The sequence below is a fragment of the Oceanimonas marisflavi genome (genome assembly GCF_003049725.1).
In the GTDB taxonomy this organism is placed as follows: domain Bacteria; phylum Pseudomonadota; class Gammaproteobacteria; order Enterobacterales; family Aeromonadaceae; genus Oceanimonas; species Oceanimonas marisflavi.
Genome location: NZ_QAGM01000025.1, coordinates 1 through 45,890, shown reverse-complemented (window position 1 = coordinate 45,890; position 45,890 = coordinate 1). Strand labels below are relative to the sequence as shown.

The window sequence follows — 45,890 nt, the reverse complement described above, 5'->3', positions numbered from 1 at the left end:
CGCGGAACTCGTACATTTCGCGGAACTTCCAGCGGGTGTCCACATGCAGCAGCGGGAACGGCGGCACCGAGGGGTAGAAGGCCTTCATGGCCAGGTGCAGCATCACGGCGCTGTCCTTGCCGATGGAATAGAGCATGACCGGGTTGTCGGCCTCGGCCACCACTTCCCGCATGATGTGGATACTTTCGGCTTCCAGCCGTTGCAGGTGGGTCAGATTCATTGTGATACCGCTCCCAATTATGGATTATGCTAATAGCAAAATGTTATAGATACTTCATGTATCCAGTCTATTTGATATATGCGTACAATGATAGCCCTGCTAAAGAGCGAGTGGTTATATATGTCAGCATATTTGGTATTAGCATCGATTGGCGCTCTGCTGCTGCTGCTGGTTCACGGCCAAATAAAGCCGGCCGTGCTGTTCAGCGCCTGGGCGATAGGATATGTGATCTTTGGTGTAGTCAGCGAGCAGGCCATGCTGGCGAGTTTTTCCAACCCGGCGCTCATCACCCTGCTGGTGCTGATGCTGGTGTCGCTGGCGCTGGAGCGTTCGCCCTTGCTGGAACGCTTGTCCGATACGCTGCTGAGGGGCAAGGAGTGGCGTGCCAGCCTGCGGTTGATGGGGCTGACCGCGGGGCTCTCGGCCTTTCTTAACAACACCGCCGTGGTGGGGTCGCTGCTGGGGGTGATTTCCCGCCAGCGCCATATACCGCCGTCCCGCCTGCTTATTCCGTTGTCGTTCGCCTCCGTGCTGGGGGGCATTACCACCCTGGTGGGCACTTCCACCAACCTGGTGGTGAACTCCTTTGTGGTCAACGCCGGCCTGCCGGCGCTGGGCATGTTTCAGTTTACTCTGGTGGGGCTGCCGGTGGCGCTGCTGTGTTTGCTGGGCCTGTTGTTCAGCCGGCGCTTGCTGCCCACTCACCAGATCCAGGACAAGGAAAGCGCCCAGCCCTATTTTCTGGAAGCGCGGCTGGAAGCCGGCTCGCCGCTGATTGGTCACAGCATTGAGGAAAACGGCCTGCGTCGGCTAAATGGCCTGTTTTTGCTGGAAATTGCCCGTAATGACCGGCTGATAAGCCCGGTGTCACCGGACGAAGTGCTGGAAGCGGACGACGTGCTGGTGTTTACCGGTGAAGTGGAAAAGGTGCAGGCACTGCAGCAGTTTGCCGGTCTGGAGCTGTTTGGCAATGGGGTAGAGCGGCTGCTGGCTTCCAACCTGGTGGAGGTGGTGGTTTCCAATGAGTCGGAGCTGGCCAACCGCACCCTGCAGGAAGTGGACTTTCGCACCATGTTCAATGCCGGGGTGGTGGGCATACGCCGGGGAGGCCGCCGGCTTTATGGCACCCTGGGCAAGATACCGCTCAGGGTAGGCGACAGCCTGTTGCTGGCAGTGGGGCCCGACTTCAAACAGCACCGCAACCTGGATCGCAACTTTCACCTGCTCAGCAACAGTCTGCAACGGCCCAGGCTCAGCGTGCGCCAGAGCCTGTTTGCCTTCAGTGGTTTTGGTCTGGTGATCGGTCTGGCGGCAGTCGGCCTGGTGCCGCTGCTGAACGGCCTGCTGATGCTGCTGGCGGCGCTGCTGCTGACCCGCATTCTTACCCTGTCGGAGCTGCGCCGGCGTTTTCCCTTTGAATTGTTGATGGTGATCGGCTCGGCGCTGACCGTGGCCAAGGCGCTGGAGAACTCGGGCGCCGCGGCTCTGGTGGCGGAGGCCATGCGCAGTGTATTTAACGGCTACGGCGTGGTCGGCGCCTTTGTGGGGGTGTATCTCATCACCCTGCTGCTGACCGAAACCGTCACCAACAACGCCGCCGCCGCCCTGGCGTTTCCTATTGGCCTGTCTACCGCCCAGGGCTTTGGCGTGGATCCCATGCCCTTTATCATGGCGGTGGCCTTTGGGGCCAGCGCCTGTTTTCTGGTGCCTTTTGGCTACCAGACTCACCTGATGGTGTATTCGCCGGGCCGCTACCGGGTGATGGACTACATCAGGTCGGGGTTGCCGGTCAGCCTGCTCTACAGTGCCGGCGTGCTGACCCTGGTGCCGTTGTTCTTTCCGTTTTGAGGGGGTAGTGTCAGGCCCGGAAGAGAGCAACCACAGCAAGGTTTATCGAGTGAGGGGATTATGAACTGAAAGCGGCCAATAAACCCGCAGTCGGTTCTCGGGTGGTTGCATTGAAAGGCCGTTTTGTTACACTGGCCTCGCTTCGATGGTGGCCCCGTTGGTCCTCCCGCATCGAAACCTTGTCTACCTGGTCAGGCCCGGAAGGGAGCAGCCACGGCGAGGACCTTCGAGTGCCGGGATGTGGCTGGCGGGCGCCACCTCCAATATTCATTACGAATCCCTTCGATTTTTCTTCTCTTTACTTTTCTCATTCAGAAAGCCGAACCTCTGACGTCTGTTAACACCTGCGCATCGCGTTTGTGTGGCCGTGTAAAACGTCGCCGTCTTCAAGCAATGGCAGTTGATATTTAAAGCCTCGGCATGGCCCGGAGCGCTGGCAGCCTGCCCGCATATTGGCGCGCAGCGGCAACCTTGCTCACTCTTCCGTTCGCCATTCACGCCAACCAATGCCACACTGGCTGCATATCGGCCTTATGCATACGGACAAGTGCTGCCATGTCAGGTAAAACCTTAATTCCCTTCGCCGTCAGGGATACTGATCAGAAAATCGTTTCTGTGGAAGAGGTGGAAAGCGGCCTTGGCTGCCGTTGTCATTGCCCCAGTTGCAATGGGGTATTGATCGCGCGCAAGGGCAAACAAAAAGCCCATCACTTCAGCCACCACAAGGGCAGTGAGCGGGACTGCGCCTTTGCCTTTGAAACCAGCATTCGTCTGATGTTGCTGGATAAACTGGATCGGGTGGCATCCCTCAACACGCCGGCACTGCGCATTGACGGCTTTCACAAGCCGGTGTGCGCGGGCAAAACCGTGACGGTGAAATACATTCCGTCATCCGGCCCGGCAGAAGGCCCCACGGCGCTGTATCAGGTGGGGAATGACGCCAGATACAGGCTTGGCATTTACCTGCCGCCGGCTGGCAGCTGTGCAACCGCACCGCCGCCCTGGTTAACGGCATATACCCAGGACCATGGCTGCACCGGTGTGCTCTCGGTGGATTACGCCGTGTTTGCCGGGCTGATGTTCAAGGCAGAAAAACCGGCCGGGCTGGACAGCATCAGCTGGCTGCTGCGCATTATGAGCACCCACTGCAAGTGCCTGCACTGGTTATATCATCCGCGAGCACAAAAAATGCGGGCGGAGCGGGAGGCGCAAAAAAAGCGCGATGCCGAATTGCGTCGAAGACAACAGCAGCAACAATGGCAACCGCAACCGCAACCGCAACCGCAACCGCAACCGCAACCGGCCCGGCTCCCGCCCATTTCCAGACCAAGGCAGGTCGCCCCGGCCAGAGCCAGCGCTCGCCCGCAGCGGCCCGGCATCTGCAAGCACTGCCGGCTGGGAGCCCCCGATCTCTCATCGGAAGGGTACTGCTACCGGCAGGCCTGCATGGATTCGAGAAAGCTTAACCGAACCGCTGCTGCAGATAGGCGATAATGTCGTTCGACTCATACATCCAGCGGACGTCGCCGTTTTCCTCAATGCGCAGGCAGGGAGATTTTACCCGGCCGCCGCCGGCCTGCAGCGCGTCTCTGTGGGGGGAGCCCGGGTGCACATTGCGCTTTTCAATGGGCAGGTTCAGCTTGTGCATGGCCCGGCGCACCTTGATGCAAAAGGGGCAGCGGGGCAGCTGATAGAGCGCCAGTTGCTGGCAGGCCTCGTCTACCTGCTGCTGTGCCTCGGGCGTGCGCTTCATTTTGGCCGGGCGGGTGAGAATATCGCCCACCTGCACCACACCTCCAATGCCATTGCGTAACAGTTTTACCAGCATATCGGCTTTCCCCTCGATGATGAAAAACCGGAATTGTATCTGAAAGCGCGGCCATGTTCGCCCTTTCAACACCTATGGTTACCAGACACCAGGGTTGGCAACGAGGGGATGAAAACCATGCTGGAGTTTCGCCGGGTGCACAAGCACTACGCCACGCCCCAGGGGGCGCTGAACGTGCTGCAGGGGGTGGATCTGAGTCTGGCTGCCGGCGAGAGTCTGGCGCTGATGGGGGAGTCGGGCAGCGGCAAGTCAACCCTGCTGCACCTGGCGGCGGGGCTGGATGTGCCCGACCGGGGCGAGGTGCTGATTGGCGGCCAATCCCTGACCGGCCTGAATGATGCGGGCCGGGCGCAGATCAGGCGCACTGTCCTTGGCCTGGTGTTTCAGCAGTTTCACCTGGTGCCAAGCCTGAACGTGGCCGACAATCTGCGGCTGCAGGCCCGGCTGGCGGGGCGTGAAAGCGCCGCCTGGTCGGCGCACCTGCTGACGCGGCTGGGGCTGAGCGGGCGCGAGCATGATTACCCCGAGCAGCTCTCCGGCGGCCAGCAGCAGCGGCTGGCCATTGGCCGGGCCCTGGCCGCCCGCCCGGCGCTGTTGCTGGCCGACGAGCCCACCGGCAATCTGGATGAAACCACCGCCGACGCCGTGCTGGCCCTGCTGCTGGAGCTGGTGACCGAAAGCGGCAGCAGCCTGCTGATGGTGACCCACAGCCCCAGGGTGGCGGCCCCCCTCGACGCCTGTTTAACCCTGCATCACGGCCGGCTGATAAACGGGAGCGCGGCATCATGATCCGCGTGGTGCTGGTTACCTTGCTGTCCCACTACCGGCGTCATCCGGGGCAGCTGGCCATGCTGCTGCTGGGGCTCTGGGTGGCGGGGGCGCTGTGGAGCGGGGTGCAGGCCATTAACGCCTCGGCGAAGGACAATTATGCTCGGGCCGAGGCACTGCTGGGCGCTGATCTTGTGCGTCTTGAGCGCGATAACGGCCAGCCGCTTACCCACAGTGATTTTGTTCACTTGCGCCGGGTCGGGCTGCCGGTGTCGCCGCTGCTGCAGGGGGAGATCACCACCGAGAGCGGCATTCGGCTTACCCTGGTGGGTATTGATCCTTTCACTCTGCCTGCCGGCAGTTCTTTTGGCAGTACAGAGGGGCAGTTGCAGGATTTTATTGCACCGCCCTGGCAGGTGCGGCTGGCGCCGGACACACGGGCACAACTGGGTGACGCGCCGCGGCTTGAAAATGGCAGGGCGCTGCCGCCCATGGTGACTGCCCCCGGGCTGCCGCCCCGGACGCTGGTGATGGACATTGCCGCTGCCGCCCGCCTGCTGAATGCCGAAGCGCACATTACGGCGCTGATCATCAAGCAGGAGCCGGTGGCGGTGCCCGCAGGTTACCGGCTGGTGCAACGCGACAGCCGGGCCGGCCCCGGTGAGCTGACCGAGAGTTTTCACCTTAATCTCACCGCCATGGCGCTGCTGGCGCTGTTGGTGGGGCTGTTTATTGTGCAGGCGGCGCTGGGCCTGGCGCTGGAGCAGCGGCTGGGTTTGTTGCGCACCCTGCGGGCGCTTGGGGTGCCGGCCCCCATGCTGATTGCAATCCTGGCGCTGGAGCTGTTGCTGCTGGGGCTGCTCGGCGCGCTGGCAGGGCTGGTAAGCGGGGTCTGGCTGGCCGGCGCCCTGCTGCCGGACGTGGCCGCCACCCTGCAAAGCCTTTATGGCGCCCGGGTCAGCGTTACCCTCAGTCTGCCCTGGCATTACTGGCTGGGCAACCTGGGGGTGACTTTAGGCGGTTTGCTGATTGCCGGCAGTGGCGTGCTTTGGCGGGCCAGCCGGTTGCCGCTGCTCGGGCTGGGACGGGCGCAGGCCTGGCGGGCCGGGTATCAGCGTCAGTTGCGCTGGCAGGCCCGGCTGGGGAGTGGCGCCGCTCTGCTGGCGCTGGCGTGCTGGTTGCGGCTGCTGAGCTCGGCCCCCGGGCAGGGCCTGCTTGCCGGGTTCGGTCTGGTGGCGGCCCTGTTGCTGGCCGCCGCCCTCTGGCTGCCGCCGCTGCTGGCCGGGCTCTTGCGATTGTTGTTGCGGCGGGCTCAGCGCCGGCCACTTACCCAGTGGGCGCTGGCAGACATGCAGCTGCAACTGCCGCGATTGTCTCTGGCCATGATGGCCCTGCTGATTGCGCTGTCGGCCAACCTGGGGGTGAGCAGCATGGTGGGCGGGTTTCGGCTGACCTTTCTTGACTGGCTCGATCAGCGGCTGCTGGCGGATTTGTACCTTCGGCCGCCGCCGGCGCAGTTTGACCGGTTGCATGCCTGGCTGGGCCGGCGGCCGGAGGTGCAGGCCATACTCACCACCGCCAGCGCCGAGACCGGACTGCTGGCCATTCGCTCAGCCGGCACTCGGCGCGAGCTTCGCTTGCCCCTGGCCGTTTCCGGCATTACCCCGGCACCGGCGCTGGTGGCGCACTGGCCACTGCTGGCCTTTGAGACCCGGCAGGCCGCCTGGCAAGGGTTGCGCCGGGGGGATGTTTTTATCAACGAGCAACTGGCCCGGCGTGAAGGCATTGCCCTTGGCGACAGGCTGAGCATGGCGGTGTCCGGTGGCGCAGAGACGGTCACGGTAGCGGGCATTTACCCGGATTACGGCAACCCCAAAGGCGAGCTGGTCATGACCACGGCCCGGGTGCAGCGGCTGTTTGGTGTGCCGCCGGCGGCCATGGGGGTGGTGCTTGTGCCCGGTATAAAGGCCGGTATGCTCAGGCGAGCGCTGACCGAGGACTTTGCGCTCACGGTGAACCGGCTGCAGGATCAGCGCGAGGTCAAGGCGCGGGCGACGGCCATTTATGAGCGCACCTTTGCCATTACGCGGGCGCTGAATGCGCTCACTCTGGCGGTGGCGGCGCTGGCGCTGCTGGCCACCCTGCTGGCGCAGGCGGGCTCCTTTCGCCGGCGTCTGGCCACGGTCTGGGCCCTGGGCGTGCCCCGACACCGGCTGCTGGCGGTGCAGCTGGCTCAGCTTGCCGGACTGGCCCTGGCCACCGGCCTGCTGGCCATTCCGCTGGGAGTGGCCATTACCGCCTGTCTGGTGTGGGGCATTAATGTGGCGGCCTTTGGCTGGCGGCTGCCGCTGCATGTGTTTCCTGCTGAAATGGGCCTGACCCCGGTGATCGCCGTGCTGGTGGCGCTGCTGGCGGCGGTCCTGCCCATGCTCAAGCTCTGGCGCACGCCACCCCGGGCACTGCTGGCGGAGGAGGAAAGCATATGAAGACTTGCGGTTTAAACCCGGCCTTGAACCATGCCGTAGGCGCCGCTTCAGCCGGCGCACCTTCACGGGCAAGTGTGCATTTCAAGCCTGTTGCACAGGCTTTGCCGGCTAAAGCGGCAGCTACAGTCTGCCTGCTGTGCGGGTTATTCATCTTTTTGCTGAGCGCCTGCGATGATCGCAATAATAACGAGCACAGCGGCTTTGCCGGTCTGGGGGCCGCCGGTGAAGGCTATGCCGAGGCTCACGCTGGCATGACCCTGAACTTTCCCGAGGATCATGGCCCGCATCCGGACTTTCGCATTGAGTGGTGGTATCTCACCGCCAACCTGCAGGATGAAAACGGCGAGCCCCTGGGGGGGCAGTGGACCCTGTTTCGCCAGGCCATGCCGCCGCCCACGGCGGAGCCAGCGACTCCCGGCCCCTGGGCGGTGGAGCAGATCTGGATGGCGCATCTGGCGCTGTCTCGTGGTGAGCAGCACAGAGTGGCCGAGCGCTTTGCCCGGGGCATAGGTATTGTGAGTGCCACTCAACAGGCCGGGGTGATGGCGCAGCCGTTTCGGGCCTGGCTGGATAACTGGCGGCTGGAAAGCCTGAGCGGCAGCGGGGAGGAGCTGGACCAGTTGCGCCTGACCGCCGAGGCCGAGGATGAGCAGGGCAGCTTTGGTTATGAACTGGTGCTGGAAGCCAGCGGCCCGCTGGTGCGCCATGGCATTCATGGTTTCAGTCAGAAGTCCGCCGATGGTCAGGGCTCCATGTATTACAGCCAGCCCTTTTACCGGGTGAGCGGCGAGGTATGGCTGAACGGTGAGCGGCTGGCGGTGAGCGGCCAGGCCTGGCTGGATCGGGAATGGAGCAGCCAGTTGTTGAGTGAGCGTCAGACCGGCTGGGACTGGTTTTCCCTGCACCTTGCCAGCGGCCACAAGCTGATGGCCTTTCGTCTGCGCGGTGACGACAACGACTATGTCTCCGGCAGCTGGATAACCCCCGGCGGCGAGGTAACGGCGCTGAGTTCAGAGGATATAACGCTTACGTCATTGAAAAGTGCCGGGGTCGCTGGCCGGCAAATACCGGTGCGCTGGCAACTCACTCTGCCGGCGCAAAACCTTCAGCTTAATGTGAGCGCAGATCACCCCAACCGCTGGATGCACACCTCGGTGCCCTACTGGGAAGGGACGGTCAGTGTGACCGATGCCGTCAGCGGTGCACCGCTGGGCCAGGGGTACCTTGAAATGACCGGATACTGACGAGCAGGCACTGACACGGAACAGCAAAAATATTTTCTGTGCTGTGCCTACAGGACTGGTGCCGCCGTTGCGTTCTGCTATCTTCAGGGCGTTTTGCCCCATGACGGGAAAGACGGTGTTGCTTCAGGAGAGAAACGCATGGTCTGGTTAATGTTGATAACGGGGTTGCTGTTACTGATTGTGGGTGCCGATCTGCTGGTGCGGGGGGCGGCCCGGCTGGCCGCCAGCCTGGGTGTGCCGGCGCTGGTCATCGGCCTGACGGTGGTGGCCTTTGGCACCAGTGCGCCCGAGCTGGCGGTGAGCGTGAAGTCGGCCTGGGCCGGGCAGACGGAGCTGTCTATCGCCAACGTGGTGGGCAGCAATATTTTCAACGTGCTGTTTATTCTGGGGCTGGCGGCGGTGATCTCTCCGCTGGTGGCCTCGCAGCAGCTGATCCGCCAGGATGTCCCCATCATGATCGGGGTGTCGGTGCTGGCGGTGATCTTGGCCTGGAATGGCACCCTGGGGCGCGCTGGCTGGTGCAGAGTGCGGTGCAGCTGGCCGCCGGCTTTGGCGTGAGCGAAGCGGTGATTGGCCTGACCATTGTCGCCGCCGGCACCTCATTGCCCGAGGTGATGACCTCGGTGATGGCCACCATCAAAGGGCAGCGTGACATTGCCATTGGCAACGTGGTGGGCAGCAATGTGTTCAACATTCTGTGCGTGCTGGGGCTGTCGGGGCTGGTGTCGCCGGCGCCGTTGCAGGCCGGGGCGCAGCTGGCGTCCCTCGACATGCCGGTGATGCTGGGAGTAGCCCTGCTGTGCCTGCCACTGTTCTTTACCGGGGCGCGGCTCAACCGGGCCGAGGGCGGCCTGTTTCTGGCGCTTTATGTGGCCTATGTGTGGTACATGGTGGCGCTGACCCTGGGTTCGGGTTATGTGCCCCAGCTGCGTACCGGCATTCTCTTTGGCCTGATCCCGCTGGTGGTGCTGTTTGTGGCCGTGACCCTGGGGCGGGATCTGGCGCGCGGGCGGCGCTGAGAGCCGGCGCAGGATGTCAGCGACCGGTTTCTGGACCAATAAAAAAACCGGCCGAAGCCGGTTTTTTTACATCTGCTGTCCGTTCAGGTGCCGGTATGGCGCTCTGACGCGGAGGCCCGCTCCAGCTTCAGCGCCGGCGCCTCGCCCTGACGGCTGCCCTCGAAATGCACCGTACTCTGGGGGTAGGGGATCTCGATGCCGGCCTGCTCGAAGTGCATTTTCACCAGCCGGTTATAGGCGCGGCCCACGGCCCACTGCATGCCAGGGGCGGTCTTGATGCGCACCCGAATGTTCACTGAGCTGTCGGCCAGCGCAATAACACCGGCCACTTCCAGCGCTTCCAGCACATAGGGCTTTTGCTCCGGATCCGCCACCAGCTCGTCAAAGGCGTTTTGCAGGTGGGCGATGGCATCGTCAATGTTCTCGCGATAGGACACCCGGTACTCGCCCACATGGTAGGCGAACTCGCGCATATAGTTGGACACCGTATCCACGCTGGAAAACGGAATAATGTGATAGGTGCCGCTCAGATCGCGAATGCCCACCGAGCGAATGCTGAGCTTCTCGGCAACACCGGTAATGCCCCCCAGAGTGACTACATCGCCGGTGTTCATGGCGTTTTCAATCTGAATGAACACCCCGGTGATCACATCCTGCACCAGTTTCTGGGCGCCAAAACCAATGGCCAGGCCCAGCACACCGGCACCGGCGATCAGCGGGCCGATATCAATGCCCAGCTCCGACAGTGCAATCATTACCGTCATGGTCACCAGCAGCACCGCCAGGGCGCTGCGGAACAGCGACAGCAATGTCTGGGTGCGGGCCGAGGGCATGCCGTTGCCGGTTTCCGGATTGAGCTTGTGCTCAATCAGGCTGGCCAGGGTCACCCAGATGGCGGCAGACACGGCCAGAATAAAGGCCACGGCAATAATGCGGCCCATCAGCACGCCGCCGGCCTCGGAGGCATACCAGGTGGCCAGATCCAGCACTCGCCAGGCGTTAAGCGTCAGCAGAATGACGCCGACCAGGACCAGAAAGCGCAAAAAGCGCAGGCCGTTGGGCACATAGCTGTTCAGCCGGGCTTCCAGCAGCGGCAGCTTGCGACGCAGCTCGTCCGACAGCCGAATGCGCCGGCCTATGGTCTGGCTGAGCAGGGTAGACAGCAACATGCCCACCATCATTACCCCCAGGGTTTTGAGGGTGGCGAACAGCACAAAGGGCAGGGCGTTGGCCGGGCTCAGCAATACCAGTACCAGCACCACGGTGAAATAGCCCAGTGCCAGCCAGTGCCAGGTGCGGGCCAGCAGGTGCAGGCTGATTTTGCTGGCGGTCAGCTGGCTTTGGTTGGCCTTGTCACGCAGTGCCGCACTCAGACGCCGGCGGTTTTTCAGGATGACGCCCACCGCATAACCAAAGGCTGCCAGCATCAGCAGGGTGTTCAGACCCTGGCTCAGCACCGGTGAAACATGAATGGCTACCAGCGGCTCCAGCACCATGACGCCATAACCCAGCAGGCCAATCAGCAGCGCCAGCCAGCGGTTCCAGTAGGTAGCCTCGGTGGCATTGATGGGTAGCAGGCGCAGGCCATCGTAACGGCTGGAAAACAGCATGCGCAGACCGGCCTTCAGCAGCTCGATCACCATAAAGGCGTTCAGAAACAGCGAGGCCTGGGTGGTCTGCTCGCCGGTCACCCCCACTGCAAAAGTGGCCACCAGATTACCGCCCACATAGGCCAGACCCACGGCCAGAGCATCGATCACCGCTGCCAGTGCCACGCACAGCACGCGCCTGAGCACCGGCGTTTTGCCGGCACCGTGCAATGACCAGTGATCCAGCCGGGAGAACACAGGCCCGGCCAGCCCGCGAAGCACAAAAAAGGCAATCAGGGTGGCGGCGATCACCAGCCCCAGGTTCAGGGTGGCATGCAGCAGCTTGCCCATGCTGAACTTGCCGTTGTCACCGGCCACCTGCCCCTCGGCCAGGTGGTTGAGCACATTGGCCAGCACGGTGAACTGATCCCCTATGCCTTCGGCAATGTCGCGGGTGGTCTGGGCCAGCTGCTGGGTGGCGGAAGGCCCGGCATCGGCAGTGGCGGCGGTGTCGGCCACGGCCGGTGTGTCTTCTGCCAGGGTGCGAAGTTCGTGAATGAGTTTTTCCCGGGACTGCTCGTTCTCCAGCAGATCGGCCAGGGCGGAATAGGAAGGATTATCAACAGGCTGGCTTTGTTGCTGGGCCTGAGCCATGCCGGGAATGACACAGAGCAGCCACAACAGCGGCAGCAGAAGTCTTGTGGTCCGGTTCACCAGAGAACCTCCGGTTGACGTTAAGTGTGTGAATGTCACGACATGAAAATGCCGTCCTGTTTAAAACTGTGTGACTGATGAGGGTAGCACAGCCATTACGCAAAGATAACGGGCAAAAAACAGCATAAAATGCAGGGAAAAGCACACTTTTCACGGTAAGCGAGCAAGATATGGAGCTGATTTTTCTGGGGACCTCATCGGGTACCCCCACCAGAAGCCGCAGCCTGTCGGCGGTGGCATTGCGTAAACACAAGGCCAGATCCTGGCTGCTGGTGGACTGTGGTGAGGGCACCCAGCACCGGTTGCTGCGGGCGCCGCTGTCGCTGCACTGGCTGCAGGCGGTGTGCATTACTCATCTGCACGGGGATCACTGTTACGGCCTGCCGGGGCTGCTGGCCAGCGCCGGCCTGAACGGCCGCACGGCACCCCTGACCCTGATCGGCCCGGCGGGTCTGCAGGCCTGGGTGGAGCACACTGCGGCCATGAGCCAGCTGCAGCTGAACTTTGAACTGCGTTTTGAGCGTGTGGAAACACTGGCAACGGGCAACAGCCTGCTGGCGCTGGAAGGGTTTGACGTAAGTGCCACGGCCTTGTCCCACCGGCTGCCCAGCTTTGCCTATGCCTTTACCGAAACCGGGCTGGCAGGGCGGCTCGATACCGAGCGACTTAAAGCCGACAGCGTACCCGCCGGCCCCCTGTGGGGAAGGCTGCACAGAGGCGAGGTGGTCACTCTGGATGACGGAAGAGTGCTGGCCGGGCGGGACTACCAGCTGGCGCCGCCCACGGCGCGCAAGGTGGTAATAGGCGGTGATAACGACACGCCGGCGCTGCTGCATGAGGCGATAAAGGGGGCCAGCGTGCTGGTGCACGAGGCCACCTATACCCGCGAGGTGGCGGCAAAGGTGGGCCCCGAGCCCCAACACAGCAGCGCCGCTGCGGTGGCCGCCTTTGCCGCAAGGGCGCGAGTGCCCAATCTGGTGCTCACCCACTTCAGTCCCCGTTACCGGCACTCAGGCCCCGGCCTGACGGTGGCGGATCTGGCACGGGAAGCACAGGCGCATTACCCCGGCAGACTGTTTATGGCCGAGGATCTGGCCATATACCGGCTGGACCGGGAAGGGAAGTTAAGCCGGGTGCAAGAGTAATGGAGCGCAGGCTGCCAGCCTGCATTAGCGCCGAAGGCGCTCCATTATTCACATCTTGCGGCCGGCAAAGGCGTCGTCCACCGGCGTTTCAAACAGGTGGTTGCAGTAATTGCTGAGGGTTTTCACCGCCAGCGCCAGGATCACGTCCAGCATGGCGGCCTCGCTGTAGCCGGCGTCGAGAAAGGCCTTTGCCTGCTCCGGGGTGGGGTTGCCCCGGCTGGTGAACATGACCTCGGTAAAGCTTGCCAGCGCCGCCAGTCTGGCATCGGGCACCGGCTTACCGTTACGAATGGCGTTGGTCACCGTCTCGGGCACGCCGGAGGCGGTGTCGGCCAGGGTGCTGTGGGCCGCCAGGCAATAGTCGCAGCCGTTTTCCCGGCTGATCACCAGCAGCACTACTTCCTGCTCCACCGGGCTCAAGCTGCCGTGCTCGCGAAACTGCTGGTAACCGTGCAGATAGGTATCGAGCAGCGCCGGCCCGTTGGCCATGGCGCGATACATATTGGGCACAAAGCCGAGCTTTTGCCGGGCCTGCTCCAGGTGTGAACGGGCCTGTTCGCCGGCCTGCTCCGGCTCGAGCAGGGCCAGTTGTTGCATGTGATAACGCTGAGACATAAGAGGCTCCCGGGTGATGAATGTGCAGTCAGTATAGGCACCCGGGAGCACGGCTACCTGTGAGTGTCGAGGGTATAGCCCATGCCGCGCACCGTGTGGATCAGCCGGGGCTCAAAGCCGTCGTCTATCTTGCCCCGCAGCCGGCGAATGGACACGTCGATCACATTGGTGTCGCTGTCGAAGTTCATGTCCCACACCAGGGAGGCGATCAGCGAGCGGGGCAACACCTCGCCCTGGCGGCGCACCAGCAGCTCCAGCAGGGCGAACTCCTTGTTGGTGAGATGAATGGGCGTATCGGCGCGCCATACCTGACGGCGGGGCAGATCCAGCACCAGATCCGCCACTCGCAGCCTGTGCTCATCCTGCCGGGGGGCGCCCCGGCGCAGCAGGGTGCGCACCCGGGCCAGCAGCTCGGCAAAGGCAAAGGGCTTCACCAGATAATCGTCGGCACCCAGCTCCAGGCCCCGCACTCTGTCTTCCACGCTGTCCCGGGCGGTCAGAAACAGCACTGGCACCTGCCGGCCCTGCTCGCGCAGGGCGCCCACAATACGCCAGCCATCCAGATCCGGCAGCATGACATCGGCCACCACCAGATCGTAAGGTTCATTCACCGCCTGGTGCAGGCCATCGAGGCCGTTGCGCACCAGATCCACCACAAAGCCCGCCTCGCGCAGGCCCTTTTGCAGATAGTCGCCGGTGCTTTGTTCGTCTTCGATGATCAACAGTTTCATGGCTGGCTCCGTCACCCGGAAAGGGCGCATCATGCCCCACAAGGGGCAGGGTGCTCAAGCCCCGCAAGCGGCGTAACAAAGATGACAATTTTGTCATTTTCCCGTCATCCTGGTTTCAGGTGCACCTTTCTATGCTTGATGTATTCATACTGGGAATACAACGGCATAGGTAAGGAATGTGATGACACAGCCAAAAAACGCCCTCAACCTGCCCCGGCGGCGCTTTGTGCAGGGCCTGGCCGCCGGCGGCGCCGTGCTGGGGCTGGCCCCCATGCTGGCCACGGCCAGGCAGCCGGCCCCCGGCACCCTCACCGGCCAGGTGCCGGTGCTGTCCGGCACCGAGTTCGATCTGGTGATCGACGAAACCCCGGTCAACTTCACCGGCCGTGCACGCATGGCCACCACCATTAACGGCTCCATTCCCGGGCCTACCCTGCGCATGCGCGAGGGCGACACCGTCACCATTCGCGTGACCAACCGGCTCAAGGAGCCCACCTCCATTCACTGGCATGGCATTATTCTGCCGTTTCAGATGGACGGCGTGCCCGGCATCAGCTTTGCCGGCATCGCCCCCGGCGAGACCTTCACCTACCAATACACCCTGGAGCAGAGCGGCACCTACTGGTATCACTCCCACTCGGGCATGCAGGAGCTGACCGGCATGTACGGGGCGCTGATCATCGAGCCGGCAGAGGCCGACACCATCAAGGCCGATCGCGAGCATGTGGTGGTGTTGTCGGACTGGACCGATGAAAACCCCATGCGGGTGTTTGGCAAACTGAAAAACCAGGGCGACTTCTACAACTTTAATCAGCCAACGGTGGCGGACTTTTTCCGTGATATGAGCAGGGATGGCCTGGGCGCGGCGCTGGAAAAGCGGCAAATGTGGAACCAGATGCGCATGAGCCCGAGCGATCTGGCGGACTTGTCTGCCGAGACCCTGACCTACCTGATGAACGGCACCACCCCCGCCGGCAACTGGACCGGCCTGTTCAGACCCGGTGAGCGGGTACGGCTGCGCTTTATCAATGGCGCCGGCAACACCTTTTATGATGTGCGCATTCCCGGCCTGAAACTGACCGTGGTGCAGGCCGATGGCCTTAACGTGGCCCCGGTGGAGGTGGACGAGTTCCGTTTTGGCCCCGGCGAGACCTACGATGTGCTGGTGGAGCCCACCGCCGAAGCCTACACCCTGTTCGCCCAGGCCATGGACAGAACCGGTTATGCCCGGGGCACTCTGGCCACCCGTGAAGGGCTGAGCGCCGCCGTGCCGCCGGTGGATGAACCTCAAGCCCTGACCATGGCCGACATGATGGGCAGCATGGATCATGGCGCCATGGGCCACGGCAATATGGCAGGTATGGATCATGCGGCCATGGGCCACGGCGACATGCAGAATATGGCGGGTATGGATCATTCGGCCATGGGCCACGGCGACATGCAGAACATGGCGGGCATGGATCACGCAGCCATGGGCCATGGTGCCATGGTCGGCGGCCTGGCGGCGGCCAGCAAGGAAGTGCGCCATGCCCGCACCGAATATGGCCCCAGTGTCGACATGCGGGTCGATACCCCCCGTACCAATCTGGACGATCCCGGGGTGGGCCTGCGCAATAACGGCCGGCGGGTGCTCACCCTGGCGGATCTGCGCACCCCCGGCGGCCCCATGGATCCCCGGCCACCCGAGCGGGAGATTGAGCTGCACCTTACCGGTAACATGGAGCGCTACACCTGGTCGTTCGACGGCGTCGAATTCGGCGGCTCTACCCCGGTACACCTCAGTTATGGCGAACGGGTACGCATTATTCTGCACAACGACACAATGATGACCCACCCCATGCACCTGCATGGCATGTGGAGCGAGCTGGAGAGTCCGGACGGCGAATTCTTGTGCCGCCGGCACACCATACCGGTGCAGCCGGCCCAGCGCATCAGCTTTCTGGTGACCGCCGACGCTCTTGGTCGTTGGGCCTGGCACTGTCATCTGATGTTCCATATGGACGCGGGCATGTTCCGCATGGTGGTGGTGTCATGAGCAAACACACGGCAACGATCAATTATGTCTTTGGTGCCATGGCGCTGACTGCCCTTCCGGCCCTGGCCCAGATGGATCATGGCGATATGCAGATGCAGGGGGGCAAGCCGCCGGCCGACGCCCGGGATCCCCATGCTTACTCCGGTGGCGTTACCCTGGATGAGGGGCCTTACGCCCTGCCCGGACCCCGCCAGCTGAAACTGGCCGACGAGCACCTGTTTTACGGTGTGTTGGCCGATCGGCTGGAGCGGGTGGACAATGGCGATGAACAGGCCCTGGTCTATGAGGTGAGCGCCTGGGCCGGGCGGGATTACGACCGGGCCGTGGTGAAGGCGGAAGGCGACATCGAACACGGCCGGCTGGCGGAAGCCAGCACCGAGCTGCTGTGGAGGCACGCCCTGACCGCATTCTGGAACAGTGAGCTGGGTGTGCGTTACGACACCGGACACGGCCCGGATCAGGGCTGGCTGGCCGCCGGCGTCTCCGGGCTGGCACCCTACTGGGTGGAGCTGGACGCCACCGCCTACCTGGGCGACGACGGTCAGACCGCGCTGGCGCTGGAGGCGGAATACGAACTGTTGCTGACCCAGCGGCTGGTACTGCAGCCGGCCATTGAGCTGACCGCCTTTGGCCAGGACGATGCCGAACGCGGTCAGGGCCGGGGGCTGTCGGAGCTGGTGGCGGGAGCCCGGCTGCGCTATGAGTTCAGCCGCCAGTTCGCGCCCTATGTGGGCTGGGAATGGCAAGCCGCCCTGGGCAATACCGCCGATCTGGCGCGGGATGAAGGCGAATCAACCCGGGACACCCGCTGGGTGGCCGGGATCCGCTTCTGGTTTTAAGCCGGCAGCGTCAACCTGTTTTATGGGAGGAGATAACCAATGAAAGCAAAATATTCCATCATGATGCTGGCGCTGTTGCCCGGTCTGGCGCTGGCGGCGGGCGGCCATGAGGGTGGTCATGGCCACGGCGGGGCCATGGAGCACCATGATATGGCGGCCATGGCGCAGCACATGAGCGGCATGGGCCGGCCTGGCCAGGCAGCCGAAGTCAGCCGTACCATCGCCGTGGACATGAGCGATGATATGCGTTTTACCCCGGCCAGCATTGAGGTGAAGGCCGGCGAAACGGTGCGCTTTTTTGTAAGCAACCGCGGCAAGCTGGATCACGAGCTGGTGCTGGGCCACATGGAGATGCTGCAGCAGCATGCCGAAATGATGCGGCAAATGCCGCACATGGAACATGCCGAGCCCAACATGATCCGCCTTAAGCCCGGTCAGAAAGGAGGCATCGTCTGGCATTTTGACCAGGCCGGCACCCTGGACTTCGCCTGCCTGATCCCCGGACATATGGAAGCCGGTATGAAGGGGCAGGTGAAGATCACACAATGATGCCTGAAAGAGCGCCGTCAGGCGCTCATTAACCAGAGAAGGCAATGAATGGTGAACAAGACATCAAACTCAAACCGCTGGGTGTTCTGGCTGGCCGGGGCCGTGGCGCTGGTGTTACTGGTCATGATCGCTGGCCATTTTCTGATGGGCGGCCGTTTTATGTGGGGTGACATGCCCCACGACAGGGCACTCTCGGCGCAGGGGCAGGCCGTTTACGGTGAATATTGTGCCAGCTGCCACGGTGCCGACCTCAGGGGCACACGCCAGGGGCCACCTTTTATTCACAAGGTGTACGAGCCGTCTCACCATGGCGACGAGGCCTTTTACCGGGCCGCCGCCAACGGCGTGCGTGCCCATCACTGGCGCTTTGGCGATATGCCGCCGGTGGCCGGGGTGAGCCGTGACGAAGTGACGGCCATTATCGCCTATGTGCGGGAGCAGCAACGCCGCCACGGCATACATTAAGGGCTCATGGTGATGGTGAGGGGGCGGGAAACCGGGCGGTAAAGCAAGTTTCCCGTTCATCGGAAGATACCGACAAGTTGCCACCATGATGGCTGACGATGGCGTTTGCGATGGCCAGCCCCAGGCCGGTGCCCTCGGTGGCCGGCTGGCGGGCATGGTCGGCACGGTAAAACCGGTCAAACAGCCGTGGCCATTGTGCCGGCGGAATGGCCGGCCCCGGATTGGCCACGGCCACGGTAACGCCATTTTCGTCCTGAGCGATGGTGATGGTCACCGCCTGTCGTGCCGGGGTATAACGAATGGCGTTGCTCAGCAAATTGCTGAAGGCCCGTTGCAGCATGGCCCGGTCGCCTTGCAAACCCGCTTGTCCCTCGCGGCGCAGCTGCACCTGCCGGTCACTGGCCAGGGGCTCAAAAAATTCAATCAGCTCATCCAGCTCCTCGGCCAGATCCAGGGAGGCATGCTGCAGCGTCAGCTGTCCCCGATCCGATTTGGCCAGAAACAGCATTTCATTGATCATTCTGCCGAGCCGCTCGGCGGCCTCCAGGTTGGCGTAGAGGGCTTCACGGTAATCAGCGGCATCCCGTGGCTGACTCAGGGCGACCTGGGTCTGCATCATCAGGCTGTTTATCGGGGTGCGCAGCTCGTGGGCAATGTCGGAAGAAAAGTCGGTCAGCCGCTGAAAGGAGTCTTCCAGCCGGTTCAGCATGTTGTTGAAGGCCTGTATGGGGGCATGCAGCTCCGCCGGCACGCCGGCCAGGGGCAGGCGGTGATCCAGTTTGCTGGCGGTAATGCGAGTGGCCAGCCCGGCCAGGGCACGTAATGGCCTGAGCCCGGTGCGCGAGGCAAACCAGCCCAGCAGCACCGACACCAGTGCCATGGCGCCGGTCAGCCAGAGCAGAGCGGCCTTGATGTCATCGATAAAGTGCTGGTGGTAACGGGTGTCGAACACCACACGAATCATCACCGAGTCCGGCATGTCGGGAGTGGCTGTCCTGGATGAAAGGGCAAAGGGAGCCGCGATGCTGCGATAGCGAATGCCGGCTTCTTCCCAGCTTTCAATCACCGGCCATTCAGCGGTGCTCGGGGCCGGTGGCCGGGGCAGACGGCTGCCCGCCAGCAGCAGGCCCTGGGGGGTGGTAATCTGCAGCCGGTGATCGCCATAGCCGGCCAGGGCGCTGTGCAACCCGGACTCCAGCTGGCCCCAGTCCGGCTGGCCATGATTCAGCTGGCTGGTCAGCAGGTTTTTCACCAGCACCATTTTGCCCCTGAGATCGGCCTCGTCCTGACGGGCGAAGTGATGATCCAGCGCCTGCATCAGCGCCAGGCTGACCAGCCCCCAGATGGCCAGCATGGTCAGGCTGAACATCAGGCTCAGGCGTGTGGTAAGAGAAAGGTGTTTGCCCATGGGGGCGCTGCTCCGGTTGCTTGCGGCAGCGCCCAATGTATCGTTAACCCTTGAGTACCGCCAGCAGGGCTTCGGCGGTGGCGGCGCTGGAGGCCGGGTTCTGCCCGGTAATGAGCAGGCCATCGGTGACCACATAACTGCTCCAGTCTTCCCCCTTGCTGTAGCGGCCACCCTGACCGGTGAGCATGTCTTCCACGGAAAAGGGCACCACTTCGGTGAGACCCACGGCCGCTTCTTCACGGTTGCTGAAGCCGGTAACGGCTTTCCCCTTGACCACCGGCTGGCCATCCGGGGTTCGGGCATGACACAACACGGCGGGGCCGTGGCACACCGCCGCCACCGGCTTGCCCCGGCGCAGCATATGCTCGATAACGCCCACGGAGGTGGCGTTTTCCGCCAGATCCCACAGCGGGCCATGGCCGCCGGGGTAAAACACGGCGTCAAACTCCCGGTCGTGGACCCGGGTGAGGGGCAGGGTATTGTCGAGGGCAGCCATGGCCTCGGCATCGGCTTCAAAGCGATGAGTGTCGTCGGTCATCATGTCGGGGGCATGGCTTTTGGGATCCAGGGGCGGCCGGCCCCCCTTGGGTGAAGCCAGGGTAATGTGGGCGCCCGCGTCCTTCAGCCGGTAATAGGGGGCGGCGAGCTCTTCCAGCCAGAAACCAGTGGGCTCGCCGGTGTCACCCAGTTTATCGTGTGAAGTCAGTATCATCAGAATCTTCATCTTGATCTCCTTGGTTAACTGAAAACATTTTGGCAGAGAAAGCGTATTTCAGTGTAAGAACTGCCGGGGTGCCTGCGACCAATAATTAACCACTGCAGGGTATCAAGGCACTGGCTTGCGCCGTGCAGTCCGGTTGCCGAACCATGTTAAAAAAGGAGGCATACCATGAAAACCCTGATGTCACTGGCGCTGGCGGCACTGTTTTCCGTGGCCATGGTGCCCGCCCAGGCGGTAACGTCTGCACCCGATACGCCCATCGTCAGCAAAACCCTGTCCATGGGTGACGGTGTGGATAACAGGCGCTGCCAAATCATGAAAAAACGGGGCCTGGAGCAGCCCGGTTATTGCCGGCCGTAATCCAGGACAGGTCACAGGATACGGGCCGGGGCTTAATCCCCGGCCCGTTTTTGTGTGGTGCGCCAACCTGATTCATTATGCACACCCTGCAAGTTTGGGCCGCAGGCGCCGCTTTAGCCGGCGCAAACCAGCAGGCGACTGTGCATCCAAAGCCTGTTTCACAGGCTCTGCCGGCTAAAGCGGCAGCTACAAAAGAGCGATGGTTTAATGTTGGCTGGTATTAGCGGCCCAGCCGCCAGGCATGGTAGCGGGCTAGCCAGGCCAGCAGCCGCTTCGGGGCGTGGGCCCGTTTCCACTCGCCGGCGGCATACTTGTTGGCTTCCGCCAGAGTGGGATAGACGTGAATGGTGCCCAGTATTTTGTTGAGGCCCAGGTTGTGCTTCATGGCCAGCACATATTCCGCCAGCAGCTCGCCGGCGTGCTGGCCCACTATGGTCACACCCAGAATGCGATCCTTGCCCGGTTCGGTCAGCACCTTGATAAAGCCCTGTTCGGCACTGTCGGTAATGGCCCGGTCCAGCTCGTTCAGCTCAAAGCGGGTCACCTCAAAGGGCACCCCCTGTTTACCGGCTTCCTGTTCATTCAGGCCCACCCTGGCCACTTCCGGATCCACAAAGGTGCACCAGGGGATCACCCGGTAGTCCACCGCAAAGCGCCTGAATTGGCCGAACAGGGCGTTGACACTGGCATACCAGGCCATGTGGGCGGCGGTGTGGGTGAACTGGTAGGGGCCGGCCACGTCGCCGGCGGCATAAATATGGGGAAAGAGGGTTTCCAGGTAGTCATTGGTGTCGATGGTGCGTTCGGCGGGAATGCCAAGCTCCTGCAGGCCGTAGCCGGTCAGCCGGGCGCGGCGGCCCAAGGCCAGCAGCAGGGTGTCGGCGTCAATCTCAAGGGGCGTGTCGCCCTGTTGAGCATGCAGCCGCAGACCATCGCCGGTGCGCTCAACGCGCTCCACATCGCAGCCGGTCAGCACCCGCACGCCATCGGCGACAAGCGCACTTTTTACCCAGTCGCTCACCTCTGAATCTTCCTTGGGCATCAGCCGGGCATTGCGCTGCACCAGGGTAACCGCTGAGCCCAGCCGGGCAAAGGCCTGGGCCAGCTCGCAGCCGATGGGGCCGCCGCCCAGCACCAGCAGCCGGGCCGGCGGCGTGTCGCGTTCACTCATGGCTTGCCATAGGGTATCGCTGGTCAGGTAATCTACGTCATTGAGCCCCGGCAGGGGCGGCGCCAGCGGCTCGGCACCGGCGGCGATAATAATGCTGCGAGTGGTAAGCCGCTGAGTCTGTCCATCGGCCTGAGTGATCTCCACCGTCCAGGGATCCACCAGTCTGGCGTACCCCTTTATCACCTCCACACCAAGCTCGGTGTAGCGCGCCACACTGTCGTGAGGAGCCACCTTGTCGATAATGCGCTGCACCCGCGCCATCACCTGACGAAAGCTGAATTCAGGCTGGCCGGCCCTCAGGCCATAGCGGTCGGCGTGGCGCAGCTGGTGGGCGACGCGCGCACTTTTGATCAGCGCCTTGCTGGGTACGCAGCCGGTATTCAGGCAGTCGCCGCCCATCTCGCCCGCTTCAATCAATGTGACTTTGGCTTTTACCGCGGCGGCGATATAGGCGCTCACCAGGCCGGCGGCGCCGGCGCCGATGACAATCAGGTTGCGATCAAAACGGCTCGGTCGTGAGTAACCTGTGTAAACCCGGTGTCGCCGAATGCGTTGCAATACCCACCGGGCCAGCCAGGGGAACAGCCCCAGCAGGGCAAAGGATCCCAGCAGCATGGGGGAGAGAATGTCGCCCGGCTGCTCGATGGCGGCGAGCTGAGTGCCGGCATTCACATATACCAGGGTGCCGGGCAGCATGCCGAGCTGGCTGACCCAGTAAAAGGTGCGGGTGGCCAGGGGAGTCAGTCCCATCACCAGGTTGATCACAAAAAACGGAAACACCGGCACCAGCCGCAGGGTAAACAGATAAAAGGCGCCGTCTTTTTCAATGCCGCGGTTGATGGCCTGCAGCCGGTTGCCGAAGCGGCTTTGCACCTGCTCCCGCAACAGAAAGCGCGCCACCAGAAAGGCCAGGGTGGCGCCAAGGCTGGAAGCGAATGACACCAGCACCAGCCCCTCAATAATGCCGAACAGGGCGCCGGCGGCCAGGGTCATGATGGCGGCGCCGGGCAACGACAGGGCCGCCATCAGCACATAGAGCCCGAAAAAGCCGCCGGCCATCAGCCAGGGGGACCCGGCGCGCATCTCTGCAATGGCGGCCTGATGCTGCCTGAGGACGTCCAGGGTGAGCCAGCGATCCAGATCCAGAGTAAAAAACGCCAGTATCAGCAGGGCGATCAGCGCCAGCAGCAGGATTTTTTTCATGGTTGGGTTTCCTTGAGCCTGTTTGCCGTGCAGTCGGAGCAGGGAGCCGGATTCTTACGCCAGCCAGCTAGACTTGATATTAGTCGTTTGTTTTAACCGGGGAGGGAGCATGCGCTCACGCCTTGCCTGGGCGCTGGCCGGCCTGCTGGCACTGCTGCCCATTGCGGCGGTGCTGGTGCTGATCAAGCTCGCCCAGTTCGGTGCCATGGCCGAGGCCGCCGGGAACATGGTGATGCCGCCGGAGCGGGTCACCGCCATGGCGGTGCGCGAGCACCAGTGGCAGCCGCAGGTGGCGGCGGTAGGCACGGTCTCGGCGATACAGGGGGCCGTGCTGCGCACCGAGGCCGAAGGCGTGGTGACCGAGGTGGCCTTTGAAGCCGGCACCCGGGTGGAAGCGGGGGCCTTGCTGTTGCGCCTGAATACGGATCTGGAGCAGGCACAGCTGCAGGAGGCCAGGGCCGCCACGGCGCTGGCCCGGCTGTCACTCAACCGGGCCCGTGCCCTGCAGCAAAGCAGCAGTATCGCCCAGGGGGAGCTTGATGAAGTGACCAGTAACTATCAGCAGGCCAGGGCCCGGCAGCAGTTTATTGAAACCCTGATCGCCCGCAAAACCCTGCGCGCGCCCTTCAGCGGCTGGCTGGGTATTCGCCGCACCAGTCCGGGGCGGTTTCTGGAAAAGGGCAGCCCGGTAGTGTCATTGCAGGTACTTGACCCGGTGCAGGTGGACTTTTCGCTGCCCCAGCAGCAACTGGCCGGGCTGCGCCGGGGGCTGACGGTGACCGTGACCAGCGACGCCTGGCCCGGACGGACGTTTGCCGGCCGGGTGAACGCCTTTGATGCGGAGCTGGACGCCGCCACCCGCAGCGTACGGGTGCAGGCGGTGCTGGATAATGAAGACGGCAGCCTGCGGCCGGGCATGTTCGTGCCGGTGGCGCTGCGGCTGGGGAGCCGGCGCCCGTTGTTACTGGTGCCGCTCACGGCAGTGGCGCACGGCCCGGACGGCGATGCGGTGTTTCTGATTGAGCCCGGCGAAGTCGACGGCGTCCGGGTGCTGCGCCGCCAGCCGGTGCAACTGGGCCGGCGGCTGGGCGATTTTGTGGCGGTAAGTGAAGGGGTAAACGCCGGCGAGCAGGTGGTGTCTTCCGGCGTGTTCAAGCTGAGCCCGGGCATGCGGGTGGAAGTCGACAACCGGCTGGCGCCGGCGTTTTCCCTCAACCCGCAACCGGGCAACAGCTGATGCCCGCCTTTACCGACATGTTTGTGCGGCGCCCGGTGCTGGCGCTGGTGGTCAGCCTGCTTATCGTGATTGCCGGGGCCCAGGCCTGGTGGTCGCTCAGCGTGCGTCAATATCCCGAAAGCGAGAACGCCTCGGTGATCGTGGCCACCCCCTATGTGGGCGCCAGCGCCGAGGTGGTGCGCGGCTTTGTCACCACCGCCATTGAAGGGGCCATCGCATCCGCCGACGGCATCGATTATGTGGAGTCAAAAAGCCTGCTGGGCCTGTCACTGGTGACCGCCCGGCTCAAGCTCAACTACCCGCCTACCCAGGCGCTGGCCGACATTACCGCCAAGGTCAACGAGGTACGCAACCAGCTGCCCGCCGAGGCCGAGGTGCCCGCCATCAGCGTGCAGTCGGCGGACTCCGAGTTTGCCGCCGCCTACCTGAGCTTTTCTTCAGAGCGGCTGTCCCAGAGCGAGATCACTGATTATCTGGTGCGTATGGTGCAACCCAGGCTGGCAGCCCTGCCCGGGGTGCAGCGGGCCGAGATCTTCGGCGCCCGCACCTTTGCCATGCGGGTATGGCTGCAGCCCGAACGGCTGGCGGCGCTGGGCATCAGCCCTGCCGAGGTGAGCCAGGCGCTGGCCGCCAATAATTTTCTGTCGGCGGTGGGCAGCACCAAGGGGGCGCTGGTGCAGGTGTATCTTACCGCCAATACCGATCTGCACAGTGCCGAGCAATTCCGCCGGCTGGTGGTGCGGCGTCAGGACGATATCCTGGTCCGTCTGGAAGACGTGGCCGAGGTGGAGCTGGGGGCGGAGGACTATGACACCGAGGTCAGCTTCAACGGTCAGACCGCGGTGTTTATGGGGATCTTTCCGCTGCCCAACACCAATGTCATCGAGGTGATCGCCGGGGTGCGGGCCGATCTTGGCAAACTCAGGGCGGATCTGCCCGAGGGGCTGGCGGCGGAGATAGGCTACGACGCCTCGGAATACGTGGACAACGCCATTCGCGAGGTGGTCGGCACCCTGATGGAAACCCTGCTGATCGTGGTGGGGGTCATCTTCCTGTTTCTCGGCTCCTGGCGCTCGGTGCTGGTGCCGGTGGTGGCCATTCCGGTGTCGCTGATCGGCGCCGTGTTTCTGATGCAGCTGGCCGGCTTCACCCTCAACCTGCTCACCCTGCTGGCCATCGTGTTGTCGGTGGGGCTGGTGGTGGACGACGCCATCGTTATGGTGGAAAACGTGGAGCGGCACCTGCGGGAAGGGCGCACCCCAAAGGAGGCGGCGCTGATCGGCGCCCGGGAATTGATGGGTCCGGTGATCGCCATGACCATGACCCTGGCGGCGGTGTACATTCCCATCGGTCTGCAGGGCGGGCTGACCGGCTCCTTGTTCCGGGAGTTTGCCCTGACCCTGGCCGGGGCGGTGATCATCTCCGGGGTGGTGGCGCTGACCCTGTCGCCCACCATGAGTGCGGCCCTGCTGAAGAGCGCCGAGCGCGAGGAGCGAGGGCTCACCGGCCGGGTCAATCACGCCTTTGACCGGCTGCGGCTGGCCTATGGCCGCTGGCTGGCACGGGTGCTGGCCCGGCGCACGGCGGTGTATGTGCTCTGGGGCGGTCTGGGCCTGCTGGTGGTGCCCATGTATCTGTTTTCTCCCCGGGAGCTGGCGCCGCTGGAAGATCAGGGTTTTATGTTCGGCATTATCAACAACGCCGCCAACGCCTCGGCGGATCAAAAGGTGCACTTTGGCCGGGCGGCCGAGCGGGTGTTTCTGGAAGCGCCGGAGCGGGCGCTGACCTTTCAGATTTTGCTGTCGCCGTCGGATCCCTTTGCCGCCGCCCTGGGGGTGGGTGGCTTCAGCGGCATGGTGGTCAAGCCCTGGGATCAGCGTACGCGCAGCATTCGCGAGCTGGTGCCGGAAATTCAGCAGGGCATGAACGCCATTCCCGGGCTGCAGGTGTTTGTGGCCCAGCCGCCGGCCCTGCCCGGGGGCAGCAACTTTCCGGTGGAGTTTGTGATCACCTCCACCGACGAGCCCGCCGACATGCTGCCCTGGGCTCAGAGACTGCAGCAGGCGGCGATGGAAAGCGGGCTGTTTTACTTTCCGCCGGAGATCGATCTGAAAATCGATCAGCCCCAGACCGAGATCCTGCTCGACTACCAGAAGCTGGCGGCGCTGGGACTGACCCAGCGCCAGGTGGGTCTGGATCTGGGGGCGGCGCTGGGGGGCAACTACGTCAACCGGTTCAATATCGATGGTCGCGCCTACAAGGTGATCCCCCAGCTGGTGCGTGACGGGCGGCTCAACCCGGAGCAGCTGGGGGATATTTACCTGCGTGGACCGGAAGATCGGCTGGTGCCCCTGTCGGCCATCGCCACCCTGGAAAACAGCACGGTGCCGCGCTCCCTTAACCGCTTTCAGCAGCTTAACGCCATCAAGCTGTCGGGCATGACCGGCCGGCTGGATGAAGGCCTGGCGGTGCTGGAAACCACGGCGCAACAGGTGCTGCCGGCGGATTACAGCATCAACTACACCGGTGAATCGCGCCAGCTGCGCACCGAGGGAGGCAAGTTTCTGCCGGCGCTGGGGCTGGCCATCGTGATGATTTTTCTGGTGCTGGCGGTGCAGTTCAATTCCTTTCGTGACCCGCTGGTGATCCTGCTGGGCTCGGTGCCCCTGGCCATGTTTGGCGCGCTGATCTTCACGGTGCTGAAAATGCCCAATCCGGATCTGCCGTTCTGGACCGATGGCTGGACCACCACCCTGAACATCTATGCTCAGGTAGGGCTGGTCACCCTGGTGGGGCTGGTGGCCAAGAACGGCATTCTGATCGTGGAGTTCGCCAACAGCCTGCAGCGTCAGGGGCAGAACAAGGCCGAGGCCATTGAACAGGCGGCCATGACCCGGCTGCGGCCGGTGCTGATGACGTCGGCCGCCACCGTGGCGGGGCATTTTCCGCTGATACTGGTAGACGGCCCGGGGGCGGCGGCGCGCAACTCCATTGGTCTGGTGCTGGTAGGCGGCATGGCCATCGGCACCTTTTTCACCCTGTTTGTGGTGCCCTCGCTTTACCTGTTGCTGGCACGCCGGCATGGCCGGGAGGAAACAATATGAGCGAACACGCACGGAGCCGAACCGCCCTGGTACTGGCCGGCGGCGGCAGCCTGGGGGCGGTGCAGGTGGGCATGCTGCAGGCCCTGCTGGAGCACGGCTTTCACGCTGACATGGTGGTGGGGGCCTCGGTAGGAGCCATTAACGGCGCTTATTTCGCCGCCCGGCCCCACCGGCGCGGGGTGGAGGAGCTGGCGGATATCTGGCTGTCGCTGCGCAGCGAAGACGTGTTCCCCATTCATACCTTCAGTGCGCTCAAATCCTTGCTGCTGGGACAGAACCACCTGGTGCAGGCGGATGCGCTGGGACACCTGCTCGAGCGCCGGCTGCCGGTCAGCCGCATAGAAGACACCGCCCTGCCGCTGCACATAGTGGCCACCGAGCTGCTTACCGGACAGGAAACCGTGCTCTCAAGTGGCCCGCTGCTTGAGGCCCTGCTGGCCAGCGCCGCCATTCCACTGGTGTATCCGCACCGGGAAATCGCGGGCAAGGCGCTGGTGGACGGCAGCGTGGCCAGCAATACCCCCATCGCCAGCGCCGTTGGTCTGGGCGCCGAGCGGCTGCTGGTGCTGCCCACCGGCTTTGGCTGCGCCTGCCCGGCGGTGCCGGCCACCATGGCGTCACTGGCGCTGCATACCCTTAACCTGCTCAGCATGTGGCAGCTGGTGCGCGATGTGGAGCACTACCAGCATCAGGCCGACATTCATGTGGTGGCGCCCCTGTGCCCCCAGGCGGTGTCGGTGTTTGATTTTTCCGTCACCGCCGGCCTGCTGCGCCGGGCCCGCTGCCACACCCAGCGCTGGCTCAGGGAAGGGGGCATGAGCCACCGGGGCGTGCCCGAGAGCCTGCGGCCCCATCATCATGGTGGTGCCATGTAATAACCGCGGGTGGGTGCACGACAGCAAAGTGTGGAAACCAAGACAAGGAGACAGTCATGATTGAATTTCCCGTAATCGCCCTGATGGTGATGCTGGCCGGCGTGGGCCTGCTGAGTCTGATGCTGGCCCCCAGGGTGCGCACCGCCGAAGGCTTTTTTGCCGGGCAGAACGAGCAGGGCGGGGCACCGGGGCTGCTGACCCTGGTGTTTTCCCAGGTCACCACCTGGATCTTTGCCCGTTCCCTGCTTAACGCCGCCATTCTCGGCTATTTCTACGGCATTGCCGGGGCCCTGGCCTACAGCGCCTATTACGGCTCTTTTCTCACCGGCTGGCTGATCGTCGACCGGCTGCGTTACCGCCATGGCGCCCACAATATTCAGGGCTTTATTGCCGCGCGCTTTGGCCGGGTGGGCGTGGGCTGTTACAACCTGCTCATTTCCCTGCGGCTGCTCAGTGAGGTGTTCGCCAACCTGCTGGTGGTGGGCATGGTGTTCGGCGTGGCCGGCAGCCAGGGGCACACCGTGGCCATGGTGGCGGTGGCCGGCCTGACTCTGCTCTATTCCATGAGCGGCGGGCTGCGCGCCTCGCTGCGTACCGATGTGCTGCAAATGGGGCTGCTGCTGGTGCTGATCGTGCTGCTGGGCCTGCAGGCGCTTATGCACCCGCTGTTCAGCTGGCTGGCGGTGCTGGCCAGCAGCCCGGAATGGACCAGCCCGGGCTGGATTTTGCTGGTGGTGGCGCTGCTGCAGGTGCTGAGCTATCCGCTGCACGATCCGGTGATGATGGACCGGGGCTTTCTCGCCGACCGTAGCACTACCCGGCGCAGCTTTGTGCATGCCTTCTGGCTGTCGGCCCTGCTGATCCTGGCCTTTGGTCTGCTGGGGGTCTTCGCCGGCCTGCAAGCCATGGAAGGGGAGGAATTGCTGCCCGCCCTGCAGCGTTTATTGGGTACTCACGCCATGCTGTTGCTGGGGCTGGCGCTGGTGATCTCGGCCGCTTCCACCCTGGACTCCACTCTGGCCAGCGCCGCCAAACTGATGGTGATGGACATGGGGCTGGGCCGGCCCACCGCCGGCAGCGGCCGGCTGGCCATGGCCGGTTTCGCTCTGGGTGGCCTGGTGCTGGTGTTTACCGGCAGCCAGGATCTGTTTGACGCGGTGGCGGTGAGCGGCACCGCCTCGCTGGCGCTGACGCCGCTGATCCTGTTCTGCATTCTGGGCGGGCGCGAGGTGGCGCGCTGGAGCTTTGTGCTGACCTTTGCGTCGGCGGTGGCCGGCGCCGTGCTCTATTTTCTGGAAAAAGGCGGCCATGTCAGCCTGATAGGCCCGCTGTTTGGCGTGGAGCACAGCTATGCCAAACTGCTGGTGATCACCCTGCTGATCCTGGCCGCCGGTCTGCTGAGCTTTTTTCTGGGACTCAAGCCCCGCGCACCCGTGTTCCACACGGCGGGGAATTCCCAAGATCCCAACACCTGATCTGTCGGGGCGGTCGATCTCTTTGGCGCGGGCTGCCCTGTTCGGTTACCCTGCGGGACTCAGATGCAAGGAGTTCCACCATGGCCAACCTGTTTCATTCACTGCCCACGGATCTGACCGAAGAGCGGTTTGACCAGCTGCTGAACACCCCCGGTGTGCGTATTGAGCGCATTGTATCCCGCGGGCACACGTCACCCGCCGAAGGCTGGTACGATCAGGCCGAAGACGAATGGGTGCTGGTGCTCACCGGCAGTGGCACCCTGGAATTTGAGGATGGCCGCCGGCAGACGCTGGTGCCCGGCGATCATCTTTATATACCCGCTCACCAGAAACACCGCGTCTGTCATACCGCCGCCGATGAGGCCACCATCTGGCTGGCGGTGTTTTTTCCCGCCGGACAGTAAGGAGTCACCCGTGCAGCCAGTGCAACAGCCCTTCATTACCATTACACCTATTACTTCCCAGCATGATGCCGCCATTTGCCGGATTATTCGCACAGTGGGCGCCGAATTCGGCGCCGTGGGCGAGGGGTTCGGCCCCGGCGATGCAGAAGTGCAGCACATGAGCCGGCATTACACCCCTGAGCGCAACAGCCGCTATCTGGTGGCGGAGCTGAACGGTCGAGTGGTGGGTGGCGCCGGCCTGGCGCCCCTGGGAAACACCCCGGATATCTGCGAGCTGAAAAAACTGTTCTTGCTGCCCGAGGCCCGGGGCCACGGCATTGGCCGGCGGCTAGCCGTGGCCTGTCTGGACTTTGCCCGGGAGCGGGGGTTTTCGTCCTGTTATCTCGACACCCTGAGCAGCATGACCGACGCCATTGGCCTTTATGAACGGTTGGGCTTTCGCCGCCTCAGTGAACCTCTGATGGACTCGGAGCACGGCGGCTGTGATGTATGGATGCTTAAAACGCTCACCAATTAAAGGTCATACGGCTCCACCGAGACCCCTTCCAGCGAATAGGCGGCGTCGGCAATGTCGTTGCTGGCGCTTACCGTACTCAGGGTGCCGGCCACCCAGACTGCGTCCCAGAGGTCATCCACTTTGGCGCCCTTGGGGTAGTTGACGTACACAATCTGGTTGGTGGGCGGCGGCGGCACATGAATGCAGGCGCCGAAATAGGGCACCAGAAAGAACTGGGTGATGGTTTCACTGTCGCCTTCCAGCGGCACTACAAAGCCGGGCAGGCGCACTTTTTTGCCATTGAGGGCGGGCACCACCTTGCCTATTGGCTGGGCGGGAATGGCGAATTCGTCCTCGTGATCCACCTCGGGAAAGGGCGGTGGGTTGAGCTGCTCTTCCAGCGGGATCAAATCGTCCCACTCGGTCAGCTGATAGTCATCGGCCAGGGCGGGGCCGGCCAGCAGCGCCAGCCCCATCAGTGCGTGTGTCAGTTTCACTGTTTAATACTCATTCCATCGTTAAGGGAGTAGCGAAAGGCCTGGGCCGCCGGCAACAGGCCGGTGATGATACCCGCCAGCCAGATAAATCCGAGCAGTCGCCATTCTTCCGGGCCGGGCAGGCCCGGTGTCAGCAGCAGCCCGTAGTGGGCCTGCAACAGGGGCGCTGCCGTCAGCAGTATGCCGTAGAGTAACAACAGTCCCAGTCCCATGCCAAGCAGGGTGAGCAGGGCCGCCTCCAGGGTGAGCAGGGCAAACAGGTGCCGGGGGCCGGCACCCAGAGCACGCAGAATGGCCAGCTCCCGGCGCCGGGCCGAGAGCCCGGCCAGCAGGGTGGTGAGCATGCCCAGCAGGCCGGCCACCACCACAAACAGGGCAATAAAGGCAATGGCCTGCTCCGCCAGGCTCATCATGCTCCACAACTCGTGCAGGGCGGCGCCGGGCAGAATGGCCGACAGCGGCTCGGCCCGGTAGTTGTTGATGCTGCGTTGCAGGCCAAAGGCCAGCACTCGGTTTTCCAGCCCCACCAGAAAGGCGGTGATGGCCTCGGGCTCAAGGCTGGCCTGGCGGGCCTCGTCCGGGGTCAGTTTTTGCGTCTGCCGACCGCTTTGCCAGCCCAGGTGAGTGGCTTCCAGCCCATCCAGGCGAATATGCACGGTTCTGTCCACCGGGGTGCCGGTGGGGGCCAGAATACCCACCAGGGTAAAGGGCAGATTGTCATGCAGGCTGAACGAGGTGTTGCCGGCGCCGTGGGCGATAACCAGTTTGTCCTGAAGCCGGTAGCCGAGCCGGCGTGCCACCTCGGCGCCGATCACCGCCTCAAAGGTGCCGGCAAAGGGACGGCCTTCGGCAAACGTCAGAGCCTGCTGCCGGCCATAGGCGTAATGGCGAAAATAGTCTTCACTGGTGCCCAGCACCCGGTACCCCTGGTGGGAATCGCCCAGCGACAGCGGCACCGTCCAGGCCACGCCCTTTTGCTGGCGAATGCGCTGGTAGGATTCCCAGCTGATGTTGTTGGTGGGGTTGCCGATGCGAAACACCGAATACAACAGCAGGTTGATTTGCCCGGAGCGGGCGCCCACGATCAGATCGGTGCCTGAAATGGTGCGGGCAAAGCTGTCTTTCAGCTCGGTGCGCACCTTGTTGACCCCCACCAGCAACACCACGCTGATGGCAATGGCCAGCACCGTCAGGCTGGCAGTCAGGCGACGCGCCCACAAACTTTTAAAGGCCAGACTCAGCATGAGCTTGCTCCGTTCAGTGCACTGAGGGATTCCACCCGGGAAAACAGCGGCTCCAGCCCGGTATCGTGGCTCACAAACACCAGGCCGCTGCCCTGGTGGTCGCATTCGGCAAACAGCAACTGCATAAAGGCGGCGCGGCTGTCGGCGTCCAGCGCCGAGGTGGGCTCGTCGGCGATGACCAGCTCGGGCCGGCCAATCAGCGCCCGGGCGGCGGCCACCCGCTGCTGCTGACCAATGCTGAGCTGGTGCACCGGCTGCTGCCACAGGCGCTCGGGCAGTTGCAGGGCGGCGAGCAGGCGTTTGGCTTCCTGCTCGGCGGAGTCGCTTAGCCGGCGGCGCTTGTGTCGTGAAAAGGTGAGCGCGGCGGTGACGTTTTCCGTTACCGACAGAAAGGGCAGCAGGTTGAACTGCTGAAAGATATAGCCCAGGTGATCGGCGCGGAACCGGTCCCGTTTGCGGGCCGGCAGGGCGCCCAGATCCTGTCCCAGAATATGCAGCGCCCCCCGTGGGGCCGCATGAATGCCTGCCAGCAGGCCGAGCAGGGTGCTCTTGCCGCTGCCGCTCGGGCCCTTGATAAAGAGCCGCTCGCCGGGGGCCAGGGTCAGCTCGCCGATGCTGAGCAGGGCGGGCTGGCCGGGCCAGGCGAATTGCAGGTTGTGAATGGCGATAAGCGGGGTCATGTTACCAGCCAGCCCGGGGTTGGTCCGGGGTCAGGGTGGCCGCTATCTGGCCGGTGGGCAGAATGCCCTGCAGCTCGACACGGGTAAAGCTCGGGAACTGCTCAAACAGGGTTACCTCAATGCCGTTGAGCGCTTCGGGCTCGCTGCACTGGTAATGGTAACGAACGCTGATGTCCTTGTGGCCATACTCGCCGTGAGGCTCATGATCGTGTTTGTCATCATGGTGATGGCCGTGCTTATCATCGTGATGGTCATGGTCGTCATCATCGTGATGATTGGCATGTTCGTCCTGGTGATGCTCATCGTCATGGTGCTCGTCGCCGTTGGCATGGGCGGCCCCGGTCAGGGTACAGCCGGCGGCGCGTGTCAGGTGAAACAGGGCTGCGCCGTCGAGGGTCTTTTCCAGAGCGTGAGCGTATGCACTCTGCTCTTCGTGGGTCTCCGGATTATGTTCAAAACCCACAATGTCGGCGGCGGGAGAAAACAGCTCCAGCACCAGCTGGTTACCGTTCTGAGCCAGGTTCAGCTGGCCAAAGCCGTGCTCGTGCACGCCCAGCTGGGTGTTGGCGGCCAAGGTGAAGGGCAGCAGGGAGATGGCCAGGGCCATGGGCTTAAGAGTCATTTGATTCTCCATTATGGAACATTTGTTATGTTATAACGAATGTTTGCCATGACTGTAAAGGTGCGCGGGCTGCTCGCGTATAAAGTCGATAAAGGCCTGTTCGGCCCGGGACAGATGCCGCCCGGCGGGCCAGGCCAGGCAGAGATCCAGAAAGTAGGGCGTTTCAAAGGAGATGGGCACCAGATCGTCATCATTGTTCACCACCATGCGCAAAAAAGTGGTGATGGCAAAGCCCTGTTTCACCACCGCCTTGAGCAGGGGGATCAGATTGCTCTCAAAACCGATACGCGGCTGAATATTTCGCAGCCGGGCCATGGCGTCAATGTATTCCCGGTGATAAAAGCCGTGGCGGAACACCGCCAGCTCCTCGGCCAGAAAGTCGTCAAGGCGAATGTGAGACTGATGGGCAAAGGGATGATCCGGTGCCACTACCGCCACCATTTCTTCCCGCAGCAGGGGCAGGCTGCACAGACCGGCGGGCAGGTCGGAAGTCAGCACTATGCCAAGCCCGAGCCGGCCTGCCAGCAGCTCTGCCTGCACGCTCTGAGTACCGGCTTCTTCAATACGCAGGCTCAGCCCCGGGTAGCGGTGTTTGAACGCCATCAGCAAGGGCGGAAAGTAAAACGAGCCCAGCATGCTGGGAATGCCAATGGTCACTTCACCGGCATTGACGTCGTGCAGCGCGGCCATGTCCTGCTCGGCCAGCGCCAGCGCGGCCAGAATGCGCTCGGCGTGCTCATGCAGCCGTTTGCCTTCGGTGGTCAGGTGCAGTCGCCCGTGATGGCGTTCAAACAGGGTCAGCCCAAGCTGGTGTTCCAGCTTTTTGAGGGTCATGGTCACCGCCGGCTGGGCCAGGTGTAACTGCTCGGCGGCCCGGGTAATGTTGCCGGTGTGGGCCACAGCAACAAACTGGCGCAGCCAGCGTGGATCAATCATAAATTAACCTTATAAAATCGATAATTTATATATATTTAAATTATTCTTGTGAAGGGCGTAAGGTCAAGGCAGGAATCGCCCTGGAGCCTTGTCATGACCGAACTGAATACTGCCCACTGGTGGCGGGCCACTCTGGCTCTGGCGCTGGGCTCGCTGCTGGTATTCGTCAACCTCTATGTGGCCCAGCCGCTGCTGCCTTGGCTGGCGCAGGATTTTGCGTTGTCGGCACTGGGTGCCGGTTGGGTGCTGTCGGCGGCCACCCTGGGATTGGCGGCGGGCCTGTTATTCTGGGCGCGCATGGCGGACAGGGTGGGACGCCGGCGCGTGATGCTGGGCACTCTGCTGGTGGCCCTGCTGTTGGGGGTGAGCCTGGCCTGGGCGCCGGGGTTTGTCAGTCTGGTGTTGTTGCGTGGTCTGCAGGGCTTTTTTCTGGCGGGCCTGCCGGCCACGGCGGTGGCCTATATGGGAGAGGAATTTACCCCGAGGGCCTTGATCACCAGCATTGGTATATACATTGCCGCCAATTCCCTCGGGGGCATTGCGGGCCGGGTGTTTGGCGGGCTGGTGGCCGATCTGGCCGGGCACTGGCAGACCAGCTTTCTGGTGCTGAGCGGCATCAGCCTGTTGCTGTGGGGCCTGCTGCCCCGGCTGCTGCCCGAGTCCCGTTGCTTTGTGCCGGCACAGAAAGGGCAGGGCGGCACTGCCCTGCTGGCCCATGTGCGTAATCCCTTGCTGTGGCCTGTGTATCTGGTGGGCGGGCTCAATTTTATGGTGTTTCTCAATCAGTATACCTATGTGGCCTTTTACCTGTCGGCACCGCCCGTCGCCCTGGCGCCAGCGGCCCTGGGGCTGCTGTTTCTGACCTACCTGACCGGCACCCTGGCGTCCGGCGTGAGCGGCATGCTGGCGCGTCGTTTTGGTTTGTGTAATACCCTGCTGGCGGCCATCGGCATTATGGCCCTGGGCAGCCTGGGGCTGCTCAGTGAACGGCTGCCGGTGATCATGGCGTCGCTGCTGATAGACAGCTTTGCTTTCTTTCTGGCCCATGCCTGTGCCAGCAGCTGGGTAGGGCGCAGTGTCACGCAACACCGGGCGCTGGCGTCATCGCTTTATCTGGTGTTTTACTACGCCGGCGCCAGCCTGGGCGGATTTTATCTTTATCCCTTCTGGCAGGCGGCGGGCCTGCCCGGTGTGAGTCTGGGCATGATCCTGGTGATGGCGGTGACCGGCGCCCTTGCCTGGCGGCTGCGGGGCCATGAGCGTCGGGAAATGGTGTGCACGCTGCCGTAGGCTGGAATGAGTAGCAGCCGCCTTCGTGTTGGGATTCGCTTCGCTCATCGCCAACCTACATCGAAAAATACCCCTCCGGCACCGGCACTACAGCACTTTCGGCAATTTCTTCGGCAATGGTGTCGGCCAGTGTCCGGCAGTGAAACTTCACCTGCAAGGGGGGCAGGGAAAGAGTGAGCTCATCGGGCAGCCCCTTTTGCTCAAAGGGTACGTGCGGATAGCGCTCAAGCAGGGCGGTAAGGCTGGGCACCACTATCTCTCCGTGCTCCAGCCCGCGGTGGTGGGTTTTGCCGGGCTTGGGTGCGGCCAGCTCCAGGCAGGGCACGGGGCCAAAGGGGCTGGCCAGGGGCCGGTGCAGGGCCCAGGTGATAATGGGCCGGCCGCCGATCATGCCTTCCACCAGCACCTTGCCGTGAGTTGCCAGCCGGTCTTTCAGCATCAAGTATTCTTTATTACTGCTGGCGCGGTAGCAGAGGTGATCCATGGGCCCGAGGGTGACGGGCAAGCCATGTTCGGCCATGGCACTGGCCAGGCGGTTAAAAAAAGCACTGGTGTCGCCCAGCAGGGCATGAAGTGAAGACATGGGGCGTGAAGTCATGATGTGTGAGTGAGCCCGAATGTTAACCCATTCAGAAAAGGCTGGCTAACGCGCAGGGTTAATAATCGGTGATGTTTCAGGCTGTTAGCATCATATTAAAGTGCCCGAACGGCACCATTGCAGAGGATCTTTTGCCAAGGTCTGATAGTATTTACACAAGTCACCATGAAACTGGATCACCATGAAACTTCAGCAGTTGCGTTACATCGTCGAAGTGGCCAACCACAATCTCAATGTTTCGGCCACCGCCGAGAGCCTTTATACCTCGCAGCCCGGCATCAGCAAGCAGGTGCGCATGCTGGAAGACGAGTTGGGCATTCAGGTATTTGAACGCAGCGGCAAGCACCTCACCCAGATCACCCCGGCCGGGCGTGACATTATTCGCATTGCCGGCGAGATCCTCGGCAAGGTGGAAAGCATCAAGGCGGTGGCCAGTCAGCATACCCACCCGGATCAGGGTTCGCTCAATATTTCCACCACCCATACCCAGGCCCGTTACGCCCTGCCCGAGGTGATTAAGGGTTTTATTGCGCGCTATCCCAAGGTATCGCTGCACATGCATCAGGGCACGCCGGTGCAGATCAGCGAGTCGGTGTCGAAGGGATCCTCCGACTTTGCCATCGCCACCGAGGCCATGCATCTGTATCAGGACTTGATCATGCTGCCCTGTTACCACTGGAACCGCTGTATTCTGGTGCCAAGGGATCATCCGCTGGCTGCCATCAGCCAGCCCAGCATTGCCGACATTGCCGGTTTTCCGCTGGTGACCTATGTGTTCGGCTTTACCGGCCGCTCCCAGCTCGACGTGGCCTTTAACCGGGCCGGTTACGAGCCGCGGGTGGTGTTTACCGCCACCGACGCCGATGTGATCAAGACCTATGTGCGCCTGGGGATTGGCATTGGCGTGCTTGCCAGCATGGCGGTGGATCCGAAGGAAGACAGCGATCTGGTAGCCATCGACGCCGGCCACCTGTTTGCCCCCAGCACCACCAAAATCGGTTTTCGCAAGGGCACCTTTCTGCGCAGCTACATGTACGACTTTATGGAGCGCTTCGCCCCCCACCTGACCCGGGAGCGGGTCGACAAGGCCATTACCCTGAAATCTCCCGACGACATCGAAAAGCTGTTTGAGGACGTAGAGCTGCCCATGCGCTGAACCCCTTCGGGGAGCTGTAAGCGGTCAGAAGTAGGTTGTGATGAGCGTAGCGAATCGCAACACGAAGGCGGCTGTGACATGTTGGAATTCGCTGCGCTCATTGCCAACCTACAGCCCTCGGAGGCCGGAATGACAACAAAAAGGCCTGCAGGCACGGCATTGTGCCTGCAGGCCCTTCGTTCGGCTTAAAGCTGACAGCTTAAAGCTTACGGCTGGTTATTGTCCGAGTCCCTTGCCGGCGTCCTTTTTGGCGATCAGCTCAATCTTGTAGCCATCGGGATCTTCCACAAAGGCGATGACGGTGGTGCCGCCTTTTACCGGGCCCGGCTCGCGGGTCACCTTGCCGCCGGCGGCGCGAATTTGCTCGCACATACCGTAGATGTCTTCCGCTTCAATGGCGATATGGCCGTAGGCGTTGCCCAGATCGTAGCTCTCGGTGCCCCAGTTATAGGTCAGCTCCAGTACCGCTTCGTCTTTCTCGTCGCCGTAGCCCACAAAGGCCAGGGTGTATTCATATTCGGTGTTTTCGCTGGTGCGCAGCAGTTTCATGCCCATGATGTCGGTGTAAAAGGCGATGGACTTGTCCAGGTTACCCACTCGCAGCATGGTGTGCAGAATTCGCATGGTCATTGCTCCCGTTGTTGTGTGTTGGCGCGGTTATTCACCGGCCGGGTACTGCTTGTCTTTAAATTCGCACAAATCCTCAATCACGCAGGCGCCACAGCGGGGCTTGCGCGCGGTGCACACATAGCGTCCGTGCAGAATAAACCAGTGGTGCACATCGAGCTTGAACTCGGCGGGCACCCATCTCAGCAGCTTTTGCTCCACTTCGTCCACGTTCTTGCCGGGGGCGAATCTGGTGCGGTTGGCCAGCCGGAAAATATGGGTGTCCACGGCAATGGTGGGCCAGCCAAAGGCGGTGTTGAGCACCACATTGGCGGTTTTGCGGCCCACGCCGGGCAGGGCCTCCAGGGCCTCGCGGTTTTCCGGCACCTCGCCGCCGTGTTTGTCCAGCAGTATGGCACAGGTCTTGATGACGTTTTCGGCCTTGGAATTGAACAGGCCGATGGTCTTGATGTGCTCTTTCACCCCGTCCACACCCAGGGCCAGCATGGCCGCCGGAGTGGGGCCGGCGGCAAACAGCCCAATGGTGGCCTTGTTTACGCTCACATCGGTGGCCTGGGCCGAAAGCAGCACCGCAATCAGCAGTTCAAAGGGGTTGTTGAAGTTGAGCTCGGTGGTCGGGTGCGGGTTTTCCGCCCGCAGCCGTTCCAGAATTTGCCGGCGTTTATCCATGTTCATAGTGAGGTTACTCGTGCTCGGGTGACTTCGGCTTTGGGGGCGGGGGCCCGGCGGGCCGCCAGCCGGCCGTCGAGCCAGTTTTTGGCGGCGATCAGCAGGCCCAGACCAATAAAGGCGCCCGGCGGCAGAATGGCCAGCAAAAAGCCGTTGTCCAGGTGCAGCACGTCCATGCGCAGGCCGGCGGCCCAGTCGCCCAGCAGCAGCTCGGCGCCGTCAAACAGGGTGCCCATGCCCAGCAGCTCGCGCAGACCGCCCAGCACCAGCAGCACGGCGGTAAAGCCCAGGCCCATCATAAGGCCGTCCAGCGCCGCCAGAGACGCACTGTTCTTCGAGGCAAAGGCCTCGGCCCGGCCGATGATCACGCAGTTGGTGACGATCAGCGGAATAAAAATGCCCAGCGACTGATACAGGCCATAGGTAAAGGCGTTCATCAGCAACTGCACACAGGTCACCAGGCTGGCGATAATCATCACATAGATGGGAATGCGCACCTCGCTCGGCACCCACTGGCGTACCAGTGACACGCTGAGGTTGGAGCCCACCAGCACCAGCAGGGTGGCAATGCCCAGCCCCAGGGCGTTGGTCAGGGTATTGGTCACCGCCAGCACCGGGCACAGCCCGAGGATCTGCACCAGCGCCGGGTTGTTGCCCCAAAGACCCTGGCGAATAATGTCTTTGTGTTGCTCGTTCATAAGCTTTCTCCGCAGCTCGGCGCCTCGCTCAGCAGGCCGGGTTGTTCATTCACCATCAGCAGCACTCTGCGCACCGCGCCCACCACGGCTCTGGGGGTAATGGTGGCGCCGGTAAAGGCGTCGAACTGGCCGCCGTCGTTACGCACCGCCCAGCGAGGATCTTCGGCGCCGTTCAGTTGCTGGCCGTCAAAGTCGAGCAGCCAGTCTGATTTTTTCAGTTCAATCTTGTCGCCCAGGCCCGGGGTTTCGTTGTGGTTGAGCACCCGTACACCGGAGAGGCTGCCGTTGGCATTTACGCCCACCACCAGCTTGATTTCACCACTGTAACCATCGGGGGCAATGGCCTCAATGGCGTGGCCCTGCACCTCGCCGCCCTTGACGGCGGTAAATACCGGCAGCGGGGAGGCGCTGCCCAGATATTGCGGGCTTTCCACCAGCGCGCAATGTTCATACAGGGGCTCGTCGTGAGTATGATCCGGCAGCAGCTCGTTCAGCACCGCCAGCAGCTGGGCCTGCTCCTGCTCGATAATGGTGCTGCGGGTCAGGCTGTTGGTTACCGCCACCAGGGCGGTACACACCAGGGCGAAGGCGGCCAGCACCAGGCCGTTTTTGCGCATTGTGTCCAGCATCAGCGACGGGCTCCGTAGGTGGCGGGTTTGGTCAGGCTGTCGATCATCGGCACCGTCAGGTTGGCCAGCAGCACCGCAAAGGCGATGGCGTCGGGGTAGCCGCCAAAGGTGCGGATCAGATACACCAGCAGGCCGATCAGGGCGCCGTAGATCAGCCGGCCTCTGAAGGTGGTGGACGCCGACACCGGATCCGTGGCGATAAAGAAGGCCCCCAGCATGGTGGCGCCGGAAAACAGCTGCATCAGCGGACCGGCGGTGGTGTCGGGGGAGATCATAAAGCCCAGCAGGCTCAGCACCGCCAGGGTTCCCAGTATGGCCACCGGAATGGGCCAGCTGATGAGCTTGAGTCGCAGCAGGGCCAGACCACCGGCCAGATAGGCCAGGTTAACCCACTGCCAGCCAATGCCGGCCAGACCGCCAAAAATGGGCTGCTGCAGCATCTCGCCGGCGGTGTGCCCCTGGGTAAAGCCGGTTTTCAGGGTATCTAATGGAGTGGCCATGGTGGTGCCGTCCGCCAGTTCACGGAGCTGATGGGGGCTGAAGCCGTCCAGGGTAAAGCCGGTGAAAATGGCCGACAGGCTGTCGGCCAGCCCCGGCGGATATTGCTGCAGCTCCAGCGGCGGCAGCCAGCTGGTCATGGGCAGCGGAAACGACACCAGCAGCAGCACATAGGCCACCATGGCCGGGTTGAAGATGTTCTGGCCCAGGCCGCCATAAAGCTGTTTGGCGATAATAATGCCAAAGGCGGTGCCGATCACCACCAGCCACCAGGGCGCCAGCGGCGGAATGGCAATGCCAATCAGCAGGGCGGTGAGCAGTGCCGAGTTGTCACGCAATATGCCCAGGGGGCGTTGGCGCAGCTTCAGCACCAGGCCCTCGGCGGCGTAGGCGGTGAGCACGGCGAGGGCAATCTGCACCAGGCTGCCCCAGCCAAAGAACCACCATTGCACGGCAATGCCCGGCAGCAGGCAGTAGCAAACCCGGCGCATCAGCACATTGGTGCTGAGGGGGGCGTGATCATGGGGTGAACTGCTGATATGAAAACCCATTAGGACTTGTCTTCCGGTTCTGATTGGTTGGAGGCCGCGGCGCGGCGGGCCTTGGCTTTGGCCACGGCGGCGCGAATGGCGGCCTTTTTATCGTCGTCGGCGCTGGTCGTCGGTTCGGCGACGGGCTCAGCCTGTTCGGCTTCCTTTGCGGCCTTGCGGGCCTTGGCGCGGGCGACGGCAGCCGCCACCGCGGCCTTTTTATCGTCCGCCGGCTTTTCTGCCGGCGTGGCGGCTGGTGCAGACTCGTTCTGCGCTGCAGCCTGAGCCGCCTTGCGGGCCTTGGCGCGGGCGATGGCGGCGGCCACGGCGGCTTTCTTGTCGTCCGCCGGGGTTTCCGGCCCGGCGGCGGGCACGGTTGCCGGTTCATTCTGCTCCGCAGCCTGAGCCGCCTTGCGGGCCTTGGCCCGGGCGATGGCAGCGGCCACCGCGGCTTTTTTATCGTCCGCTGGCTTTTCGGCCGGGGCTTCCGCCGGCGTGGTGGCTGGCGTAGCGTCGTTTTGCTCCGCAGCCTGAGCGGCTTTGCGGGCCTTGGCCCGGGCAACGGCGGCAGCCACTGCTGACTTTTTATCGTCGGCAGACTGCTCCGCCGATGCTGCCTCGTTGCCGGTCTCGGCCTGAGCGGCCTTGCGGGCCTTGGCGCGGGCCACGGCAGCGGCTACCGCATCTTTTTTATCATCGCCTGCCGGTGCCGCACCGGCAGCCGCTTCGGCAGCCTTGCGTTCCCGGTTGCGGCGGGCCTCTTCCTTGCGGGCGGCGCGGGCGGCGGCCATGTCGTCGGCGTCTTCCGCCTGCTGGCGGGCCTTGACCCGGGCCAGGGCCGCAGCCACGGGATCTTCCCCGCCGGCGGCCACCTGTTCGGCCATGCGCGCCTTGCGCTCGGCGGCGGCTTTTTGCTGGCGCTCCTGACGTTCGAGTTTCTCCCGCTCCAGCCGGGCCTGGCGGGCTTCAAAGCGTTTTTTGGCGTGCTCGGCCAGCTCCGCTTCCCGCTGGGCCTGGCGAATGTCGGCCTTGGCCACCCGGTAATACTGCACCAGAGGGATCTGGCTGGGGCACACCCAGGCGCAGGCGCCGCACTCGATGCAGTCAAACAGGTTGTGGCTGTTGAGCTTGTCGTGCTCATTGGCCCGGGCATGCCAGTACAGCTGCTGGGGCAGCAGGCTGGCGGGGCAGGCGTCGGCGCACTGGCTGCAGCGAATGCAGGGCTGCTCTTCTACCGGCGGCGACAGCTCATCCAGCGCCGGCGCCAGCACACAGTTGCTGCCCTTGATCACCGGGGCGGCGGCGGTGTGCAGGGTAAAGCCCATCATGGGGCCGCCCATGATCACTCTGGGCTCGGGACCGGGGGTAAAACCAAAGCGTTTCAGCAGGTAGCGCACCGGGGTGCCAATGCGTACCCAGGCGTTGCATTTTTCCGCAAAGCACTCGCCGGCAATGGTCACCACCCGCTGGATCAGCGGCTCGTCGTCTACCACAGCGCGCTTTACCGCAAAGGCGGTGCCCACGTTCTGCACCACTATGCCAATGTCGGCGGGCAGGCCGTTGTGGGGCACCTGCTGGCCGGTAATGATTTCGATCAGCTGCTTTTCACCGCCGGACGGGTATTTGGTGGGCACGGGCACCACCAGCACGTTCTCGCTGGTGTTGGCCTCACGCAGGGAGGCCAGGGCCTCGGGCTTGTTGTCTTCCACCGCGATCACGGTGAGTCCGGGCTGCACAATCTGGCGCAGAATGGCCACACCGGACAGGATCTCACCGGCGTGCTCGCGCATCAGCCGGTCGTCGGCGCTGATATAGGGCTCGCACTCCACGCCGTTGATGATCAGGGTCTCAATGGCTTTTTTGCGCGGGCGCAGCTTGATATGCGAGGGAAAGCCGGCGCCGCCCAGGCCGGTGATGCCGGCCTCGTGAATACGCTCCAGCAGCACATCGGTGCCGAGCGCCTCAAGGTCGGTCATGGGAAAGCGCGGGCGCCATTCATCCCGGCCGTCGGGAGCCAGAATAATGCATTCGCCGTCCAGGCCGGACGGATGGCACAGGGGGCGCTGTTCAATGGCGGTAATGGTGCCCGAGGTAGGGGCATGCACCGGAATCATCATGGGGTTGTCGGCGTCGGTCAGGCGCTCGCCCTTCAGTACCCGATCCCCCACCTTGACCCGCAGCCGGGCGGGCTGGCCGATATGCTGGCGAATTTGCAACACCAGCTCCTCGGGCAGGCCGGCGTCCACAATGGGGTTAAGGTTGGCCGGCGCCTTGCGCTCGGGCGGATGAATGCCGCCATGAAAGTCGTGCAGTTTGCCTGCCTGAAGATTTGCTAACAGCGACATTTAATTCACCTGCTTGATGGCAATGGGCTCAAGCTGCCATTTCCAGTTGTCGGGAGTGACCTTCACCGGCACCATTTCAATGCAGTCGGTGGGGCAGGGATCCACACAGAGATCGCAGCCGGTGCACTCACTGACAATCACGGTGTGCAGCGCCTTGGTGGAGCCGACAATGGCGTCTACCGGGCAGGCCTGAATGCACTTGGTGCAGCCGATGCACATGTCCTCGTGAATAAAGGCGACCTTTTTTACCGGCTCGGCGGCTTCCTCGCCCATGGGCTGGGGCTCGACCCCCATGAGATCGGCCATTTTGCGCATGGTGGCGTCGCCGCCGGGCACGCACTTGTTGATGTCGTCGCCGTTGGCCACGGCCTCGGCGTAGGGACGGCAGCCGGGATAGCCGCACTGGCCGCACTGGGTTTGCGGCAGCAGCTCGTCGAGCTGCTCAACAATGGGATCCGACTCCACTCTGAAACGCACGGCGGCAAAGCCGAGCATCAGCCCGAAGATCAGTGCCAGCAGCGCCAGCACGATAATGGCAATAAGAATCTGTGTCATCTCAGAACCTGACCAGTCCGGTGAAGCCCATAAAGGCCAGTGACATCAGGCCGGCGGTGATCATCGCCAGGGCCGGACCGCGAAAGGGGACGGGCACATCGGCGCCGGCCAGGCGCTCGCGCATGGCGGCAAATAGCACCAGCACCAGGGAAAAGCCCAGCGCCGCACCAAATCCGTACACCAGGCTCTGCATAAAGTTGTGCTGCTCGTTGATATTGAGCAGGGCCACGCCCAGCACGGCGCAGTTGGTGGTGATCAGCGGCAGAAAGATGCCCAGCAGGCGATAGAGCGCCGGGCTGGTTTTGTGCACCACCATCTCGGTGAACTGCACCACCACGGCGATCACCAGAATAAACGACAGGGTGCGCAGATAGAGCAGGTCCAGCGGCATCAGTATGTACTGGTTCACCAGATAGGAGCAGGCAGCGGCCAGGGTCAGCACAAAGGTGGTGGCCAGCCCCATGCCAATGGCGGTTTCCAGTTTTCCCGACACCCCCATAAACGGGCACAGGCCCAAAAACTTCACCAGAACGAAGTTGTTGACCAGTACGGTGCCGACAAACAGCAGCAGGTATTCAGACATGATCACTCGGCAATCCAGAAAGACGGCCGTTATTATCGGACTTTATGCCTCGTTTAACAATGCCACGGTTTGCGGGGGATTAGTTCAAGGTATTGATTAACATACCGATAACCGCAAGGGTACAGAGCGACAGCGAGCCGTAGTGCATAACGGGGCGCGACACCAGGTGCAGGGTGTGTGCCGCCAGCCAGTTGCCCAGCAGAGCAGCAACGGCCAGTGGCAGGGCCATCAGCAGGTGCTCCTGGGTAAGAAAACCGCCGGTGGCCAGGGCGCCCACCGACATCAGGGTGGACACCACGAAAAAGCCCGCCAGGTTGGCGCGAATGCGGTGCATGTCGGAGCCGTGCATCACCAGCACCATGGGTGGCCCGCCAATGGTGGTGCTGGTACCCATCACGCCGGAGAGAAACCCGCCCAGGGCCATATTGGCTTTGGTCATGGGCAGGGTGATATTTTTCAGGCGCACCAGCACGCCCAGCATGATGGTGATGGCGATCAGCACCGCCAGCCACTTTATTGGCAGCACCACCAGCAGCCACACACCCACGGCACTGCCGGGAATGCGCGCCAGCAGCGCCGGGGCCAGCAGGTTGAGCTCCAGCCCCTTGCGAAAACGCCAGCCGTTCACCAGGCACATGATCAGCAGGGCGACCATCAGCGGGCCGGGCACCAGCTCCGGGTCGAGATAAAACAGAATGGGCGCGGCCACCACTGCCATGCCAAAACCGATGGCGGTTTGCACATAGGCGCCGCTAAAGCAGGCCAGGGCGGCCAGCACAAGAGTGAGAGTGTCCACTTGGGTCATGTTTGGCTCGGTAAAATAAGGGCGAAAATGGCATTATGGCCGTTGCCCGTAACAAGAAGAAGCCCAACCGGCCCTGGTCTTATCAATAATGTGGGCTGGCACCAATTAAGCTGTAAGGAGTGGTAGGTTGTGATGAGCGAAGCGAATCCCAACAATTCAGCAGTCGACTTCGTGTTGGAATTCGCTTCGCTCATTCGCAACCTACTCAAGGACTTGTACACGTAATCGTCTGCAGAAGGGATTCCGGCTCTGAGAACCTGTTTACGATCTCCGTAATAGCAAAACCAAAAATGCCAAGTGGATGAACTGCAAGCTCGTATTGAGCTTGCGCTCGCAGTTCTTCCACAGCCTCCGACACTTCTCCAGCCAAGCAAATGAG

44 protein-coding genes, 1 other RNA gene and 1 pseudogene are annotated in these 45,890 nt (G+C 62.9%); 22 read left to right on the top strand and 24 right to left on the bottom strand.

Annotation, left to right across the window (positions count from 1 at the left end):
* A partial coding sequence (locus DA373_RS13920; protein WP_157953728.1) for a phosphoadenosine phosphosulfate reductase domain-containing protein occupies nt 1–220 on the bottom strand: 220 nt, incomplete at its 3' end.
* 120 nt (nt 221–340) lie between these two features.
* Here DA373_RS13920 and DA373_RS13915 point away from each other — a divergent pair.
* The 3 genes from DA373_RS13915 (at nt 341) to DA373_RS13905 (ending at nt 3,562) form a co-directional block, all read left to right on the top strand.
* On the top strand, nt 341–2,068 hold the full coding sequence (locus DA373_RS13915; RefSeq protein ID WP_107852907.1) for an SLC13 family permease: 1,728 nt from the start codon (nt 341–343) through the stop codon (nt 2,066–2,068).
* Nucleotides 2,069–2,223: 155 nt separating this feature from the next.
* An RNA gene (ffs, locus tag DA373_RS13910) (signal recognition particle sRNA small type) lies at nt 2,224–2,321 on the top strand.
* 302 nt (nt 2,322–2,623) lie between these two features.
* A complete protein-coding gene (locus DA373_RS13905; RefSeq protein ID WP_198650319.1) occupies nt 2,624–3,562 on the top strand; it encodes a competence protein CoiA family protein in 939 nt (312 codons plus the stop codon).
* Here DA373_RS13905 and DA373_RS13900 read toward each other — a convergent pair.
* Nucleotides 3,531–3,896: a glutathione S-transferase N-terminal domain-containing protein gene (locus DA373_RS13900; protein ID WP_107852905.1), complete on the bottom strand. Its 366-nt coding sequence runs from the start codon at nt 3,894–3,896 to the stop codon at nt 3,531–3,533. The two genes, DA373_RS13905 and DA373_RS13900, sit on opposite strands and share 32 nt — an antisense overlap.
* A gap of 108 nt (nt 3,897–4,004) precedes the next feature.
* Here DA373_RS13900 and DA373_RS13895 point away from each other — a divergent pair, with 108 nt between their 5' ends.
* The 5 genes from DA373_RS13895 to DA373_RS16510 all read left to right on the top strand — a co-directional run bounded on the left by DA373_RS13895 (nt 4,005) and on the right by DA373_RS16510 (nt 9,413).
* Nucleotides 4,005–4,685, top strand: coding sequence for an ABC transporter ATP-binding protein (locus DA373_RS13895; RefSeq protein ID WP_232821285.1), 681 nt, complete (start codon nt 4,005–4,007; stop codon nt 4,683–4,685).
* Nucleotides 4,682–7,150 (top strand): ABC transporter permease, encoded by a 2,469-nt coding sequence (locus DA373_RS13890; protein WP_107852904.1) that lies wholly within the window; start codon nt 4,682–4,684, stop codon nt 7,148–7,150. Before DA373_RS13895 ends, DA373_RS13890 begins: the two co-directional genes overlap by 4 nt.
* Before the next feature lie 155 nt (nt 7,151–7,305).
* A complete protein-coding gene (locus DA373_RS13885; protein ID WP_232821284.1) occupies nt 7,306–8,394 on the top strand; it encodes a lipocalin-like domain-containing protein in 1,089 nt (362 codons plus the stop codon).
* Between the two features lie 138 nt (nt 8,395–8,532).
* Nucleotides 8,533–8,952, top strand: coding sequence for a sodium:calcium antiporter (locus tag DA373_RS16515; protein ID WP_232821283.1), 420 nt, complete (start codon nt 8,533–8,535; stop codon nt 8,950–8,952).
* Nucleotides 8,913–9,413 carry a sodium:calcium antiporter gene (locus DA373_RS16510; protein WP_232821282.1) on the top strand — a complete coding sequence of 167 codons (501 nt, stop codon included), beginning with the start codon at nt 8,913–8,915 and terminating at the stop codon, nt 9,411–9,413. Before DA373_RS16515 ends, DA373_RS16510 begins: the two co-directional genes overlap by 40 nt.
* Before the next feature lie 83 nt (nt 9,414–9,496).
* Here the strand turns inward: DA373_RS16510 and DA373_RS13875 are convergent, their stop codons facing one another.
* Nucleotides 9,497–11,716, bottom strand: coding sequence for a mechanosensitive ion channel domain-containing protein (locus tag DA373_RS13875; protein WP_198650318.1), 2,220 nt, complete (start codon nt 11,714–11,716; stop codon nt 9,497–9,499).
* 170 nt (nt 11,717–11,886) lie between these two features.
* Here DA373_RS13875 and DA373_RS13870 point away from each other — a divergent pair, with 170 nt between their 5' ends.
* Nucleotides 11,887–12,861, top strand: coding sequence for a ribonuclease Z (locus tag DA373_RS13870; protein ID WP_107852902.1), 975 nt, complete (start codon nt 11,887–11,889; stop codon nt 12,859–12,861).
* A 48-nt stretch (nt 12,862–12,909) separates the two neighbouring features.
* Here the strand turns inward: DA373_RS13870 and DA373_RS13865 are convergent, their stop codons facing one another.
* Together DA373_RS13865 and DA373_RS13860 are read right to left on the bottom strand one after the other, a co-directional pair.
* Nucleotides 12,910–13,476, bottom strand: a complete 567-nt coding sequence (locus DA373_RS13865) for a carboxymuconolactone decarboxylase family protein (RefSeq protein WP_107852901.1) — start codon at nt 13,474–13,476, stop codon at nt 12,910–12,912.
* A 53-nt stretch (nt 13,477–13,529) separates the two neighbouring features.
* Nucleotides 13,530–14,207, bottom strand: coding sequence for a heavy metal response regulator transcription factor (locus tag DA373_RS13860; RefSeq protein WP_107852900.1), 678 nt, complete (start codon nt 14,205–14,207; stop codon nt 13,530–13,532).
* A 181-nt stretch (nt 14,208–14,388) separates the two neighbouring features.
* On the opposite strand from DA373_RS13860, the gene DA373_RS13855 reads away from it, so the two are divergent.
* The 4 genes from DA373_RS13855 to DA373_RS13840 are packed head-to-tail and all read left to right on the top strand — an operon-like array spanning nt 14,389 to nt 18,095.
* A complete protein-coding gene (locus DA373_RS13855) occupies nt 14,389–16,242 on the top strand; it encodes a copper resistance system multicopper oxidase (RefSeq protein WP_107852899.1) in 1,854 nt (617 codons plus the stop codon).
* On the top strand, nt 16,239–17,081 hold the full coding sequence (locus DA373_RS13850) for a copper resistance protein B (RefSeq protein ID WP_107852898.1): 843 nt from the start codon (nt 16,239–16,241) through the stop codon (nt 17,079–17,081). Before DA373_RS13855 ends, DA373_RS13850 begins: the two co-directional genes overlap by 4 nt.
* 39 nt (nt 17,082–17,120) lie before the next feature.
* The gene (locus DA373_RS13845) at nt 17,121–17,630 is read left to right on the top strand and encodes a cupredoxin domain-containing protein (protein WP_232821281.1); all 510 of its coding nucleotides are present in this window, start codon (nt 17,121–17,123) and stop codon (nt 17,628–17,630) included.
* 51 nt (nt 17,631–17,681) lie between these two features.
* On the top strand, nt 17,682–18,095 hold the full coding sequence (locus DA373_RS13840; protein WP_107852910.1) for a c-type cytochrome: 414 nt from the start codon (nt 17,682–17,684) through the stop codon (nt 18,093–18,095).
* A gap of 4 nt (nt 18,096–18,099) precedes the next feature.
* On the opposite strand, the gene DA373_RS13835 is transcribed toward DA373_RS13840, so the two are convergent.
* Together DA373_RS13835 and DA373_RS13830 are read right to left on the bottom strand one after the other, a co-directional pair.
* A complete protein-coding gene (locus DA373_RS13835; RefSeq protein WP_107852897.1) occupies nt 18,100–19,503 on the bottom strand; it encodes a heavy metal sensor histidine kinase in 1,404 nt (467 codons plus the stop codon).
* A 43-nt stretch (nt 19,504–19,546) separates the two neighbouring features.
* Complete coding sequence (locus DA373_RS13830) at nt 19,547–20,227, bottom strand: type 1 glutamine amidotransferase domain-containing protein (RefSeq protein ID WP_107852896.1); 681 nt, start codon at nt 20,225–20,227, stop codon at nt 19,547–19,549.
* Between the two features lie 165 nt (nt 20,228–20,392).
* Between DA373_RS13830 and DA373_RS13825 the strand changes: the two genes are divergently transcribed.
* The gene (locus DA373_RS13825) at nt 20,393–20,584 is read left to right on the top strand and encodes a hypothetical protein (RefSeq protein ID WP_107852895.1); all 192 of its coding nucleotides are present in this window, start codon (nt 20,393–20,395) and stop codon (nt 20,582–20,584) included.
* Between the two features lie 220 nt (nt 20,585–20,804).
* On the opposite strand, the gene DA373_RS13820 is transcribed toward DA373_RS13825, so the two are convergent.
* A complete protein-coding gene (locus DA373_RS13820; RefSeq protein ID WP_107852894.1) occupies nt 20,805–22,958 on the bottom strand; it encodes an FAD-dependent oxidoreductase in 2,154 nt (717 codons plus the stop codon).
* Nucleotides 22,959–23,067: 109 nt separating this feature from the next.
* Between DA373_RS13820 and DA373_RS13815 the strand changes: the two genes are divergently transcribed.
* The 6 genes from DA373_RS13815 to DA373_RS13790 all read left to right on the top strand — a co-directional run bounded on the left by DA373_RS13815 (nt 23,068) and on the right by DA373_RS13790 (nt 30,570).
* Nucleotides 23,068–24,195 (top strand): efflux RND transporter periplasmic adaptor subunit, encoded by a 1,128-nt coding sequence (locus DA373_RS13815; protein WP_107852893.1) that lies wholly within the window; start codon nt 23,068–23,070, stop codon nt 24,193–24,195.
* The gene (locus DA373_RS13810; RefSeq protein WP_107852892.1) at nt 24,195–27,299 is read left to right on the top strand and encodes an efflux RND transporter permease subunit; all 3,105 of its coding nucleotides are present in this window, start codon (nt 24,195–24,197) and stop codon (nt 27,297–27,299) included. Before DA373_RS13815 ends, DA373_RS13810 begins: the two co-directional genes overlap by 1 nt.
* On the top strand, nt 27,296–28,174 hold the full coding sequence (locus DA373_RS13805; protein WP_107852891.1) for a patatin-like phospholipase family protein: 879 nt from the start codon (nt 27,296–27,298) through the stop codon (nt 28,172–28,174). Before DA373_RS13810 ends, DA373_RS13805 begins: the two co-directional genes overlap by 4 nt.
* A 56-nt stretch (nt 28,175–28,230) precedes the next feature.
* Entirely contained in the window at nt 28,231–29,649 is a 1,419-nt protein-coding gene (locus DA373_RS13800) for a sodium:solute symporter family transporter (RefSeq protein ID WP_107852890.1), read from the top strand.
* Between the two features lie 80 nt (nt 29,650–29,729).
* The gene (locus DA373_RS13795; protein WP_107852889.1) at nt 29,730–30,053 is read left to right on the top strand and encodes a cupin domain-containing protein; all 324 of its coding nucleotides are present in this window, start codon (nt 29,730–29,732) and stop codon (nt 30,051–30,053) included.
* A gap of 10 nt (nt 30,054–30,063) precedes the next feature.
* Nucleotides 30,064–30,570: a GNAT family N-acetyltransferase gene (locus DA373_RS13790; RefSeq protein ID WP_232821280.1), complete on the top strand. Its 507-nt coding sequence runs from the start codon at nt 30,064–30,066 to the stop codon at nt 30,568–30,570.
* Here the strand turns inward: DA373_RS13790 and DA373_RS13785 are convergent.
* From DA373_RS13785 to DA373_RS13765, 5 genes are read right to left on the bottom strand one after another with little or no spacing between them, the layout of a single operon-like run.
* Entirely contained in the window at nt 30,567–31,025 is a 459-nt protein-coding gene (locus DA373_RS13785; RefSeq protein WP_198650320.1) for a DUF3299 domain-containing protein, read from the bottom strand. The genes DA373_RS13790 and DA373_RS13785 overlap by 4 nt on opposite strands.
* Nucleotides 31,026–31,042: 17 nt before the next feature.
* Nucleotides 31,043–32,290 (bottom strand): ABC transporter permease, encoded by a 1,248-nt coding sequence (locus DA373_RS13780; RefSeq protein WP_107852886.1) that lies wholly within the window; start codon nt 32,288–32,290, stop codon nt 31,043–31,045.
* Nucleotides 32,284–32,970 (bottom strand): ABC transporter ATP-binding protein, encoded by a 687-nt coding sequence (locus tag DA373_RS13775; protein ID WP_107852885.1) that lies wholly within the window; start codon nt 32,968–32,970, stop codon nt 32,284–32,286. Before DA373_RS13775 ends, DA373_RS13780 begins: the two co-directional genes overlap by 7 nt.
* A gap of 1 nt (nt 32,971) precedes the next feature.
* Entirely contained in the window at nt 32,972–33,592 is a 621-nt protein-coding gene (locus DA373_RS13770; RefSeq protein ID WP_107852884.1) for a DUF2796 domain-containing protein, read from the bottom strand.
* A gap of 30 nt (nt 33,593–33,622) precedes the next feature.
* Nucleotides 33,623–34,528 carry a LysR family transcriptional regulator gene (locus tag DA373_RS13765; protein ID WP_107852883.1) on the bottom strand — a complete coding sequence of 302 codons (906 nt, stop codon included), beginning with the start codon at nt 34,526–34,528 and terminating at the stop codon, nt 33,623–33,625.
* Between the two features lie 93 nt (nt 34,529–34,621).
* Between DA373_RS13765 and DA373_RS13760 the strand changes: the two genes are divergently transcribed.
* Nucleotides 34,622–35,818 carry an MFS transporter gene (locus DA373_RS13760; RefSeq protein ID WP_107852882.1) on the top strand — a complete coding sequence of 399 codons (1,197 nt, stop codon included), beginning with the start codon at nt 34,622–34,624 and terminating at the stop codon, nt 35,816–35,818.
* A 55-nt stretch (nt 35,819–35,873) separates the two neighbouring features.
* On the opposite strand, the gene DA373_RS13755 is transcribed toward DA373_RS13760, so the two are convergent.
* Entirely contained in the window at nt 35,874–36,401 is a 528-nt protein-coding gene (locus DA373_RS13755) for a VOC family protein (RefSeq protein ID WP_107852881.1), read from the bottom strand.
* A 196-nt stretch (nt 36,402–36,597) separates the two neighbouring features.
* On the opposite strand from DA373_RS13755, the gene cysB reads away from it, so the two are divergent.
* The gene (gene cysB / locus DA373_RS13750) at nt 36,598–37,572 is read left to right on the top strand and encodes an HTH-type transcriptional regulator CysB (protein ID WP_107852880.1); all 975 of its coding nucleotides are present in this window, start codon (nt 36,598–36,600) and stop codon (nt 37,570–37,572) included.
* A 216-nt stretch (nt 37,573–37,788) separates the two neighbouring features.
* Here the strand turns inward: cysB and gloA are convergent, their stop codons facing one another.
* The 10 genes and pseudogenes from gloA to DA373_RS13700 form a co-directional block, all read right to left on the bottom strand.
* Nucleotides 37,789–38,196, bottom strand: a complete 408-nt coding sequence (gene gloA / locus DA373_RS13745; protein WP_107852909.1) for a lactoylglutathione lyase — start codon at nt 38,194–38,196, stop codon at nt 37,789–37,791.
* Between the two features lie 33 nt (nt 38,197–38,229).
* Complete coding sequence (nth, locus tag DA373_RS13740; protein ID WP_107852879.1) at nt 38,230–38,874, bottom strand: endonuclease III; 645 nt, start codon at nt 38,872–38,874, stop codon at nt 38,230–38,232.
* The gene (locus DA373_RS13735; RefSeq protein WP_107852878.1) at nt 38,871–39,566 is read right to left on the bottom strand and encodes an electron transport complex subunit E; all 696 of its coding nucleotides are present in this window, start codon (nt 39,564–39,566) and stop codon (nt 38,871–38,873) included. The genes nth and DA373_RS13735 overlap by 4 nt, the downstream gene beginning before the upstream one ends.
* Nucleotides 39,563–40,195, bottom strand: coding sequence for an electron transport complex subunit RsxG (gene rsxG, locus DA373_RS13730; RefSeq protein WP_107852877.1), 633 nt, complete (start codon nt 40,193–40,195; stop codon nt 39,563–39,565). Before rsxG ends, DA373_RS13735 begins: the two co-directional genes overlap by 4 nt.
* Nucleotides 40,195–41,244: an electron transport complex subunit RsxD gene (rsxD, locus tag DA373_RS13725; RefSeq protein ID WP_107852876.1), complete on the bottom strand. Its 1,050-nt coding sequence runs from the start codon at nt 41,242–41,244 to the stop codon at nt 40,195–40,197. The genes rsxG and rsxD overlap by 1 nt, the downstream gene beginning before the upstream one ends.
* Nucleotides 41,244–43,568: an electron transport complex subunit RsxC gene (gene rsxC / locus DA373_RS13720; protein ID WP_107852875.1), complete on the bottom strand. Its 2,325-nt coding sequence runs from the start codon at nt 43,566–43,568 to the stop codon at nt 41,244–41,246. Before rsxC ends, rsxD begins: the two co-directional genes overlap by 1 nt.
* Nucleotides 43,569–44,123 carry an electron transport complex subunit RsxB gene (rsxB, locus tag DA373_RS13715; RefSeq protein WP_107852874.1) on the bottom strand — a complete coding sequence of 185 codons (555 nt, stop codon included), beginning with the start codon at nt 44,121–44,123 and terminating at the stop codon, nt 43,569–43,571.
* 1 nt (nt 44,124) lies between these two features.
* Nucleotides 44,125–44,706, bottom strand: coding sequence for an electron transport complex subunit RsxA (gene rsxA / locus DA373_RS13710; RefSeq protein ID WP_107852908.1), 582 nt, complete (start codon nt 44,704–44,706; stop codon nt 44,125–44,127).
* Nucleotides 44,707–44,785: 79 nt separating this feature from the next.
* On the bottom strand, nt 44,786–45,511 hold the full coding sequence (locus DA373_RS13705) for a sulfite exporter TauE/SafE family protein (RefSeq protein WP_107852873.1): 726 nt from the start codon (nt 45,509–45,511) through the stop codon (nt 44,786–44,788).
* Nucleotides 45,512–45,772: 261 nt separating this feature from the next.
* Nucleotides 45,773–45,890, bottom strand: a pseudogene (locus tag DA373_RS13700) (IS5/IS1182 family transposase); the annotation flags it as partial.

Bases quoted from the DNA above. Each gene is read 5' to 3' on its own strand.
- DA373_RS13915 (WP_107852907.1), top strand. From the start codon at position 341: ATGTCAGCATATTTGGTATTAGCATCGATTGGCGCTCTGCTGCTGCTG.
- DA373_RS13905 (WP_198650319.1), top strand. From the start codon at position 2,624: ATGTCAGGTAAAACCTTAATTCCCTTCGCCGTCAGGGATACTGATCAG.
- DA373_RS13900 (WP_107852905.1), bottom strand. From the start codon at position 3,896: ATGCTGGTAAAACTGTTACGCAATGGCATTGGAGGTGTGGTGCAGGTG.
- DA373_RS13895 (WP_232821285.1), top strand. From the start codon at position 4,005: ATGAAAACCATGCTGGAGTTTCGCCGGGTGCACAAGCACTACGCCACG.
- DA373_RS13890 (WP_107852904.1), top strand. From the start codon at position 4,682: ATGATCCGCGTGGTGCTGGTTACCTTGCTGTCCCACTACCGGCGTCAT.
- DA373_RS16515 (WP_232821283.1), top strand. From the start codon at position 8,533: ATGGTCTGGTTAATGTTGATAACGGGGTTGCTGTTACTGATTGTGGGT.
- DA373_RS13870 (WP_107852902.1), top strand. From the start codon at position 11,887: ATGGAGCTGATTTTTCTGGGGACCTCATCGGGTACCCCCACCAGAAGC.
- DA373_RS13865 (WP_107852901.1), bottom strand. From the start codon at position 13,476: ATGTCTCAGCGTTATCACATGCAACAACTGGCCCTGCTCGAGCCGGAG.
- DA373_RS13860 (WP_107852900.1), bottom strand. From the start codon at position 14,207: ATGAAACTGTTGATCATCGAAGACGAACAAAGCACCGGCGACTATCTG.
- DA373_RS13855 (WP_107852899.1), top strand. From the start codon at position 14,389: ATGACACAGCCAAAAAACGCCCTCAACCTGCCCCGGCGGCGCTTTGTG.
- DA373_RS13850 (WP_107852898.1), top strand. From the start codon at position 16,239: ATGAGCAAACACACGGCAACGATCAATTATGTCTTTGGTGCCATGGCG.
- DA373_RS13845 (WP_232821281.1), top strand. From the start codon at position 17,121: ATGAAAGCAAAATATTCCATCATGATGCTGGCGCTGTTGCCCGGTCTG.
- DA373_RS13835 (WP_107852897.1), bottom strand. From the start codon at position 19,503: ATGGGCAAACACCTTTCTCTTACCACACGCCTGAGCCTGATGTTCAGC.
- DA373_RS13830 (WP_107852896.1), bottom strand. From the start codon at position 20,227: ATGAAGATTCTGATGATACTGACTTCACACGATAAACTGGGTGACACC.
- DA373_RS13825 (WP_107852895.1), top strand. From the start codon at position 20,393: ATGAAAACCCTGATGTCACTGGCGCTGGCGGCACTGTTTTCCGTGGCC.
- DA373_RS13820 (WP_107852894.1), bottom strand. From the start codon at position 22,958: ATGAAAAAAATCCTGCTGCTGGCGCTGATCGCCCTGCTGATACTGGCG.
- DA373_RS13815 (WP_107852893.1), top strand. From the start codon at position 23,068: ATGCGCTCACGCCTTGCCTGGGCGCTGGCCGGCCTGCTGGCACTGCTG.
- DA373_RS13810 (WP_107852892.1), top strand. From the start codon at position 24,195: ATGCCCGCCTTTACCGACATGTTTGTGCGGCGCCCGGTGCTGGCGCTG.
- DA373_RS13805 (WP_107852891.1), top strand. From the start codon at position 27,296: ATGAGCGAACACGCACGGAGCCGAACCGCCCTGGTACTGGCCGGCGGC.
- DA373_RS13800 (WP_107852890.1), top strand. From the start codon at position 28,231: ATGATTGAATTTCCCGTAATCGCCCTGATGGTGATGCTGGCCGGCGTG.
- DA373_RS13795 (WP_107852889.1), top strand. From the start codon at position 29,730: ATGGCCAACCTGTTTCATTCACTGCCCACGGATCTGACCGAAGAGCGG.
- DA373_RS13785 (WP_198650320.1), bottom strand. From the start codon at position 31,025: ATGGGGCTGGCGCTGCTGGCCGGCCCCGCCCTGGCCGATGACTATCAG.
- DA373_RS13780 (WP_107852886.1), bottom strand. From the start codon at position 32,290: ATGCTGAGTCTGGCCTTTAAAAGTTTGTGGGCGCGTCGCCTGACTGCC.
- DA373_RS13775 (WP_107852885.1), bottom strand. From the start codon at position 32,970: ATGACCCCGCTTATCGCCATTCACAACCTGCAATTCGCCTGGCCCGGC.
- DA373_RS13770 (WP_107852884.1), bottom strand. From the start codon at position 33,592: ATGACTCTTAAGCCCATGGCCCTGGCCATCTCCCTGCTGCCCTTCACC.
- DA373_RS13765 (WP_107852883.1), bottom strand. From the start codon at position 34,528: ATGATTGATCCACGCTGGCTGCGCCAGTTTGTTGCTGTGGCCCACACC.
- DA373_RS13760 (WP_107852882.1), top strand. From the start codon at position 34,622: ATGACCGAACTGAATACTGCCCACTGGTGGCGGGCCACTCTGGCTCTG.
- DA373_RS13755 (WP_107852881.1), bottom strand. From the start codon at position 36,401: ATGTCTTCACTTCATGCCCTGCTGGGCGACACCAGTGCTTTTTTTAAC.
- cysB (WP_107852880.1), top strand. From the start codon at position 36,598: ATGAAACTTCAGCAGTTGCGTTACATCGTCGAAGTGGCCAACCACAAT.
- gloA (WP_107852909.1), bottom strand. From the start codon at position 38,196: ATGCGAATTCTGCACACCATGCTGCGAGTGGGTAACCTGGACAAGTCC.
- nth (WP_107852879.1), bottom strand. From the start codon at position 38,874: ATGAACATGGATAAACGCCGGCAAATTCTGGAACGGCTGCGGGCGGAA.
- DA373_RS13735 (WP_107852878.1), bottom strand. From the start codon at position 39,566: ATGAACGAGCAACACAAAGACATTATTCGCCAGGGTCTTTGGGGCAAC.
- rsxG (WP_107852877.1), bottom strand. From the start codon at position 40,195: ATGCTGGACACAATGCGCAAAAACGGCCTGGTGCTGGCCGCCTTCGCC.
- rsxD (WP_107852876.1), bottom strand. From the start codon at position 41,244: ATGGGTTTTCATATCAGCAGTTCACCCCATGATCACGCCCCCCTCAGC.
- rsxC (WP_107852875.1), bottom strand. From the start codon at position 43,568: ATGTCGCTGTTAGCAAATCTTCAGGCAGGCAAACTGCACGACTTTCAT.
- rsxB (WP_107852874.1), bottom strand. From the start codon at position 44,123: ATGACACAGATTCTTATTGCCATTATCGTGCTGGCGCTGCTGGCACTG.
- rsxA (WP_107852908.1), bottom strand. From the start codon at position 44,706: ATGTCTGAATACCTGCTGCTGTTTGTCGGCACCGTACTGGTCAACAAC.
- DA373_RS13705 (WP_107852873.1), bottom strand. From the start codon at position 45,511: ATGACCCAAGTGGACACTCTCACTCTTGTGCTGGCCGCCCTGGCCTGC.